Consider the following 56,512-nt stretch of genomic DNA (forward strand, 5'->3'; position numbering starts at 1 on the left):
CCCCCGCGACCTTGGCCGCTGTTAGGATTACACTTCTAGGGAAAAGTGCCGACTCGCTAAGTGTTGTTGTCCTACGGGGTAGTCATGGATATTCAGATAATTACACGCGAAGGAGAGCCCGAGTATGCGGTTCTGCCATGGGCTCAGTATCAGGCTCTACTAAAAGCAGCAGGCATCAATGAACAACCGCCGCAGGTCGCCCCAGAGCGTCACGCGGCAACACCAGACCAGATTCTTCCGGGGCTGGATCAACTACGCAGTTTGCGCGAAGGGAAGGGCATCGCCATCGAGGCGTTGGCCCGCACGGTAGGCATCAGCCCGTCTTATCTGGCCTTGATCGAAAGTGGCGAGCGTCTACCCGACGCTGCGATTCGCCGCAGCCTGGCCTGGGAATTGACGGTGCCAGGGTGGAGGGATGAATCGTGAGCGTACGCATCAGTCGTCAACATTGGGACGGGTTGCTGGGCGAACTGGATCAGGCGCGCCGCCAGCGTCATCTTCTGACATACCGGGCGTTGCTCGAACGTTTGCAACTGCCCACGCCAGCCATGCAAACCCTGACCGCCGCGCTTGAGCATCTGGCCGCGCTGGACGCCAAGGCTGAGCAGCCGTTGCGCAGTTCGCTGGTGATCAGCCAGGGCGCCAGCCGCCTGCCGCGCACCGGGTTCTTTGAGTGTGTCGAACGTCTGGGGCGTTTCTCCGGCCCGTCCGATGGTGTAGCCGCTGCGTCCTGGCATGCCTCGGAAGTGGTGCGGGTGTTCGAGTACGAATACCCCGAATCGGCAGAGGCCTGAGTGTTTCTGCGACTCAAGGCGAAGGCCAGTTACTGGCTGGCGCGCAGGTTGTTTCACTGGTCATGGTTTGTGCGCCAACCGCGTGGCTGGAGCTGGCTCGAAGGCCAGTTCGCACGCATGGCGAATCTGGGTGATGTTGGCGCCCAGAGCTTCTATGGCCACATCCTGACCTTTCGCGGCGTCGGCCTCGGGGCTCGCGAAGAGGGAGTGCGATTGCTGCGCCTGGCGGCGTTGGCGGGGGATGGCAAAGCGGCGTATCAGGTGGGCGTGATCAGTCTCGCCGGAACGCCGAGCAAGGCGCCGGATGCGGTTGAAGCTGCGCGGTTTTGGGAGATTGCTGCGAAGGCTGGGCATCCACTGGCCGAGCTTAAACTGAAAGAGTTGGCGTCTCGCGGTTCTGCGCAATAACTCCCAGGTAATGATCGTTCCCACGCAGAGTGGGAACGATCAAGATCGCATCAGCAATCACCGCTGCCCGACGAGCAATTCTTCTTCGGCTTCAGGCACCGCCAGACTATCGATCACATGCACGCTATACCCCGGCACATTCTTCGCGTGATGCTTTGCCTGCGATGCCATCTCCGCCAGCTGGCTCGCATCGAGTTGTCCACAGGCCTGTGGATGTAAATGCACCACGCCGATCGACAGTGACAACAATGCAAACTCCTGCCGCACACCCTGACGGTTTGGAGCAATGAAGCAGCCGGCTTCCAGATGTTCGCTGCGATAAAAGCGTCGGCATTGGCTCTGGAAGTCGTCCAGCAACTGGTTCAAGCGTTTGCGCCAGTCTTCCGGGCCGAGCACCAGCAGGAAATCATCGCCGCCGATATGGCCGACAAAGTCGCGGGAAGGGTCGACGCGGTCATTCAGGCATTGCGCCAGGCACAGCAGGACTTCATCCCCACGGCCGTAGCCGTAGATGTCGTTGAAGGGTTTGAAACTGTCGATGTCGACGTAGCAGATCACCGATTCCCGTTGCTGTTGCAGCACTCGCGTCAGGCATTGCTGGATCGGCACGTTGCCCGGCAACAGGGTCAGCGGGTTGGCGTAGCGGGCCTGCTGGATTTTCAGTTCGGTAATCAGTTTTAGTACGTCGATCACTCGGCCCAATCCCAGGTAACCACCGTTGAGGGTGATGATGAAGTCTTCTTCGATGCGCTGCCGCGCGCGGCTGGTGATCAGTCGGCTCACTTGCTGTAATGACTGGCTCATCTCAACGGCGAGGAAGTCATCACTCATTAAACGGCTGATCGGCTTGCGGGCGAACAGGTCGGTGGCAAAAGGCTTGAGCAACGCGTCGGAGAGCGAATGCCGGTGGACGATGCCACAGGGCTGGCCTTGCTCGTCGATTACCGCCAGGGAGTTCAGGTTGGCCTGGCGGCGAAAGGCTTCCAGCACCGTGGCGGTCGGTGTATCGCGACCCACAGCCGGTTGGTCGTTGAGCAAAGCGCTAAGGTCGCTGACTTCATCATTCAACGCCACCGCGGTGCTTTCCCGTTTCGGCATCAGGGCTCGGGCATCACGAGGTGGATGTTCCTGGGGGCGGCAGAGCAGATAACCCTGAACCAGATCGACGCCCATCTCGGTCAATACCGCGAGTTCTTCCGGCAGCTCGATACCTTCGGCAATCACCTGTGCCCGTGAGGCCTTGGCAATTTGCAGGATAGAGCCGACGAATTCGCGCTTGAGGGCGTCCTGGTGAATGCCGTCGATGAAGTGTCGATCAATCTTCACGTAGTCCGGGCGCAACTCAGACCACAGCCGCAAACTCGAATAGCCTGCGCCCAGATCATCCAGAGCAATGGAAAACCCCATCGCTCGATAGTGATGCAGCGCGGTTTGCAGCAGCTCGAAATCGTCGGTTGGCGTTTGTTCAGTCAGTTCGATCACCACCTGACTCGGCGGTATACCGAAGTCCTGCAGCAGTTGCAGGGTGCGCCCGTGTTGGTGCGCGGCTTCGAGCAGGGATTCGGGGGAAACGTTGAGGAACAATTTGCCGGGCAGTTGTTGCTCATTGAAACGTCGGCAGGCGCTTTGACGGCAGGCGATTTCCAGCTCGCTCAGGCGGCCGGCCTGACGGGCGACGGCGAACAGTGCGAGGGGAGAGTGCAGCGGGCTGTTGGAGGGGCCGCGACTAAGGGCTTCGTAACCGATAATGCGTCGCTCAGAGAGGGAAATGATCGGCTGGAACAAGCTGTGCAAACCGCTTTGAGCCAGTATGGAACTCAAGGCACTCAGCTGTTCTGTGGTGGTCATGGCTTTCTCTGGCGATAAAAAAAGGACTGGGAGCACCTCTTGGTTAAAGAGGGCTCCCAGTCCTTTATTTCACGACAGAATGATGACTGTTTGATGACGCTCCGGGGAGCGTCAGCATTAAATTGCCATCATCTTGCTAGTAACCACTTAGTGCTTGGCTACCGTGGTATTGAGTTTCAGGTAGTCCAACAGAATCCGCCCGGTCTCGCTCAGGTAGGCATCGTCTTCTGGCTTGGTCTTGTCTGGCTCGGCCGTGATCGCGTCTTCGTCTTCTTTCTTCAGCTCTTTGAGCGGCTCTTCACCTTTGGCCTTGCGACGGATGTTTTCCATGGCAAGCTGCTTGGCTTCGATATCGGCGTGTTGTGCACGACGATCGGCTTCATTGAGGCTGACGGTTTTTTCCGCCATCAGTTTCTGCGCGAGGGCCAGTTTGTCGCGGATGAACACGAACTCCGCGTCTTTGGCCGAACGTACGTCATGCTCGGATTTGAGCTGAGTAATGTATGGCTTGAACGGATCGACCGCAGGCTTGATGGCCGCACGGATGGTGTCCCACGGCATGGCTTCAGGCAGTGCGCTTTCGCCGATTTCCTTGGTGTCGATGATCGACGGGTAATCGATGTCCGGCAGTACGCCCTGATGCTGGGTGCTCTGGCCGGAAACCCGGTAGAACTTGGCCAGGGTCAGTTTCAGTTCGCCATGGTTCAGCGGCTGAATGGTCTGCACGGTGCCTTTACCGAAGGTCTGGCCGCCGATGATCAACGCGCGGTGATAGTCCTGCATGGCGCCGGCAAAAATCTCCGAAGCCGAGGCAGACAAGCGGTTGACCAGCAACGCCATCGGCCCTTTGTAGAAGGCCCCCGGGTTTTCGTCTTCCAGTACATCGACCCGGCCATCGGCGTTACGCACGAGAACGGTCGGACCTTTGTCGATGAACAGACTGGTCAGCTCGGTGGCTTCCTGCAGGGAACCGCCGCCGTTGTTGCGCAGGTCGATGACCACGCCGTCGACTTTGTCTTTCTGCAACTCGGTCAGCAGTTTCTTGACGTCGCGAGTGGTGCTCTTGTAGTCCGGATCGCCAGCACGGAAAGCCTTGAAGTCCAGGTAGAAGGCCGGGATTTCGATGACGCCGAGCTTGTAGTCCTTGCCGTCCTGTTTCAGGTTGAGAACCGACTTCTTCACCGCCTGGTCTTCAAGCTTCACCGCTTCGCGGGTGATCGGGACGATCTTGCTGGTCTGGTCGTTCGGCGCATTGCTGGCCGGGATCACTTCCAGGCGCACCACGGTGCCTTTCGGCCCACGGATCAATTTGACCACTTCGTCCAGGCGCCAGCCGACCACGTCGACCATTTCTTTGTTGCCCTGGGCAACGCCGATGATCTTGTCGGCCGGTGCAACTTGTTTGGTCTTGTCGGCCGGGCCTGCTGGCACCAGACGCACGATTTTCACCTGGTCGTTGTCGCTCTGCAACACGGCGCCAATGCCCTCGAGGGACAGGCTCATGTTGATGTCGAAGTTTTCCGCGTTATCCGGCGACAGATAGTTGGTGTGCGGGTCGTAGGACATGGCGAAGGTATTGATGTACGCCTGGAAGATGTCTTCCGCACGGGTCTGGTCCAGGCGCGTCAATTGGTTCTTGTAGCGCTTGGTCAGGGTTTCCTGGATCTGCTTGGAGTCCTTGCCCGCGATCTTCTGCCGCAAGACTTCGTCCTTGACGCGTTTGCGCCATAGGTCATCGAGTTCTGCGGTGTTCTTGAGCCAAGGGGCGTCCTTGCGATCGACCAGCAAGGTTTCCTTGGCGGTGAAGTCGATCTTGTCGACGCCTTTGTTCAGCTCTGCAAGGGCGAAGTCCAGACGCGCTTTGACGCGGTCCAGGTAGCGCTTGTAGATGGTGAACCCGGCATTCAGGTCGCCGCTTTTGAGGAAGTCGTCAAACTGGGTTTTCCACTTGTCGAATTCGGCAATGTCACTGGCCATGAAGTAGCTGCGCGACGGGTCCAGCAGCTTGAGGTAGCTGTCATAGATGATCACGGAGCGCGCGTCATCGAGCGGCGGCTTGCTGTAGTGATGGCGCTTGAGCAATTCGACGACGTTCAGGCTGGCGATCACTTCGTCACGATCAGGCTGAAGCTTGTCCCAGCTATTGGCTGCAAACGAATTGGTCGACATCGGCAACAGACCGATACCAATGAATAGGGCTAGGGCGGTGCTGGGGAAAAAATGCTTCATGCTGATTCGACGCGGGGACAATTGATCACGCATATTAGGCCGTCTTTGAAGTCGCCGGTACCACTAGACTCTGTACGAAAGCTGCCTGCTAGCTTTCGTATAGGCCCCAGGGCCGGTCGCATAATGCAAGAAAGCCCGGCGCTACAGCTACGGGCTCAGTCCAGACTCACTATGGAGGCACTGTGAAAGCATTGCAAGGCGTTGAAGGTCAAGTGGAGTGGGTTGAAGAGCCCAGTCCTACATGCGATGTAGGACAAGTTCGGATTCGAGTGGCGGCGGCGGGTCTCAATCGCGCCGATTTGTTACAGAAGGCGGGTCTTTATCCGCCACCACCGGGAGCCAGCCAGATACTGGGTCTTGAGTGCTCCGGGGTCATCAGCGAGGTGGGGGCGGGCTCGTCCTGGCAGGTCGGAGATCGGGTTTGCGCCTTGCTGGCCGGGGGCGGGATGGCCGAGGAGGTAGTTGTCGACGGACGGCATGTGTTGCCGGTTCCCGAAGGTTTGTCCCTGGCTGAGGCGGCAGCGCTGCCAGAAGTGTATGCGACCGTTTGGCTGAATTTGTTTCAACTGGCTGCGCTCAAGCCGGGTGAGAAAGTTCTGCTGCACGCCGGAGCAAGTGGAATCGGTTCAGCTGCCATTCAGCTGTGCAAGGCGTTTGGCAACCCGTGCTGGGTCAGCGTCGGTTCCGCCGAGCGTTTGGCTTACTGCGAAGCGCTGGGCGCGCAAGGTGGGGTCGTGCGCAATGGGGATCTGGACAGCTTGAGCGACCTGGGCCCGTTCGATGTGATTCTCGACCCGGTGGGTGGCAACTACGCCGCGCTGAATCTGAAATTGATGGCGCGCGATGGTCGTTGGGTGCTGATTGGCCTGATGGGCGGTCGTGAGGCGCAGCTGGATCTGGCGCAGGTACTGGCCAAGCGCGTGCAGCTGCTGGGTTCGACCTTGCGCAGTCGCGACGAACAGTTCAAGGCGGATCTGTTCAGCGATCTCAGCCAGCATGTCTGGCCGCTGTTTGCTGAAGGGCGTTTGAGTCCGCAATTGGCCAAGACCTTCCCGATCAAGGACGCCGAAGCGGCGTTTGCGGAGTTGGCGACTAATAAGGTGTCGGGGAAATTGGTGCTGGTGATCGACGAAAGCCTGACTTGATAGATAGATCTTTCCCACGCGGAGCGTGGGAAAGATCTGGTCAAGGGTTACTTCCAGAGATGGATTGGCCAGCCGGCCTTTTCTGCGTGCTCAAGCAGCACCGGATCCGGGTTTACCACGTGTGGGAAATCCACCTTCAGCAGCAACGGCAAATCATTGCGTGAGTCGGAGTAGAAACTGGCGCCTTCAAGGTTTTCCTCTTCCGCATCCAGCCATTCCAGCAAGCGCGTGATCTTGCCTTCGCGGTAGGTCAGCGTGCCCACCGTGTTGCCGCTATAAACCCCATGTGTCACTTCCAGCTCGATGCCGAGAATCTCGTCGATACCCAAGCGGTCGGCAATCGGCCTGACCAAGTGCGTGCCCGACGCCGAAATCACTAAAATCCGGTCGCCGGCCTTGCGATGGGCCGCGATGGCTTTGGTGGCGTCACTGAAAATGATCGGCTCGATGAAGTCTTCTACCCAAGGCCCTACCAAATGGTCGACCTCTTCCGGCGTGCGCCCGATCATCGGCTCCAGACTGAAGGTCATGTACTCCTCCATCCGCAGCTTGCCGTGGCTGTAGGCGTCCATCAGTTCATTGTTCTGACGCATGAACGACTCGGGATCAACCCAACCCAGGCGGCCCATTTGCTCGCTCCAGAGGGTGGCGCAGTCGCCGTGGATCAGGGTTTCGTCCAGATCAAAAATTGCCAGGGCCATCAGTGCGGTTCTCTCTTCAACATCAGCAAAGTCATCAGGCTACCTCACACAGGGCCGTCGGATCGATGGAAAGCGCCAGACGCTGACCATCGGGATGCAGATCGGCCGCCGAGCGGTTCAGCACATCCACCACCAATTCCACGCCCCGGGCTTCGACCCGGTAGCGAATCACGTTGCCCAACAGGCTGTGGCTGCGGATTTGCGCGTCAAGCTCGCCGTTCAGGCTCAGTTCGATGGCTTCCGGGCGGATTGCGATGCGGTGGGTAATCGGTCGCTGCAGCAGTTTTGTGGCGCTGTTGGCGTCCAGCAGGTTGTAGTTGCCGATGAAGCCGGCAGCAAAAACATCCACGGGTGCGGTGTAAAGGGTCTGGGCGTCGCCGCTTTGTACGATCTTTCCCTGATTCATCAAGAAAATCCGATCGGACATGGTCAGGGCTTCTTCCTGATCGTGAGTGACGAAGATCGTGGTCAAGCCGAGTTCACGCTGGATCTGACGGATCTGTTCGCGCAAGTGCTTGCGAATCCGCGCATCCAGGGCCGACAGCGGTTCATCCAGTAATAACAGACGTGGCCGGGTCACCAACGAGCGCGCGAGGGCAACTCGCTGGCATTGGCCGCCGGACAGTTGATGCGGATAACGTGCGGCGAAGTCGTTGAGTTCCACCAGTTTCAGTACTTCGGCAACACGCCTATGGCTGTCGTCGGCATTGACCTTTTGCATGCGCAGACCAAAGGCGACGTTCTGCTCAACCGTCATGTTCGGAAACAGCGCGTAGCTCTGGAACACCATGCCGATCCCGCGTTTCTGCGGGCTCAATGGAACGAGGTCTTGGCCATCGAGCAGGATTTTGCCGCCGTCCACCGAGGTCAGTCCGGCGATGCAGCGAAGCAGTGTGGACTTGCCGCAACCGGACGGGCCGAGGAGGGTGACGAACTCACCCTTCTGGATTTCACAGTTGATGTCGCTGAACACCGTGGTGCCCGCGTAGCTTTTTAGTAGGTGTTGGACGCTGACGAAGCTCATTGGCTTTTGTCCTTGTTCAAGATATTGGCAGCCCAGGTCAGAACCAGCACAAAGAAGAAATAGGAAATCACCAGCGCACTGGTGAAGTGGCCGCTGCTGTTGCGCATGTTGTTGAGGTAGACCTGCAGGGTTTCGTAGCGGGTCCCGACGAGGATGTTGGCGAACACGAACTCACCGAACAGGAACGAGAACGACAGCAGCAACGCCACCATCAAACCTTTGCGCAAGTTTGGCAGCACCACCAGGAACGCCGCTTGCCAGGTGCTGGCACCGAGCAGTTGAGCGGAGTCCATCAGGTCTCGCAGGTTGATCGCCTGCAAGTTGTTGGTGATTGCCCGGTACATGAACGGCAGCGCCACGGTGAAGTAACAACCGATCAGAATCCACGGCGTCCCGACCATCGCGAACGGCCCGGAACCGTAGAGCTGCAACAGGCCCACCGACGACACCACCGGCGGCACCGCGAAGGGCAACAGGATCAGGATGTTCATCAGCGCATCGAGTTTCGGGAAGTGGTAATGCACCACAAACAGCAACGGAAGAATCAGCACCACGGACAGAATCAGCGAGCCGACGCAGACCAGCAGCGATTGACCGAACGAATGGAGAAACCGCGGATCGCTCCACAGCTCCACGTACCATTTAACGGTGAAACCGCTGGGCAGAATGGTCGCCGACCAACTGCTGGCGATCGAGTAAATCAACGTCCCGGCCAGTGGCAGCAACAGAATGGCAAACAGCAAATACACCACGACGCGGTGATAGACACCGACGGGCCCCAACTCAGCGCGAGACATGGTAGCTCCTCTTCAACAGCAGCTGATGCACGATGGTCACCAGGGTCATCAACGCCACCAGCACCACGGCCAGGGCACTGGCCAGGTTCGGGTCCAGGGAAATGTCGCCGGAAACCATCGCCGCGATGCGGATCGGCAGCACGTTGAAGTTGCCGGTGGTCAGGGCATACACGGTGGCGTACGCGCCCAGGGCGTTGGCCAAAAGGATCACAAACGTACCGAGCAGCGCCGGGGTCAGCACTGGCAAACCGATGTGCCGCCAGAACTGCCAGCCATTGGCGCCGAGCAGCGCGGCGGATTCACGCCAGTCTTCGCGCAGGGCATCAAAGGCCGGATAGAGCAGCAGCACGCCCAGCGGAATCTGGAAGTAGGTGTAGAGAATGATCAGCCCGGTTTTCGAATACAGGTTGAAGTCCTGAATGATCCCGGCCTGCTTGAGCATGATGGTGAAGCTGCCGTTGAAGCCCAGCAGAATGATGAACGCGAAGGCCAAAGGCACGCCGGCAAAGTTGCTGGTCATGTTGGCGAAGGCGTTGACGAAGTTGCGCAGTTTCGAGTCGACCCGGCGCAGGGAGTAGGCGCCGAGTACCGCGATGATGATCCCGAACACGCTGGACCAGAAACTGATCTCGAGGCTGAACTGGATCGCCTGCAGATAGAACTTCGAATTGAAGATCTTGGTGAAGTTGGCGATGCCCCAGCCGAACTCTTCCGATTGCAGGCTATTGATCATCACCCAGGACAGCGGGGCGATCTGGAACACGATAAAAAACAGTGCGAAAGGCACCAGGCACAAGGCTGCCACCCATTTGCCGCGCGTCATGGTGTTCACTTGAGTAGCTCCCGGCACACTGGTTTGTCGTGGGCCACACCCAGCAGTTCGCAGACGGTGCCGCAGATTTCAGTCTGTTTCGGTGCGGCGTTGGCATTGAAGCTGAAGGCGTCGCCGAGGACGAACAGCGGTACTTCGCGTTCTTCCGGCAGCAGGCCGTTGTGGGAGCGGTCGTTGTTCATGCCGTGGTCGGCGGTCACCAGCACTTGATAACCGCTGACGAGCCAGCCTTGCAGGTAGTCGGCCAGAATAATGTCGGCCGAGCGGGCGCTGTTGCGGTATTGCGGGGTGTCGAGGCCGTGCTTGTGCCCGGCGTCGTCGATGTTCATGGGGTGGACCAATAAAAAGTTCGGCGCATGACGCAGGCGCAGGTTTTCGGCGTCGGCGAACAGGTGCGAATCCGGGTAGTGATCGCTCCAGTAGAAATGACCGTGCTGGATGGGCAGGTTGGGGTCGTCGGTGTGTCGATCCCGCGCGGCAATAAACGGCGAACGGTTATACAGCTCGCTGACCCAGTGATAGGCCGCGGCGGCGGTTACAAGACCGGCATCGCTGGCGTAGTGATAGATGCTGCGCTGGTTGGACAGGCGCGAGACATTGTTGTGGACGATGCCACTGTCGATCGGTGTGACGCCGGTCAGGATGCACTCGTAAAGCGGTCGGGACAGCGCCGGCAGTTCGCACTCCAGTTTGTAGAGCGCCGCGCGTCCTGCGCCGACATAAGCCTGCAGGTGCCCCATGGCGTGACGGGCAACCTCGTAATTGAGGCCGTCGAGCACGACAAGGATGACGTTGTGCTTCATAGGGGCTGGAACTCCGAAAAGCGAAACTGAATCTGATCGTCGTAGGAGCCGGCGGAGCCTGCGATCTTTTTGCCTTCACTTGAGTGTCGAGTGAAAGATCAAAAGATCGCAGCCTGCGCCAGCTCCTACGGATACATCATTGCTTCATATTGACGATGACTTCTTCCTGCCACTTCTGAGGAAGGGCTTTGGAGGTCTTCTCCCAGGCATCTGCGTCTTTGATCGGCGTGACCTTTTTGTACTGCTCATTAGGCAGGAGCTGGGCCTGAACCTCGGGCGGCAGAGTCAGATGCTCGGCGCGGATCGGACGAGCGTTGCCTTTCGCGAGGTTGATCTGGCCGGCGTCGCTGAAGATGTATTCGCGGGCCAGCTTGGCGGCGTTCGGGTGCTTGGCGTATTTGTTGATGATGGTGGTGTAACCGGAAATCACCGAACCATCGGATGGAATCAGCACGGTGTAGTCATCCGGGTTGACCATTTTGGCCTTGTAGCTCAAGCCGTTGAAGTCCCAGACCACACCGACTTCGATTTCACCCTTTTCCATGGTGGCAATTGTCGGGTTGGCCATCGACAGGCGGCCTTGCTTGGCGATCTCGGAAAACAGATCCAGCGCCGGCTGGAGGTTTTTCTCATTACCACCATTGGCGAGCGCGGCAGCCAGAACACCGTTGGCCGCTTGGGCCGCGGTGCTCACATCACCGATGGACACTTTGTATTTGCCGTCCTTGAGGTCAGCCCATTTGGTCGGCGCGTCGGAGCCGTGCAGCAACTTTTTGTTGACGATGAACGCGATAGTGCCGGTGTAGGCGAGCGCCCAGTTGCCGTCCTTATCCTTTGCCCAGCTCGGGATCTGATCCCAGGTGCTTGGCTTGTAAGGTTGTACAACACCTTGCTTCACCGAGATCGGACCGAACGCTGCACCGACATCACCGATATCAGCAGTGGCGTTGTCTTTTTCAGCGGCGAACTTGGCGATTTCCTGGGCCGAGCTCATGTCGGTGTCGATGTGTTTCAGGCCGTAGTTCTTGGCCAGGTCATCCCAGGTACCTTTCCAGTTGGCCCAGTTGTCGGGCATGCCGACGCTGTTGACCTCACCTTCCGCTTTCGCCGCGGCTTCCAGGGTTTTCAAATCGGTATCAGCCGCCATCGCGGCGGTGCACATGGCAATGGTCGAGCCTAACAGTGAGGCCAGGAAAAGCTGTTTCATCCGAAGCTCCTTTGGGCGTTTTCAACGCTGCGATTGCGGTTGTGTTGGTCTAGGTCAGCAATACCTGAGCCAATTTAGGCGCCTCTGATGACATTTTGATGTCGACGACTGGTCGGCCTATATTTTTTGAGCGGCAATGCTCAGGCTTCGGAGTAAGCGTAGACCATGGCTAAAAGGCTGATATAAAAGGACTTGGCCGTGAAATTGCAGGCGTCTGGATCAACCGTTCGGCGGCTTTGTCATCTGTCAGTCATGTGCAGTGCCTAGGCTTGTCGGGAGTTGAGGGAACCGTTTTGAGTCGCGGTTCCGCCCCGAAACAGTGCTGGTCTAGTCCAGATAGGTAACGTTGATGCGCATCGAGACAACCAAAGCGGTGACAGCCATCGGGCAGGTTCTGCAGGAACAGCTCGACCATGGCCTGTTGGCGCCCGGGAGCAAACTACCGGCCGAGCGCAAGCTCAGTGAGTTGTTCGGTACCACGCGGATCACCGTGCGTGAAGCGTTGTTGCAACTGGAAGCCCAGGGACAGATTTATCGGGAGGAGCGCCGTGGCTGGTTCGTGTCGCCACCGCGCCTAGCCTACAACCTGATGCAGCGCAGTCACTTTCACGCGATGGTCAGTGCGCAGGGGCGGGTGCCGTCCACCGAGGTGATTTCAGCGCGGTTGCAACCGGCGTCGGCGGCGGTCTGTGCGTGGTTGCAGCTGCCGGCGTTGTCCAGCGTGATTCAGATTTGCCGGGCGCGGCGGATCGATGAGCGGCTGGTGTTGTACGTGGAGCACTATTTGAATCCGCAGTTTTTTCCGGGGATTCTGGATTTCGATTTGAATCAGTCGATTACCGAGCTGTATGCGCGACATTACGATTTGCACTACGGTCGGGTGCGTTTCGAGATTGTGCCGACGGCGTTGTCGGTGGATGCGGCGGCGGCTTTACGGGTGTCGGTGGGGAGTCCGGGGTTGCGCATCGCTCGGGTCAATTACGATCAGCATGAGCGGTTGATCGATTGTGATCTGGAGTTTTGGCGGCACGACGCGATTCATGTCGGGGTTGACGTGGTCTGAGCCTGGCCGCCACAAACTGTGAGTTTTTACGTTATCCGAAGCGGTAAATGTCCATGCCCAAGGCCCCCATGGTGAATCCCTTGTGGGTCACGCTGAAGTTTCCTCCGGCGCCACGGGCAAAATACAAAGGCAGCAAATGTTCATCGCTCGGATGGTTGCGCACCGCATTCGGTGCTTGCTGACGGTAGTCGTGCAACGCGGTTTCGTCGTTGGCAGCGAGTTTTTCGATCATCCAGTCACGAAATGCCTGAGCCCAGGGTTCGACGCTCTCTGTGCTGGCGTGCCAGTCCAGTTCGCGCAGGTTGTGGGTGATGCTGCCGGAACCGATCAGCAGCACGCCGTGTTCGCGCAGGCTGGCCAGCGCATGGCCGACGCGGGTCTGCAGGGCCGGGCCGCCGCGTGTGGGTAGCGAGACTTGCACCACGGGGATATCGGCTTGTGGGTACATCAATGACAGCGGCACCCAAACCCCGTGGTCGAACGGCCGCTTGGCATCGATGCGTGCGGGCAGGCCGTCAGCGTTCAGCAGTTCGACAACCTCTGCGGCCAATTGTGGATTGCCGGGCGCCGGGTATTGCACGTCGAATAACGCCTGCGGAAACCCGCCGAAGTCATGCCAGGTTTCAGGCTGGGCATTGCCGCTGACAAGTAATTCATTGCTTTCCCAATGCGCAGAAACAATTACGATGGCTTTGGGTTTCGGTAATTCTGTGGCCAGGCGAGCGAGAGCAGGCCCGCTGGCGCCTGGTTCCAGTGCCAACATGGGCGAGCCATGGGATATGTACAGGCTGGGGAACATGAATGAGCTCCTGAGGGGTAAGATGGCATCATCTTCAGTCAGATCATTGATCTAAATCTAATATAAGTTTTAGAGTCTTTTGATCGAATTTTCGGGATTAATTATGCAGCCGGAGTTTTGGCACAAGCGGTGGACGTCGAATCAGATCGGCTTTCACCTGCCGGAAGTGAATCCATATCTGCAACGGTACTGGCCGCAGCTGGGCCTGGAAGAGGGCGCGCGCGTACTGGTGCCGCTATGTGGGAAAACCCTGGATCTGCTGTGGCTGGCAAAATGCGGTCACGAGGTGCTGGGCATCGAGTTGTCGGAAAAAGCGGTGGAAGACTTTTTCCACGAGCATCAATTTGATCCGGACGTCAGCGATCAAGGCCCCTTCACGGTCTATCGGGCGGGCTCGATCGAGATCTGGTGTGGTGATTTCTTCGCGTTGACGGCCGGCGATGTCGCCGATTGCAGTGCGCTGTACGACCGCGCCGCGTTGATCGCCTTGCCGCCGAAGATGCGGGAGCAATACGCCGAGCACCTGAAGCGGATTTTGCCGAAGGATTCGCTGGGGCTGCTGATTACCCTGGATTACGACCAGGCACAAAGGGAGGGGCCGCCCTTTGCAGTGCTGGATGACGAAGTGCAACGGTTGTTCGGTGCTTCGTGGGAGTTGAAGATTCTGGAGGACCAGGACGTTCTGGGCGAGAGCTGGAAGTTCGCGGAAAGCGGTGTTACGCGGCTTGAAGAGCGGGTTTATCGCTTGATGAGTTGATGGAACAGCAAGGCAAAAAAAGGGGCGATCAGATGATCGCCCCTTTTTGTATCAGCGCAGAGCCATCAGCCCCGACGACGCAACGCGTCGATACGCTCTTCCAGCGGTGGGTGGCTCATGAACATGCGGGCAAACCCCTGTTTGATGCCACCGTTGATGCCGAAAGCCGTCAGGGTGTCCGGCATGTGCACCGGCAGCCCCTGTTCCGCTCGCAGGCGTTGCAGGGCGCCGATCATTGCGGCGGTACCGGCCAGGCGTGCACCGGCTTCGTCTGCACGGAATTCGCGTTTACGCGAGAACCACATGACGATGGCGCTGGCCAGAATGCCCAGGACCAGTTCGGCGAAGATGGTTGCCACGTAGTAGGCAATGCCCTGGCCTTCTTCGTTCTTGAAGATCACCTTGTCGACAAAATTGCCGATGATCCGTGCGAAGAACATCACGAAGGTGTTCACCACGCCCTGGACCAATGCCAGGGTGACCATGTCGCCATTGGCTACGTGGCCGATTTCGTGGGCCAGAACGGCCTTCACTTCATCTGGCGAGAAACGCTCGAGCAGCCCTTGGCTGACCGCGACCAACGCGTCGTTCTTGTTCCAGCCGGTGGCAAAGGCGTTCGCCTCGTAGGCCGGGAAAATACCGACTTCGGGCATCTTGATCCCGGCTTCCCGGGACAATTGCTCGACGGTTTGCAGCAGCCATTGCTCGTGACGTGTGCGCGGCTGGCTGATGATTTGGGTGCTGGTGCTCATCTTCGCCATCCACTTGGAGATGAATAGCGAGAACAGCGAACCGGCGAAACCAAAGACCGCACAGAAAATCAGCAGCTGATTGAGGTTGAGATCAACCCCGTTGGCCGCCATGAACCCGTTGAAGCCGAAAAGGCTCAGGGTGATGCTGGCAATCAGCACGACCGCCAGGTTAGTGGCCAAAAACAGCAGGATGCGCATCATGGTTGTAGAAATCTCCTCATGCTAAAGATGTAGCGTACTGCGGGGTATATAAGGTGCTGACCCGGGCTATTCAACCGGGTGACTATTTCAAACTGTGTCCTACGGCAACAGTCTAGCTGTTTGAAGGGCATTTCCGACGTCGATGCGGGAAGCGTTTGTCAGCCAATTAGCGTCGTAAGCCCCGCCGTTGTTAGACGAGAGCGCGCAACGAATCATCAGTCAGCGATTTAAGAAGCGATGTTCGGCAGGGTACAAAGAAATGTTGCTGAATCAATCACCGTGCGACGTGCGCAAGCGTCGCACGGTGACAGGCAGGTTACTGGCGATAGGACTTGAGGAAGTTGCCGATACGTCCGATGGCCATGTCCAGTTCGTCCACGCGCGGCAGGGTCACCACACGGAAATGGTCCGGCCATGGCCAGTTGAAGGCGGTACCTTGCACCACCAACAGCTTCTCCGACAGCAGCAGGTCGAGCACGAATTTCTCGTCGTTATGGATCGGGCAGACTTTCGGGTCGATCCGTGGGAACGCATACAGCGCGCCCATTGGCTTGACGCAGCTCACGCCGGGAATGTCGTTGAGCAGTTCCCAGGTGCGATTGCGCTGTTCCAACAGTCGTCCGTTGGGCAATACCAGATCATTGATGCTCTGATAGCCGCCGAGGGCGGTCTGGATCGCATGCTGGCTCGGCACGTTGGCACACAGACGCATGTTGGCCAGCATGTCGATGCCTTCGATGTAGCTCTGCGCGTGGTGTTTCGGGCCGGAAATGGCGATCCAGCCGGAGCGGAAACCCGCCACGCGATAAGACTTGGACAGACCGTTGAACGTCAGGCACAGCAGATCTGGCGCCAGGGAGGCCGTGCAAATGTGCACGGCATCGTCGTACAGAATCTTGTCGTAGATCTCGTCGGAAAAAACCACCAGGTTGTGCTGACGGGCCAGTTCCAGCATGCCCAGCAGGACTTCTTTGGAGTACACCGCGCCAGTCGGGTTGTTCGGGTTGATGATCACCAGTGCTTTGGTGTTCGGGGTGATCTTGGCCTTGATGTCGGCCAGATCCGGCCACCAGTTGGCCTGCTCGTCGCACAGGTAATGCACCGGGTTACCGCCCGACAGGCTCACCGCGGCGGTCCACAGCGGGTAGTCCGGGGCCGGCACCAGCACTTCGTCGCCGTTGTTGAGCAGGGCCTGCAGCGACATCACGATCAGCTCGGAAACGCCGTTGCCCAGATAGATGTCTTCAATGCCGACGCCTTCTACCTGCTTTTGCTGGTAGTACTGCATCACGGCCTTGCGGGCGCTGAACAGGCCTTTGGAATCGCTGTAGCCTTGAGCGGTCGGCAGGTTGCGGATGACGTCCTGGAGGATTTCATCCGGCGCTTCGAAACCAAAAGGCGCCGGGTTGCCGATGTTCAGCTTGAGGATGCGATGGCCTTCCTCTTCCAGGCGTTTGGCGTGCTTGAGCACTGGGCCGCGAATGTCGTAGCAGACGTTGGCGAGCTTGTTCGATTTGCTGACCTGCATGGCGATGTGTTCCCGAAAATGAACGATCCAGGCGGCGTATGAACGACCGTGCTGGGAATCCTGCGTATTCACACAGGCCTGACGCCTCGAGTGGCGGCACTCATAAATCCGTTTGAATGCGCGTGGTCTGGCTGCCAGACTGGCGTTTGACGAGGCGCAATCATACGTGCCGCCCGATCCGTGGAAAAGGTACAGATCGGGCTTTTTCAGCTGCTGAGGTGTGATGATGGAAAAGTTGGAAAAAACCCTGGAAGAATGGCGAGCGATGCTCGACCCGGAGCAGTACAACGTTTGCCGCCTCAAAGGCACCGAACGGCCGTTCTCCGGCAAATATAACGACAGCAAGGTCGATGGCGTTTACCACTGCATCTGCTGCAACGAGCCGCTGTTCGACTCCAAGACCAAATTCGACTCCGGCTGCGGCTGGCCAAGCTTCTATGCACCGATCGGTGACAGCGCCATGGTCGAGATCCGTGACGTCAGCCACGGCATGATCCGTACCGAAGTGGTCTGCGCCAAATGCGATGCGCACCTGGGGCACGTGTTCCCGGACGGCCCGCCACCGACCGGCCTGCGTTATTGCATCAACTCAGTGTGCCTGGACCTGGTGCCGCGCTCGTAATGCGAGCCCTGTAGGCGCTGCCTTCGGCAGCGCTTACTATTAATCGGCAATCGATTTATTAAATTGCACACAATTCAATTGCTCGCTATGTTTGTCTCATCTCCCCTCATTCAGAGTCCGAACCATGAGCGACAACCTGCTGAGCATCCCTTGCACCACCATCAAGGGTGAGCAAAAGACCCTGGCGGATTTCGCCGGCAAAGCCGTGTTGGTGGTCAATACCGCGAGCAAATGTGGCTTCACCCCGCAGTACAAAGGCCTTGAAGAGTTATGGCAGACCTACAAGGATCAAGGCCTGGTGGTGCTGGGTTTTCCGTGTAACCAGTTCGGCAAGCAAGAGCCGGGCAACGAAGGGGCGATTTCCGAGTTCTGCGAGTTGAACTTCGGCGTCAGTTTTCCGCTGTTCAAAAAGATTGAAGTCAATGGCGCTGGCGCCCACCCGCTGTTCGTTCAACTGAAAAAACGCGCACCGGGTGTGCTGGGTTCCCAGGGCATCAAGTGGAACTTCACCAAGTTTCTGATCGGCAAGGATGGCCAGCTGGTCAAGCGCTTCGCCCCCGCGACCAAGCCGCAGGACCTGACCCGCGAGATCGAAGCCCTGCTCAAATGAACACCTTGTCAGTCGATTCCCTGAAGCTTGACAGTCAACTGTGCTTCAAGCTGTACGCCGCTTCCCGGGCGGTGATCCGCGCCTACAAGCCGATGCTTGATCAGCTCGGCCTGACCTACCCGCAATACCTGGCGATGCTGGTGTTGTGGGAATGGCAGGAGGCTGCCCCCGAGCAGCCGACGGTCAAGGCGTTGGGCGAACGCCTGGCGCTGGATTCCGGCACGCTGACGCCGTTGCTCAAGCGTCTTGAGCAACTGCAACTGGTTCAGCGTCAGCGTTCGGCGCGGGACGAGCGTGAAGTGCACTTGAGCCTGTCGCCAACCGGCAAGGCCTTGCGCGATCAGGTCGGGCCGCTCAAGGCCCGCCTGTTATGCGACAGCGGTGTGGATCTGGATCGCCTGAATGATCTGCGCGAGGGGCTTGATCACCTTTTGGGGCAAATCAAAGCACTGTCGTAGTAGGGACCCACAAGTCCAGCAGGGCCGCCAACTCTTCCCGGCGGAAGGGTTTTGCCAGGTAATCGCTCATGCCGGCCGCACGACAGCGTTCACGCTCTTCGGACATGGCGTTGGCGGTCAGGGCGACGATGGGCAGCTGTGGCCAGCGTCCGCTGCGACGGATTTGCCGACTGGCCTCGTAGCCGTCCATCACCGGCATGTTGCAGTCCATCAGCACCAGATCGAATTCGCTCTGCTCCAACTGATCCAGCGCCTCGCCACCGTGACCGGCGACAATCACCTCGCAACCGAGTTTTCCGAGCATCCCCTTGGCCACCAGTTGGTTGACCGGATTGTCCTCCACCAGCAGCACGCGTCCGCGTCGTTGTGGGCAGAGGGTGTCGAGTCGGGCACCGTTGATCGTGTTGAGTTCCGGCTGCAGGACTCGCCGCAGCGTCTGGTACAGCGCGTTGCGTGCCAGAGGCCGCGCCTGTTGCTGCAAGGGGGCGAGGGCGAGGGCTTGTTCGCTGGGCATGAAACTGCCGTAAGCGGTGACCAGCAGAATGGGCGCTTTACACGAAGGGCGCAGGCCAAACAGGCATTCGGGGCAATCGGTAATCAGTACATCCGGGTTCAGACCCAGCAACGAGTCATCGATGGAGCGCTGCTCATAGTCGAGCCCCCAGCCGGGCAACACGCCGTTCAGCAGTTCTGCCAGACCGCTGCTGGCGCTGGTGATTGCGATAACCTTGCCCTGTAATGAGGCCGGGGGAAGAGCGCGGGTGTGGCTGGGCAGCGGCAGATCCGCACAGAACACGCTGCCGAAGCCTGCTTCCGAGCTGATGGTAAGACGCCCTTGCATGGCTTCGCAGAGGTTGTAAGTCAGTGCCAGGCCCAAGCCGGTCCCGCCGAATTGCCGGGTAATGCCGGCACCCGCTTGCGTGAATGGCTGGAAGATCTTGACCTGGGCGTCCTGGGCGATACCGATGCCGGTGTCGCAGACTTCGATTCTGACGCCGTCCCCGAACGTCGACAGGCGCACATCGACACGACCGAAACGGGTGAACTTGAGGGCGTTGGACAGCAAGTTGCTGACGATCTGTCGGACCCGGGTCGGATCCCCGAGCACCAGGGCCGGAAAGTGCGGGTCGATCAGGCAGCTCAGCTCGACACTCGGCGCGGCGTTTTGCGATAGCAGGTTGGCGGTGTCCTCGATCAGCGAGCCAAGGTCGAACGGAATATGTTCGAGCTCAAGTTGGCCAGCATCGAACTTCGACAGATCGAGAATATCGTTGAGCAGTTCCACCAGCACTTTGCCCGAGTCATGGGCGATGGACAGCTGTTGCTGTTGTTCGGCATTGAGCGGGCCGTCCAGGGAAAGCGCGATCATCCCCAGCAGGCCGTTGAGCGGGGTGCGGATCTCGTGGCTCATGTTGGCCAGGAACACCGAGCGCGCTTCGGCCATGTCCAAAGCGGTGCGGCGGGCGACTTCCAGCTCCTGATTGGATTGGCTGAGCCGCGAGTTGATCGCCTTGAGTTCCGCCGTGCGGGCCGAAACGATGTTCTCCAGTTGCCCGAGGTAGTCGGTCAGGCGGTTTTCGGCGTTGCGTCGCTGCTGGATTTCGGTGGCGATGTTTTCGAATTGTTGATTGGCAACCTTGACCAGTACACCGATTTCATCTTTTTCATGGCCCGTCGGACATTCCAGTGACGTCGGCTCCACGCTTCGCGGGTCGCGGCCGCTGAGTTCACGGATGACCCGCACAAATGGCTTGGTCAGCATCACATAGAACAGCGCCAGCAGGATGCCGGTCAGCAGCAGGCTGCGAGCGAAGCCATTGAGCAGGGTCACCTCGGCCCGACGCAGGAACCGGTTGCCGAATGAATAGGTGTCGACGTCCAGGCTAAGGGTGCCGAGGGATTCGGTCGGCAAGTGATCCAGGTAGAGACGGTCTTCGAACTGCCGGTTGGCGCTGAACAGGAAGTCGCTGATCACCCGATAACCGTTTTGCACGCCCGGGCGTTTGACGCTGGCGAGCACGGTACCGTTGTTGTCGGTCAACTGCGCGCCGATGATCGCCGGCGAGCGCAACAGGCCCAGGGTCAGTTCCTGAGCAAGTTCGGCGTCGATGTTGTAGGCAATGCGGGACGCGGGGTTGTGGCTGATTTCCAGCAAAGACAGGATTTCTCGGTTGATGGAGGCGTCTTCACTGGCATAATCGATGCCTATTTGCAGCAGACTGAGCAGCGTGCCCAGAATGAAACCGACCAGCACAGTAAGCCTGGCTTGCTTGTAGGACAGCCGGTTGGTGAACTTGATATCCATGGGGTGTTGAACCACTTCCGTTTCCCTTCGCTGCTCAAGCATAGTCGATCATGCATGGATACCGATGTTCTCGCGAGCCCTTGTGTAAAGGGATGAACTGGACACCGAACGCTGTGTTTCGTCGCTGTATCGCCATCATTACTGTGAACGAGCCCGAGGAGAAGACGTGGATTCCCGATTAAATGCTTTTCTTGAACGCGCCGATGCCGTTTTGGCCCGTATCGAACCGCTGCTGCCTGCACCTCGGCAAGCTATCGACTGGAATCATTGCCTGGCCGCGCGCTGGCAACGCGAGGGGCGCAGCGGGTTTCTGTTGCCGCTGGAAGTCAGCCTCGACATGCGCTTGTCCGATCTGATCGGTGTCGACCGGCAACTGGAGCAATTGGGGCGAAATACCCAACAGTTCATCGATGGCATGCCGGCCAACCACGCATTGCTCTGGGGCGCGCGCGGCACCGGTAAATCGTCGCTGGTTCGCGCCTTGCTGGCCGAACACGCCAAGGCCGGTCTGCGGCTGATCGAGATCGAACGCGATCACCTGGCGGACTTGCCGCGCGTGGTCGAACAGATCGCCAAGCTGCCCCAGCGTTTCGTGTTGTTCTGCGATGACCTGTCGTTCGAGTCGGGCGAGGGTGATTACCGGGTGCTCAAGAGCGTGCTCGACGGCTCTCTCGAACAGGCCCCGGATAACGTTTTGTTGTACGCCACGTCCAACCGTCGCCATCTGGTCCCGGAAAAGGAAAGCGATAACGAAAACTGGAAACGCGTTGACGGCGAACTCCATCCCAGCGAAGCGGTGGAGGACAAAATTGCACTGTCGGACCGTTTCGGATTGTGGCTGTCGTTCTATCCGTTTACCCAGGAACACTTCCTCAACGTCGTCGAACACTGGATCGGTCAACTGGCCGACAAGGCGGGCCTTGAGTGGCAGCGAGACGAAGCACTGGACATCCTCGCGGTACGCTGGGCCACGGGCCGCGGTAATCGCAATGGACGTTGCGCGTATCAATTTGCCCGCTATTGGGTCGGGCTGAAGCTGTTGGAGCACAAGGCATGATCGATTTACAAAAGAGCGGCCAGGGCCTCGAAGGCTACGGGATGCTGTGGGCGCAATTGGAGTCGTTGCTGGCGGACGAGCGGGATTTCATTGCCAACGCCGCGCAATTCTCGGCGTTCCTGTACAACCAGCTCGAGGACCTGAACTGGGCCGGGTTCTACCTCAATCGCAACGAAGAACTGGTCCTTGGCCCGTTTCAAGGGCAGATCGCCTGTGTGCGGATTCCGTTCGGTCGGGGCGTGTGCGGAGCGGCGGCGGCCACCTTGCAGACCCAGTTGGTCGAGGACGTGCACGCGTTCCCCGGACACATTGCTTGCGACAGCGCGTCGAACAGCGAGCTGGTCGTGCCACTGGTCAAGGACGGTCGCCTGATCGGCGTGCTGGACCTCGATAGCCCGAAACTGGCGCGTTTTACCGTTGAGGATCAGGCCGGTATCGAGCAGTTGGCGGCGATTTTCCTGCGCCTGACCGACTGCTGATCATGCCCTCAAGCCTGCCTTGACCAGCAGGCTTGTCGGATCAACCGCATCGATCTGTTGGGGATCGAGGAATCGATCGGCGTACTGCACGTAGATTTGCGCGTTGATGAACAGCCCGAACAACTCGGGATCGATGTGGGCATCCCGGCACATGGTGGCCATGATGCCCAGCGCTTCGCTCAAGGACTTGGCTTTCTTGTAGGGGCGATCGGCGGCGGTCAGTGCTTCGAAAATATCGGCAATCGCCATCATCCGCGCCGGCAGGCTCATTTCTTCGCGCTTCAATTGCTTGGGATACCCGGTGCCGTCCATTTTCTCGTGGTGGCCGCCGGCGATTTCCGCGACGTTGCCGAGGTGGCCGGGGAAGGGCAGGTGGCTGAGCATCAGAATCGTCTGCACCATGTGGTGATTGATGATGTAACGCTCCTCGCGGGTCAGGGTGCCTCGGGCAACGCTCAGGTTGTAGAGCTCGCCCCGGTTGTACTTGTAGGGCGGCACATCGAGCTTGAACCCCCACGGATTATCCTCCGGAATCAGTTCGGCTTCGGGTCGTTCGAACAGGTGTTCGGGTTTGTCCGCCAGCAATGGTTCGCTGACCGGCAGTGTCGGTGCCGGGGTCCGCGCCTGACGCCGGTTCTCCTCCCAGGAAACACCCAGCCGGTCATCCAGGGTTCGGGTCCAGGTGCGTTGGGCGATGCTGCGCAGGCGTTGCTGGTCGGACTCGGCCATCGCCTCGCCACCCAGGTTGCAGCGGGCAACGAACGCGAAATCATCGTCCAGCCCCGCCAGCGTGGCGTTGCGCAGTTCGGCCAGGTGTTGCTCGTTACCGCCCAGGGCCATGGCTTGCCAATAGCTGACCCAGGCGTCGCGCTTGAGCACTTCGAAGCGGGTGCGGATTTCGTGGATACGGTCGTTAAGCGTTTCCAGCTTCGTGGCTTTATCGACCACATATTCCGGAGTGGTGACCTTGCCGCAGTCGTGCAGCCAGGCGGCGATGTGCAGCGCTTCCCATTCATCGTCGGTGGGTTGATAGCCACTGAAGGCCGGGTCCTGGCTGGCAGCGGCGGCTTGGGCAAGCATCAGGGTCAGCGCCGGCACTCGCTGGCAGTGCCCGCCGGTGTAGGGGCTTTTGGCGTCAATCGCACCCGCCAGCAGTTGAATGAAGGAATCCAGCAGTTGTTTTTGTTTGGCTTGCAGACGCTGACTTTCAATACTCACGGCGGCCGCGCCGGACACGGCCTGGAGAAACGCGATGCGGTCCGGACGAAGTTTCTCCAGGTCACTCTGGTTGCCGGTGTCGGCCAGCAGCAGGATCAGCAGGCCCACGGTTTCGTTATGACGGTTGTGCAGCCGAATACCGATCAGATGAACGCGGGGACACTCCAGCGCAAGCAACACCTTCTGCAAATCCCCGGCCTGTTCAAAACCAAGCGTGGTGACGACGTTGTCGGCAGTCGACAGCTGTTGTAGCCATGCAGGGCTTTGCGGAGCCTGGAGTTCATGTCCTCGAAGATCAAATGACGGCAATGCCCGTGAGGTGCCGTTGACGACCAGGCCATGGGGCTCCATGCGATCGCCATCACTTTCGCGCAGGTAGATCAGACCGGCCTGGGCCTGGCCGATTTTCACGGTTTCAAACAACACCCGTTCGAGCAAGGGGGCGAAGCGGGTCTCGGCGCTCAGGCTGTCGGTGATCTGGAAAAAACTCGCCAGGGTGTCTTTCATGCGCGTCATCGACACCCTCAGTTGGTCGACTTCGAGTACGGGAGAGCGACGTGAGGCCGGAAAGTTGAAGTCGAAACTGCGAACCGCGTCAGCCTCCCGTACCAGCGCGTGCAGGGGTTTGACCAGAATTCGCGAGGTCAACCAGCCCAGCGGCAGGCACAGCAACAGCGTGGCCAGGGTAATCAGCGCGCCTTGCCAGCGCATACGGTAGGCATCGACGAGTAACTCATCTTCCGGCACCAGCAGCGCCAGTTGCAGTCCCTGGGGGCCGCCTTCCTGCATGCGGCTGCGGGCAACGATCCATTGACGACCGGCGACATCCAGGCGATTACCTGCGACGGGATTGTTGAGCAATGCGCCGAGGCCGGGGCTGAGGTCAGCGGCTTTGATCAGGCGGGCAGTCTGATCGTCGATGATCAGTTTGCTGCTGTCGGGATACGCGATGGCATTCCCTTCGGCATCGAACAGCACGATTTCGGTACTGGGCGTCACGACATGTTTGGCCAGGGTGGCGGAGAGTTCCGCCAGGGTCAGATCGGCACCCATGACAGCCTGTTCGCCACTGCGCCGGGCCAGGGTAGTGCCGACATTGTGGGTGGAGAAAAAGAGGTAGGGTTCGGTGGTGATCTGATCGCTGTCACCGCGGGCGTTGGCATACCAGGCGCGGGTGCGCGGATCATAGGTTTCGTCGGGGTTGTCCTGGCGGCTGATGAGGGCCAGATCCTGATCGAAAAACAATGATTGGGAGCGGACCTGACCGCTGTTGCCTGTTCGCTCAATGCTCCACACCTGATAAGCCGCCGTATCCGGTGCCTTGAGGAGCGTTTTCAGGTCGGGGGTTTGCAAGGGCCGAACCATGAAGAAATCACCGTTGCCATAGCCCAGATACAACGAAGCCAGGTCGGGATTGTCCTTGAGCGACTGGCCGAAGGGTTTGAGTAGCGCCAGGCGTTGCTCCAGGTCAGGTGCCTGGGTCGCCGGGTATTCCGCCAGCAGGGACAGCAGATGGCGAATCGGTTCATAAGTGGCGTGCAGGTCGAGACGGACGTCCTGCTCGATGCGGTTGAAGAGCTTTTCACTGCTGGAAAGAATGATCTGCGTGGTTTGCTGGTAGTTGAAAAGGCCCAGCACCACGCCAGTCAGCAACAGCAGGAAAGTGAACATCACGCTGATATGGACGTGCAGGGGAAACCGCCGTTGATCCGGGCGCAGTGGGCTGTGCATTGCAGGTCTCTCCATGATGGTTAACACACTGCTCAGCGTCCAAGCATAGTTAAGGCTCTGTCATTCTGCTTTTGCCGTTTTGGCCGATCTGTTGCTGCAATGCTTGCTCCAATTCGAGCATGGCGCGCTCTATAGCCTTGCTGCAATCGGCCACTTCGTCGTGATGAAACACTTCGTGGCAGGCCTTTTCCAGCGCCTCGCAGCTGTCGATCACCCGGGAGGCCTGGACGATTCGGGCGGCGCCCTTGATTTTGTGGGCGACGTCGAGAAATGGCTGAGGTTCTCTGGAGGGGGACAGCGCCAGCAGTTCTTGTCGGTCCAGACGGTTGCTGTTCAACAGTTCGGTCAACAGTCGCTGGTCCAATACCGGATCTCCGCCGGTCAAAAGACGCAATCCTTGCAGGCTGAACGCGGGTTCGCGGGCGGTTGGCCTGATGCCTTCAAACCACTGACTCAAGGCTGTCAGGGTAAGGGGCTTGAACAGGCAGTCGTCCATCCCGGCTTGTTTGCAGCGTTGTATTTCTTCGGGTTGTGCGTTGGCGGTAAAACCCAGCACGGTACAGGGCGGGCGGTGCGTTTTTTGTTCATGTCGGCGAATGGCGCGGGCCAGTTCGTAGCCATTCATGATCGGCATGTTGCAATCGACAATCACCAGATCGAACGGCTCGGCTTCCCATGCCTGAAATCCCGCCTGGCCATCCGGTGCGACGCTGAACAGGTGGCCCAGAAACGCCAGTTGCTGGCACATGAGCAAGCGATTGGCGGGGTGATCGTCGACCACCAGAACATTCAGCGGGGTCGTCGTGGTGCGGATTTGCGCTTCAGCAGCCTCCGGCATCTCTACGAGCGGCAGTGTCGCCAGGTGCAACGACACCTCGACTTGAGTTCCGGTACCCGACTGGCTGTTCAATAGCAGGCTGCCGCCCATCATTTCGCACAGGCTGCGGCTGATCACCAGCCCAAGCCCCGCACCACCTCTGGCTGACTGCCCGGAGTGATCGGCCTGAGCGAAAGGTTCGAACAACCGCCGCTGATCCTGTTCACTGATCCCTATGCCACTGTCGTGAACTTGCAACAGCATCCGGACCCGCTCAGGTTCGGCGGTTGGGTGCAGGTCGACGATGATCCTGACGTGGCCTTGCTCCGTGAACTTGATGGCATTGCTGACCAGATTGGACAAGACCTGCTTGAAGCGCATCGGGTCCAACAGGACATCAAACTGCGGCTTTGAAGGGCGGAACTCCACCAGCAGCTGGAGATTTTTCTGGTGTGCCAGTCCATCGAAGACCCGCACCACCGAGGCCACGATTTCACTTGGATTGACCCGTTCCGGACTCAGGCTCAGCTGTCCGGATTCAATCCGTGCGATGTCGAGAATGTCCCCGATCAGCTCCAGCAGGTCCTTCGCCGAGTTGTACGCCACATCGATGGCGGGGCGATCCGGGTGCTCATGATCGATGCGTTTCAGCGTGAGTTCGAGCATGCCGATGACCGCATTCATCGGGGTGCGGATCTCATGGCTCATGGTCGCCAGAAACGTGGTTTTGGCACGGTTGGCTTCATCGGCGCGCTCTTTGGCATAGCGCAGATCATCGAACAGTTGCCGCCGTTCGCTGATGTCGATCCAGCCGCCGATGATGCCTTGCACTTCACCGCTCGAATCACGGTAGGGAAGAATCCAGTGGTAAATCGTCAGTCTGCGGCCGCCGATGTGCAGCGCACGATCGAGAATCAGCGGTTTGCCCTCGGCCACGACGCGCTGGTAATCGGCCTGATACTCCCGGGCTTCGAACGCGTTGCTCAGGTTGCCTTGTATGACGCCTTTGCCGATGACGTCTTCACGTCTCGCACAGAAGGCTTGCAGGTAACTGTCGTTGCAGCTTTGCAGCAGCCCCTGACGATCGCGGACATAGATGGGATGAGGCGTGCCGTTGACCAGTGATCGCATGAATTCGAGTTGATCGTTCAATGCACGCTCGGCGGCCTGACGCTGCTTTATCTGGCGACGCATGTAAGCGTTCCAGGCAACGGAAATCAGCAGCAGCACCCCGGCACCGATAACGATTTGGTAGAACAGTCGGTGATAGTTGCGCCAGGTACTTTGCGAGGACGCCGAATAGCCGCGCCAACGGCTGTTGATGATGCCCAGTTCTTCCGGAGCAATACTCAGCAGTGCCTTGTTGAGGATGGCGTTCAGTTCTTTGGCATCTCGGCCGGTGGCCAGGGAGAACGCGGCTTGCCGGGTGCCAATGGTGGTACTGATTTGAAGGGTGTGCTCGAAGAGCTGCGATGAGATGAAGTAGTTGGCAATCACCAGTGAATTCACCGCACCTTCTGCCTTGCCCTCGGCCAGCAACTCCACGGCGCTGAACGTGTCCGGGGTTTCAATCAGCCTGATCCGCGGGAACTCGCTGCGCAGGTAGTCCACCAGGGGATTGCCTTGGGCGATTGCCAGGCGTTTGTCCTGTAACTGCGCAAGGCTTGTCGGACTGTCGGCGGCTTTGCGAGTCAACAGGACAAAAGAGTTTTGCAGGTAGGGGCGGGTGAAGTTCAGCGTCGATTCACGTTGGGTGCTGGGGAGCAGGGCGGCGATCAAGTCGGCCTTATTGTCCCTGATCTGCTCGATCATCTCGTCATCACTGCGGCTGCGACGGACGTCGAAGCGCAAACCGGTGCGCAATCTGATCAGCTCGAGCAAGTCGGCGCTAACCCCACGAAAGTTGCCATCACTGTCGAAAAACGTCAGCGGCGCAAAAGCCTCATTGACCACCACACGCACGACCGGGTGTTGCGCCAGCCAGCGTTCTTCATTGTGGGTGAGTTGCAGTTTTTGATCGGTGAGCAGCATGTCACTGCCGGCACTCCAGCGTTTGGCGATGTTGTCCCGTTCACTGCTGGGGATGGCCATCAGTATTGCGTTGATGATGCCGAGCAGTTGCGGGTTGTCCTTGTGCACGGCAAAGCTGAAACCGTGCGCTTCGTGTTTGCCGAAGTTGGCCATGCGGATGTTGTTCAGATACCCCTTGTTGATCATGTAATGGGTGGAAATGGTGTCACCCAGAAAAACGTCAGCCTGGTCGAAGGCAACGGCATTGATCGCATTCTGGTAAGACGGAAAGGACGTGATGATCGCCCTCGGATACATTGCCTTGACCTCCTCCTGCGGCAAATAGTGATACACCATGCTCAGGCGCAGACCGGCCAGGCCATCGGTCAAGGATCTGGTTTCACCTTCGCGGGTCACCAGAACCGGCTGGTCCACGGCGTAGGGGGTGGAAAGTACGATGTCAGCGTTGTGAGCTTCGAATCCATTGGCGGTCCCCAGCAAATCGATCTCGCCGTTTTCGAGGGCCTCTATAGCGGCCTCCCGGGACGAAAATCTCAGAACCTTGATGGGCAAACCGGTTGTTTTGCCAAGGATGCCCGCGTAATCGGCGGTAAAACCTTCGTAGTCGTGACCACTGATGGTCAGGTCGAAGGGCGGGTAGTCCGGGGCTGACGTGCCGAGGATCAGTTCCCGTTTATTCTCAATCCATTGTCGTTGTGCGTTATCCAGTTGGACTTCCTGGTGTCCGGCCATTGAGCGACTCATCAGGGTGTAGTTCTCGCTGACGGTCTGCGCAGCGGCCACCGAGGCGGTCAGGCATAAACCTGCGGCCATGAGTGTCAGATAATCCTTTATGCGACTGGGCATCCTGTTTCTCACACTAACGCGTTACGTTTTGCCATATCGATGAGTTCAACCAGGGATTTGGCTTTGAGTTTCTGCATGAGGCGTTTTTTATAAGTGCTGACCGTCTTGTTGCTCAGAAACATGCCTTTGGCAATTTCCTTGTTGGTGCGGCCTTGGGCAAAGAGTTGCAATACCATCAGTTCCCGGTCATTGACTGACTTGAACAGTTCCAGGTCGGCGAATCGCGCGTCATCACAGCGAACAGGATTCAAGGCCTGACTTGGGAAATAGTTGTAACCTGACAATACGGCCTTTATAGCGCTGACCAGTTCACTCAGCTCTTCCTGTTTACACACATATCCCGATGCGCCGGATTGCATGCAGCGAATACCGAAAAGTGTCGGGCACTGTGCTGTTAACACCAATGTTTTCAGACGGGTACTCATTGCGTTGAAACGGGCGAGAACTTCCAGCCCATCCAGTTTGGGAATGCTGATGTCGAGAATGACCAGATCAGGCATGCATTCGCGAACCATCTGCATGGCATCGACCCCATTATCAGTTTCGCCGACGACTTTGTAACCTTCATGTTCAAGCAACATTCTGACGGCAAGGCGGATAACCGGGTGATCGTCGACAATAAAAACGGAGTTCATAATCAAATCCCATGCGAGCACTAATAAAGCGCGCACCTTAGCTCAGATAATTGAGGCGACGCATGAGCTCACGGACCTGCAGCGGCAATATAGGAACAATCCTACAGCTGAAGAAGAATGGGACTACGTATCAACTAGGTTTTTTATGAAGAAGGGTGAAGGTTGTTGATGGTTAGTCGAAAGATCGGAAGTGTTTAATTGTAAGTTTTGAGTGGTGTTTGGGTTGGGTTTTTAATGTGTTTGATATGCATTTTTTTACAATGAGGCCAAGGTTAGCAGGTTTCTGAATTCGGATTGTTTCAGCGGTTTTATCAAGTACCCCAACAATGGCAGTCCGTGTTCGTTGGCCTTTTTTTCAAGTTCGTCCAGTTCGGCGGATGTCAGGCTACTTAACAGTATGGCCTGTCTGATCATCCCCCGGTGGCTGGCGAATTCGACCAGATCAAGCCCGCAGAGGTCGGGCAGACATTGATCGCACAAAAGAATATCAAAGGGTTGCGCAGCCTTGAGCATTTGTTGCAAGGCGCCATTGGCACTGTCGGTAGTGGTCAGTTGGGTGAAACCGTAACTCTCAAGCAGATATTGAGTTGCCCGCAGTTGGAAGGGATGATCTTCCACCAGCAAGATGCGTAGATCGTCTTTGAACATAGGAGTATTCACGCTTCTTCTGTCGAGCTGAAGGAAGCGAGATTATTTCGCGAGGTTACCGAATAATCGATCAGTTAGCTCAGCGCATGTTGTAGGGGAATTCGGCGAACGTTGAGTGCACCTGGCGTTTGAGAGGCAAATCAACCATTACAGGCGGCGTAATGGCTGATCACCCAGGTCTCATCAGTGGCTCGAACGACCGGTCATCTCCAGCGCCATTTCGCTGGCGTAGCTGTCGGTCATGCCGGCGATGAAATCAATCATCCGTAGAAACGAGGCGTGCAATGGGCCATTAGGATTGGGCGCATTGTTGCCCAACAGGTCGAGGACTCGGCGACTCTTGAAGGACGGCGTTCGACCGTTATGTTGTTCCAGTGCCGCGCCGCAGAAGGCGTTGAGCAGGATTTCCAGCGTGGTGTAGGCGCCGATTTCATGCAGGGTCTTGCGCTTGTCCTGGAAGATTTTCTTGCGCGCCATGTCCTTGGCATTCAGTACGCATCGCTTGGCAGGGCCGTGCATGTGCTCCACCAGATCACCGGGCAGCGTGCCGGCCAGCAACGCGTCCTGTTGCTCGACAAAGGCCCGTGCTGCGGCGTTGGTCAGGTGTTCAATGGCTTTGCCTCGCAGGATCGCCAGTTTGCGCCGGCGCGAATCCAGTGGACCCAGCTGGCGATAGGTTTCCGGCAGATCGTCACCCACAAGGTCCAGCAACAGGGACTCGACTTCGGCGTATTCCAGCAACTCCATTTCCAGACCGTCTTCCAGATCGATCAGCGCGTAACAGATGTCATCGGCAGCCTCCATCAGATACACCAGCGGATGGCGCGCCCAACGCTGTTCCTCGAGTTGCGGCAGGCCGAGTTTATGGGCGATTTGTTCCAGAAGCGGCAATTCGCTCTGATAGCAGCCGAACTTGTGTTTCTTGTAGCCCAGTGAGTCTGCGTGTTTTGCCGTCCATGGATACTTCAGATAAGTACCCAGCGTGGCGTAGGTCAGCCGGGTGCCGCCGTCGAACTGGTGATATTCCAGCTGGGTGAGTACCCGGAAGCCTTGGGCATTGCCTTCGAAATTGAGGAAGTCATGGCGTTCGACTTCGCTCATTGCATCCAGCCAGCCACGGCCGGCGGCTTGCTGGAACCAGTGGCGAATCGCGTCTTCGCCGGAATGGCCGAAGGGCGGATTGCCGATGTCATGGGCCAGGCAAGCCGATTGCACCACCATGCCCAGGTCGCTGGGCTCGCACCAATCAGGCAGGGCGCTGCGGATGGTTTCGCCAACGCGCATGCCCAGCGAACGGCCGACGCAGCTGACTTCCAGCGAGTGGGTCAGGCGCGTGTGGATATGATCGTTGCTGGTGACCGGATGGACTTGGGTCTTACGCCCGAGGCGGCGAAACGCGCCCGAGAAAATGATCCGGTCGTGGTCTTTGTGGAAAGGGCTACGGCCGAGTTCTTCCGGGCTGTGCAGAGGCTTTCCGAGGCGCTCGCGGGTAAGCAGGGTTTGCCAATCCAAGGCTGGTTCACTCCGTCAGGTGACTGATGAATGCCTAGCTTCCGGGTTCGCGTCCGGACCTGCAAGCGGAACTACAGCCCGGCGGCGTCGATATCGATGAGCAGCAGTCGGCGGTGAAGCAGGCGCGCAGGATGGAACCCCTCGATAAAGAGGTTCAATCCCGATGTCGCAAGCATGCAGCCAGATAATGGCCTTAGGGGTTACGCGAAGAGCCTTGCATCATCAGCTTGATCAATGGCCCCAGCGTGGCGCCCAGACGAACCAGTCGAGTGAGGCTGCTGACGCCACCGCCCTTGGCGCCCTTACCTGTCAGAAAGCCCAGCAAGGTGACGGCTGCCACGCCCCAGAGTGGAGCGTGCTTGATGCCGAAGCCATCTTGCAGGTTTCGCGTCATCCCGCGCACGCGCTGCAAGGGTTGCAGCAGTTGCGCGGATTCGTGGCGGATTTCCTGACGATGCATTTCCATGCGCAGGCGAATCAGCGCTTTGCGCATTTCGGTGCGCGAGCTGTTGTGAGGCAGTTCAGGCAGGCTCATGGCAGCAGACGCTCCCGATCGTTGGCCAATTCTTCCAGTGTGCCGTGGAAGGGCGAGGATTCATCGAAAATCGCCGCTCTCAAGCGCATCGCACAGAAAATGGCCGCCAGTGTGTAGAAAACACAGAGCCCGATGATGGCCGCCAGGCGATAGGTGTCCCAAAACAGGATCAACACCAGCGTCGACAACCCCACCAGCAACAGCAAGGCAAAAACCAGCGCCAGGCCTGCGAATAGCAACAGGCTTACGGTGCGGGCTTTTTGTTCCTGCAATTCGATGCCGAACAGTTCGACATGGCTGTGCAGCAGTCCAAGAAAAGCGGCACCCAGGCGCCGCGGTGAGGAGCTTGGGCCCGTCGCGGACGAGCCGGATTCGCCGATCGCCATATCAGCGCCGAGTGGCCAGCAAGCCAAGCAGGAAACCCACGCCAGCCGCGATCCCGACCGATTGCCACGGGTTGGCCTGGACATAGTCTTCGGTGGCGGTAACGGCAGCCTTGCTGCGTTCGCGCAGGGTGTCTTCGGTCAACTTCAAGGTTTCGCGCGCACGCAGCAGGCTGTCGTGGATTTGCTCGCGCAACTCATCAGCCTGATCGCCGGCCAGCGTTGCGGTGTGTTCCAGCAACCGTTCGGTGTCGTTGACCAGAGTCTGAAAATCATTCATCAGGATTTCTTGAGCAGTCTTTGCCTTGATGCTGGCCATGGGTGGATCTCCGTAAGTGGCTTCTGAAACGTTCGAGTATGAGCCTTGCGCGAAGGTTCAGTACAAATGACTGGTACAACTTTTGCTACGTCGTGGTGCGTCTGCCTGCGCCGTTGCGCTGTTGCCGGGCAGGATTCGAGCAAAACCTTATCTCAAATAATGAAAACTCGCGCAAAGGTTCCAACCTTGTGCGCCAAAGTGGCTCATCGGGATCAATCTGCTGATCCCGGCAAGTCGCAACTTGGTGCATGAATTGTCTGCGCGAACTGCTTTGGTGCTTTTTTAGCCTTCAGGTCTGCCAACCCCATGGAAAATCTGCAAAGCGCTGTGGACAGTCTGGTCCATAGCTCCAATACGTTGTTCATTCTGATCGGCGCGGTCATGGTGCTGGCGATGCACGCCGGTTTCGCCTTTCTTGAAGTCGGCACGGTTCGACAAAAGAACCAGGTCAATGCCTTGTCGAAGATCCTCAGCGACTTCGCCATTTCGACCCTGGCCTACTTCTTTATAGGCTATTGGATTTCCTATGGGGTGACCTTCATGCAACCGGCGGCGGTGATCAATGCTGATCATGGCTATGGGCTGGTGAAGTTTTTCTTTCTGCTGACGTTTGCTGCGGCGATACCCGCGATCATTTCCGGCGGCATCGCCGAGCGTGCCCGGTTTGTCCCGCAGTTGTGCGCGACGGCACTGATCGTGGCCTTCATCTATCCGTTCTTCGAGGGCATGATCTGGAACGGCAACTTTGGCCTGCAAGCCTGGTTGCTGGAGCACTTTGGCGCCAGCTTCCATGATTTCGCCGGTTCGGTGGTGGTCCATGCCATGGGTGGTTGGCTGGCTCTGGCGGCGGTGTTGTTGCTCGGGCCGCGCAATGGTCGTTATCGCGAAGGGAGGCTGGTGGCGTTCGCGCCCTCGAGCATTCCCTTTTTGGCGCTGGGGTCGTGGATCCTGATCGTTGGCTGGTTCGGTTTCAACGTGATGAGCGCGCAAACCCTGCAAGGTGTCAGCGGACTGGTGGCGGTGAACTCGCTGATGGCTATGGTCGGCGGTACTGTGGCGGCGCTGATCGTCGGGCGCAATGACCCGGGCTTTCTGCATAACGGCCCGCTGGCCGGGCTGGTGGCGATCTGTGCCGGTTCCGATCTGATGCACCCCGTGGGCGCGCTGATCACTGGCGTCATCGCCGGCGCATTGTTTGTCTGGTGCTTCACTGCGGCTCAAGTCAAATGGCGCATCGACGATGTGCTGGGGGTTTGGCCGTTACATGGCTTGTGCGGCGTCTGGGGCGGGATCGCCTGCGGCATTTTCGGCCAGAGCGCGTTGGGTGGACTGGGCGGCGTGAGCCTGATCAGTCAGTTGATCGGCACCGCGCTGGGAGTGGTCGTGGCGCTGGCCGGTGGCTTTGCCGTGTATGGCGCGATCAAGGTGTTCCATGGTCTGCGCCTGAGTCAGGAAGAAGAGTATTACGGCGCTGACTTGTCGGTGCACAAGATTGGTGCTGTGAGCCAGGACTAGGTCTCTTCGTCGTCAGCGCCTGGATAGAAACCGTGCAACAGACGATAGCGGTCGTGCCGAATCTGGTCGGCCCGCTCCTGTACCTGATGCGCGGGTAATCCCAGCATGATCAGCGCGTGGGAGGCGAGCATCAGGCTCGACTCCAGCAGTTCAGGCACGACTTCGCTGGCGCCGGCTGCCTTCAACTCGGCCAATTGGCTGTCGTCGCGTGTGCGCACCAGAATCGGTACGGTCGCATTGAGTTGCCGCGCTTCCTTGAGGATCAGCAAAGCGACGTCGGTCTGATCCACGGCGATCACCAACAGCCTGGCGCGCTGCAGGCCTACCGCGACCAGCAGTTCACCACGACGTGAGTCGCCATAATGCACACAGGTTTCACCAAGGGCGGCTTCGTGGACACGCACCGGATCAGAATCCAGTGCGATGTAGGGTTGCTGCGCGTTGCGTAGTGCGCGTCCGATGGACTGACCGACGCGGCCGTAGCCACAAATCACGACATGGTTGTGTAACCCGGCATTGAGCGCGCTGATTTCTTCAAGTTTTGCTTCTTCGTTGGGTTTGCGATGCAGGCGTGTGGCGATGTGGGGCGCGGCGCGCAGCAGCAACGGCGTGACGAGCATCGAACAGAAGGTCGCCGCCAGCAACAGGCCGCCCAAATCCGCGGGCATCAGTTTGTTCTGCTGCATCAGGGCCATCAGCGCAAAGCAGAACTCGCCGCCCTGAGCCAATGCCAGGCCGCTGCGCCAGGCGGTTTCGCCATCGCTGCCACGCCATTTGACCAGCAGCGCAACGACGCTGCCCTTGAGCAGCAACAACCCCAGGGTCAGGCCGAGAATCAGCAGGCCGTGGCTGGCGAACAACTGCAAATCGATCAGCATGCCAATACTGACGAAGAACAGCCCGAGCAGGATGTCGCGGAACGGCCGGATGTCGGCCTCGATCTGATGCCGGTAGTGGCTTTCCCCCAACAGCATGCCAGCGAGAAACGCACCCAGGGCAGGGGAGAGTCCGAGCAGGTGAGTCAACCACGCCGTCAGCAGAACAATCACCAGCGCCAGTAGCACGAACAGTTCCGGGGAGCGGGCAGCCGCCACTTCATGGAACAGCCGCGGCAGCAACCAGCGACTGGCCAGCAGCAGGCCGACGAACAATACGATGGTTTTACCCAGCGTCAGTGGCAGCGCCCAATACCAGGCCTGGTCGCTGCTGCCAGCAAACACCGGCACCAGGGTCAGCAGCAATACCGCCACGACGTCCTGGAACAGCAACACGGCGATGGCATTCTGGCCGTGGCTGCTGAAAATCTCGCCGAGACTGCTCAGCTCTTTACTGACAATGGCCGTGGAAGACAGCGACAAGCCGGCGCCGAGTAACAGCGCAGGCGTGATCGGCATGCCGAGCAGCATCAGCAAACCGCCTAGCAGTATCCCGGAGCACAGCACCTGCAGACAGCCCAACCCAAACACCACTCGGCGTAACGCGAGCATTTTCGACAGGGAAAACTCCAGCCCAAGGGAGAACAGCAGAAACACCACGCCCAGCTCGGCGAGGCCCGGCAGTTCTTCGCTTTCATTCACCCAGTTGAATGCCGTTGGCCCGACGATCAGCCCCACGCACAAGTAGCCCAGCACCGGTGGCAATCGCAGGTGCTGGAACAGCGCAATCACCACCAGGGAGGAGGCGAAGATGATCAACAGATTGGCAAACACAAAAACTCCGGTGATGGACGCTGGCCATTCAAGCGTAGAGGCAAATAGTCCGTGAGCATCGCGCAATGGGTATTGAAGACGACTGATGTGCGTCAGCGTATTGCCGAGATCCGTTGCCGTTATGGCGCAAAGGTAGAGCATTCAATGGCTCGACGGCTTTTCGGGGCAGGCCTAGAATGATGACTTAATTTTTTCGGTTGAGCGCTCATGCTTCCTGAATGTCAGCTGTTCGGCACCCTTGGGTGTCATCTCTGTGAAGTGGCAGAAGCCATGCTGATGGAATTTGTCGAGCGCGGTCTGCTGGTGGAACTGGTGGACATCGCTGAAGACGAAACATGGTTCGAAGCTTACAGTCTGCGTATTCCGGTGTTACGGCGGGTCGATACTGGCGCTGAGCTGGGCTGGCCGTTCAGTGCCGATCAGGTAGTGGCGTTCCTGCGTTAAGCGGTTGTTGCGGTGGCGATGTTCCGCCTGTCGAACTTTGCGATGGATCCCCTTGGCTTTACCGGTACTGATCGGATACTGTATGCGCATACAGTTATTCGTGGTGCCTGCCTTGTCGTCCCTGGTTTTCGGGTTTGGCCAGGCAGTCCGGGCGTGAGAGGGATGAATCGTGGTCAATGTCGAACAATTGAAGAACAGCGTGAACCGGATGTCGGCGGACGTGGTGCGCGAGGCTGTCCTCGAATTACGTCTGGATGGTCTGGTGACAGAAGGAAAAACTCCCTTCAATAAACTGCATTTCAATACCTGTTTCGCCGAAATCGAAGCCTTGTTCCAGCGCGCGGGTTATCACCGGCAGCTGGATGTCGTGGGCTATCAAGGCTTGTTGTATGCGCTATATGACCCTGGTCGCTGGGAGGCAGTCGATGTGCTGCGCTGGCTCAAGGAGTTCACCGAAGCGGCAGCGCGCACGCAGATACCGGCTTGAGGATTCTCTACTAGGTTCGTTCCGGCCGCTGTTGGATAATACCGCCCTGTATTGAGGGTTAGAACTTTCGTATGTCCACTTCATCTTTTTCTGCTGCACACAACCAGGCCAGCACGCTCTACTTGCCGCCTGGTCCGTGGCAGACCGTACTCGATTGTCTGTGCGAACACTTCAGTGCCATCGGTCGTGAACAATGGCTGGACAGAATCGCTCGCGGTCGTGTCCTCGACGGTCACGGCATGCCGATCGCCCTTGATCTGCCTTACAAGGAAGGCTTGCGGATTCATTACTTCCGTGAGGTGCCGGACGAAAAGCCGATCCCGGTGGTTGAGTCGATTCTGTACGCGGATGAGCATCTGGTCGTGGCGGACAAGCCGCATTTTCTGCCAGTGACTCCCGCGGGTGAATACGTGGAGCAGACCCTGTTGCGACGGCTGATTCGTCGACTCGATAACCCGCATCTGGTGCCTTTGCATCGCATTGATCGGCACACAGCGGGACTGGTGCTGTTTTCCGCCAACCCTCAGAGCCGATCTGCCTATCAGTCGTTGTTTCCTACACGGCAGATAGAAAAGCGCTACGAGGCCATTGCCCGAGCGTTGCCTGAACGCTCTTTTCCATTGGTCCATAAGAGCCGGCTCATCGATGGCGAGCCTTTCTTCCGCATGCAGGAAGGTCCGGGCGTCAGCAATACCGAGACGGCTATCGAAGTCAGGGAGAAGAACGGTGATCTCTGGCGTTATGCGCTTTACCCGGTGACGGGCAAGAAGCATCAGCTACGGGTGCACATGACAGCCTTGGGCGCCAGCATCTGCAACGACCCGTTTTATCCACAGGTACTCAAGGATGTTGAGGATGACTACGCCAATCCTTTGAAACTGCTCGCTCAGGGATTACGGTTTGTGGACCCGGTCACCGGCCAGGAAAGAGCATTCGAAAGCACGATCACCCTGCAGTGGTGATCACGAAGTTCAGCGAGTCTGCTGATCTTCAGCCACGAAAAAGCCCGCAAAAGCGGGCTTTTTCATATCCGGTTGTCACCGTAAAAATTACAGCTCTTTGACGGTACGAACCTGATCCTTGTTGATGCGGGTCTGCTTGCCATCCAGTTGTTCGAATTCGTAGAAACCCGAATCCTTATCGAACTTTGGCGCGTCGACAGCCTGGATTTCTCGACCGTCATTCAAGGTGATCACTGTAGGCGAGGCGCAACCGGCGAGGGTAGCGAGGCCCAGTGCGAGCATGAAAGTGGCGAGGGTCCGTTGAGTCATGGTGTGTCTCCGAATATGAATTCTTTTGGTTGCTGAGCTTGAGACGTGTTCAGCGCGTGCAAGTTCCTTCTCCTGTCAGTCTGACACAGAGTTGTGGGCACTTAACAGTTCTGGTGTGTTGAGGTTGGCCAGGCGCGGGTCATTGTCGGGGCATTGCAGGGCGGTAGCGCCCAGTTTGCGCATGAGGCGACCCGGGCTGCGTTCGCCGTCGTTCCAGGCACTGTCGAAATCGGCCAAGAGTGCCACGGGGATAATGCACAACAAGGGTTCCCAGTGTTCATCATGGCGCAGCATCAGCGGTTGGTCCGGGTGCTGGCTGGCGGCTTCACGCATGCTATTGAGCAGCGGGGCATCGATACGCGGCACGTCGCAAGGCAGCACCAGCAGATGCGCATGGCGGGCGGCCTTCAGGCCTGCGCGAATACCGGCCAGGGGGCCAGGAAAGTCGCCTTCATCGTCGTGAACCAGCTGGTCGGCGTAGGGCGCGTACTTTTCCAGGTTTCTGTTGCAGGAGATGATCAGGTCATCGCTCAGCGAACGGGTCTTGCGGTGCAAGTGGGCAATCAATGGCTCGCCATGCCATTCCAGCAGCCCTTTGTCCTGACCGCCCATGCGTTGGCCACGACCACCGGCCAGGAGCAGAATGGAGCAGGGCGGCAGATGTGTATTCGAGGTCATGGCAGGTCTCCATGGGGGCGGCGAAAAAATGAGGCGCTGTGATATAACACCGGGCTGTTTCTCCTACAACTGGATGAGCCTATGAAAGCCAAGGCTGATGTACCTTTCGCACCGCTCAACATCGCGGTGCTGACGGTCAGCGATACCCGTACCCTGGAAAACGATACCTCAGGCCAGGTCTTCGTCGACGGTTTGAGCGCTGCCGGCCATAACCTGGCGGCCCGGGTTCTGCTTAAAGATGATCTCTACAAAATTCGCGCGCAAGTTGCCAACTGGATTGCCGACGATGTCGTGCAGGTGGTGCTGATCACTGGCGGCACCGGTTTTACCGGACGCGACAGCACTCCGGAAGCGGTGAGTTGCCTGCTGGACAAACAAGTCGACGGTTTTGGTGAGCTGTTCAGGCAGATATCGGTGGCGGATATTGGCACCTCTACTGTTCAGTCCCGTGCCTTGGCCGGCCTGGCAAATGGCACGCTGGTCTGCTGCTTGCCCGGTTCGACCAATGCCGTGCGCACCGGTTGGGATGGCATTCTTGTCGAGCAGCTGGATTCGCGGCACCGCCCGTGCAATTTCGTGGCCCATCTCAAACAGGCGGCACCCTGTGAATCCCGCGGGTAAGCCAGGCAAGACTGGCAGTCTGATGGCTGTCGAAGTGGCACTGGCACGCCTGCTGGCAATGGCCGAAGCGTCACCGATTCGTGAGCGTGAACGCTTGCCATTGGCGCAGGTTGAGGGCCGGGTGCTGGCCGATGATCTGGTCTCGACGCTTGATCTGCCACCGTGGCCCAACAGTGCCATGGACGGCTATGCCTTGCGCGTGGCTGACTGGACTGGAGAGCCGCTGGAGGTCAGCCAGAAGATTTTTGCCGGTCAGGCACCGGAGCCCTTGAAGCCTGGCACCTGTGCACGAATCTTCACCGGTGCGCCAGTGCCCGCAGGTGCAGATTGCGTCGAGATGCAGGAAAACACCGAGGTTCAGGCGGATGAGCGAGTACGTTTCACCGAAACCATGGCCCCGGGACAAAACATTCGTCCTCAAGGCCAGGAAGCTACTGTTGGTGAATTGATTCTGCCAGCCGGTACGCGCCTCGGGTCGATCGAACAGGGGTTGGCTGCATCGCTGGGATGCGCAGAGCTGGACGTGGTTCGCAAGGTTCGCGTTGCTGTTCTGTCCACCGGGGATGAACTGATTGAACCGGGTCAGGCTCTGGGGCCGGGACAGATCTACAACAGCAATCGAGTGTTGCTGTGCAGTTGGTTGCAGCGCCTGGGCTGTGAGGTGATCGATGCCGGAATTCTTCCGGATGATTTGGCGACCACCCGCACTCAACTGGGTGAGTTGAAGGATGTCGATCTGATCCTTTCCACCGGTGGTGTCTCGGTCGGAGAAGCTGACTTTCTGGGCATTGCCTTGCGTGAAGAGGGCGAGTTGACGTTGTGGAAACTCGCCATCAAACCCGGAAAACCGCTGACGTTCGGGCATTTTCGCGGCGTGCCTGTGATTGGTTTGCCCGGCAATCCGGCTTCAACGCTGGTGACCTTTGCTTTGTTGGCGCGGCCCTATCTCTTGCGCCGACAGGGTGTAAAAGAGGTTGAGCCCCTGAAGTTTCAGGTGCCTGCAGGATTTGCATGGCCAAAAGCAGGCAATCGGCGCGAGTACTTGCGCGGACGTCTGGAGAATGGCCGGGCAATTATCTACAGGAATCAGAGTTCGGGTGTGCTGCGTAGCGCTGCCTGGGCGGATGGCCTGGTTGAGGTGCTGGAGGATCGCACGCTGATCGAAGGTGACTGCGTGAGCTTTATCCCGCTGAGCGAAGTCCTGAGCTGACTCCAGCCGCTGGCTTACTGCGCAAACCCGGTTGATCGAACCGGGTTTTGCGTTCATGGCTTACCCTTGGTGAGCCAGGAGTGTCACGACCTGGTCGAAACGGCTATTGGCGATCCAGGCCAGAACCCCGATGACCACGGCTGTTCCGATAGCCGAATAGGCAAGCCTGTGTTTTATGGATTTGACGTTACTACGGACGTCATCCATGTCTCGTCGGATGTATTTGAGGTGTGTCTCCAATTCAACGACGCGAGATTCCAAAGCAGCTTCTCCAGTGGGCTTTGCGCTGTTTTTGAATTCAGCTTGATGTTTGGCGCGTTTTTCTGCGAACGGTACGACCGGAATGACCGGTGTCCTGATCTCTTGGCTTTGCATGGCACGTCCCTGTGTAGTTCCTGCTGATGTTAGATAACTGCAGGCGCCAAGGTGTACCAATCGCATGGGCCGGTCAATTGAGCCGATTCCTTACATCTTGTAAGAAAAGTCCCGCCTTGTAGGACGCCATACCGCTCGACTTCAAATAATTCAAATTCTTGCGACTTTTATGGGGTGAGGTGAGGTCAACATCTCCCATACGGAATTCAATCATGGGAGTGACAACTAATGAGCGAACGCAAGGCGCTGTTGATTCTGCACGGCAAGCAAGCGCTCAACGAAGCGGTTCGTTCTGCTGTTGCGGACAAGCGCAAACAGGGTTGGGAGCTGGCCGTTCGAGTGACCTGGGAGGCGGGCGACGCACAGCGGCTGGTGGATGAAGCGCTGGCGGCAGGCTACCTGCAGATCATCGCCGGTGGCGGTGACGGGACCTTGCGCGATATTGCCGAAGCCATGGCGGCGCATTCGACGCCGGCCAGTCTGGTGATGATGCCGTTGGGGACCGCCAATGATTTTGCGCGTGCCGCCGGCGTGCCTCTGGAGCCCGCGCAGGCGCTGGAACTTCTCGATGTTGCGCCGAGCGCCATTGATCTGGGGGAGGTCGGCGGGCAGGTGTTCCTGAATATGGCCACGGGCGGTTTTGGCAGTCAGGTCACGGCAAACACCTCGGAGGACTTGAAAAAAGTCCTCGGGGGTGCGGCTTACCTGTTCACCGGTTTATCGCGCTTCAGTGAGTTGCATGCAGCCTATGGCGAGTTGCAGGGGCCTGATTTCCAGTGGAGTGGCGACCTGTTGGCATTGGGCATCGGCAATGGCCGGCAGGCCGGCGGTGGACATGTGTTGTGTCCAGAAGCGCTGGCTGACGACGGTCTGCTGGACATCAGTATTCTGCCTGCGCCGCAGGAAGTCGTCGGCACCTTGAAAACCCTGCTCGCCGATGGCTTCGGCATCGACAACATGTTTGTGCGAGTCCGGTTGCCATGGGTCGAAATCAAGGTCTCGGAAGGCCTCTACATCAACCTCGATGGCGAACCTCTGGAAGGTGACAACTTGCGTTTCTCGACACGCCCAGCGGCACTGCGCGTGCATTTACCTGAAAACTCGCCGCTGCTGGGGTCATCGCAATTGATCAATCGTCCAGACTGATGATCTGCTCGCGAACGGCGAACAGCACCAGGCCCGCCACATCGTAGATCTGCAAGCGCTTCATGATCTGCGAGCGGTGGGTTTCAACGGTCTTGATGCTGAGGCCCAGGCCATTGGCAATTTCCCGGGTGGATTTTCCGCGAACGATCAGCCGAAGGATTTCCAGCTGACGCGCTGTCAGGTTGTGCGAGTCTGCAGGTTCCGGCTGGTTTTTCTGTGTTCGGGTCAGCGCCTGGTTGATGACCGTGTGGGCGATGGCCGGGCTCAGGTAGCGCTCGTTGTTGCGTAAGGCATCCAGGGCATGTTCGAGCTCGGTAGCCGTGGTGTCCTTGAGCAGGTAGCCATGTGCGCCGGATTCCAGTGCCTGCATGATCAGTGCTGGATCCGTGTGCATCGACAGGATCAGCACTTTGCTCTGCGGGCGTACTCGCTTGAGTCGCTGCAAGGCGTCAAGGCCACTGGTTTCCTTCATGGAAATATCCAGCAGGACGATGTCCGGGGACAGCTGCTCGACCATCTCGAGCAACTGCGAGCCGTCATTGGCCTCACCGATTACCGCGTAGCCGGGAATATCCAGCACCAGAGCGCGCACGCCTGCCCTGATAAGCGAGTGGTCATCCACCAGAAGTAAGTTACAAGTCAACGCATAACCTTATTCGTACTGGCCCGTTCGAGCGCACGCGGCGCCCAGGGGAAGAGTGCTTCGATTTGAGTGCCTTTGCCCGGCTCGCTGGTCACGCTCAGTGTGCCGCCCAGCTGATTGATCCGTTCCGACATCCCTGCCATTCCACGTTGCCCCTCACGACCCGGATCGGTCGCTGGCGCGAATCCCAGGCCATCGTCACTGATCAACAGTGTCAGGCCCTGAGGCTGTCGTTGCAGGCGGACCAACAGGTTTTTCGCTTCGGCATGACGCAATATATTGGTCACCGCTTCCTGGGTGATTCGAAAGGCGGCCAGCGTCATTTCTTCCGGTATACCGGCCAAACGCTGATGGCATTCCAGGCTCCAGTGCACCGGCGTGTTGGCCAGCGTCTTGAGTAAATGCGCCCGCAGGCTGGCTTCCAACCCGAGACTGGTCAGCTGCCTCGGATTGAGAATGGCCGATACATCTCGCACTTTGGCCAGGGTTTCTTCCAGCGTATCGCAGAGCACCGAACACTGGCCCTGAAGTTCTTCTGGCATTCGGCGTTTGAGCCAGTCGCTTTGAAGTTTTGCCGCGGTCAGCAATTGGCCGATATCGTCATGCAGTTCCCGACTGAGCCGGCGTCGTTCGTTTTCCTGAACCTCCAACAACCGGTCAGCCAACTCCTGGGGTTCAAACTTTATCGACTTGCGCGAAAGACAGTACTGCACCCAGACGCAGGTCAATGCCGCAATATTGAGTGCCAGCAGACTCAGCGGCAGCGGCGTTGACAGGTTATAAATCAGCAGACAGCCAAGCGCCGAGCAGGTACACAACACAAGCGTGACCAGGCGCGCGTTTTTTCGGGAGGGTGGCTTGAGGGTGATCGACTTGAGGCTGGCGTACATAGCGGATGGAGCCAATGGATGTTCGCTGCGGGAAGACCGGGCATCGTGGATGACGGGTCTCTGTCTGGAGTCACTCTGCCATTAATTGACGTCAACTAATGGGCGGCATAATACCACTTAAGATACCGTTGGTCGCGTTTGGTATATAGGTCTGCCGAGTCAGGAAATAAGCGTTTATGGACAGCAGTTCCATAATGGAAAAAGTTGGCTGGCAAGAAGGGTTTATTTGTTTCGAGTTGTCGTAAGCAGGTATGGGATATTCAATTGCGACATGCGCCCGCTAAAGTTAGAGAGGCAATCATGGCAATAAATATTCGCAGCACAGCATAGGCGCCCGATAGTTCAGGCTTGCCGACCTGCAAAGGAAACGAGTGTGAACGGCTTGGAATTAGCGGGGGGCTGAAACTGACTGTGTCCGACCTGAAAGGCGAAGGCTTCGATCAGGGATGTCTGTTCGCTGTCATCAAGGCTGAGTTGGCCGGTCTTCTGATCGATAAGCTCGAGTTGCCAGGCGATCAACGTCAGGCAGTCTTTGAGCGCACTCAGGGCCTGGTCGTGTAAATCCATGTGATTCTGGGCATGGCTCAGCAAACCATGGATGTGCAACGAGAACTCCGAAACGGCTGCCAGAGCGAGGGCATCAGCCTTGTTGGCCAGTTTGAGCAGGGTGCTCAGCATGCAGTCGATGGCATCTTTGTCATTGCTGATCAGTTGCAAATGACTCAGGCATTCCTCGGTTTTAACCAGGAGTGTCTCAGCTTCGACGAGAAACTGCGGGAGCCGGTGAGCCCATTCTTTACGATCGTTCGGCATGTTTATCTCCACAACGTCATGTCAAATGCGGGAATGTCGTGTGTGTCGACGGGGACGATCAGAGTCCCCGCATTGCCATGCCGTCGTGAGATCGCGCGCCGGCCTGTCTGGCTGCAGGCTGGGGAGCTCGATAGGGTGGATGGCCACTTACCTGCGATCGCACACAAAAGCCTGACTCCGTTCATGCAATGAGAATGGCGTCACATTAATGGCTATTGGATATTGCGAATATCAGGTTGGACCTGATTGCTACTAGGGGAATCCCTTACACGGGGGAACCAACCGAACGAAACGAGGTCTCGCGGCAGGTAATGGGGCAGATGAAATTGCCTGGCCAGTAAAGCATGATGTTAATGTGACATCAATGTTTGGTCGTGGCATTTTACAGGAGGGTCAAGGTCCGGCGAAAACAGCCGATAACCCCCTTTAGTGAATTCATCAGAACAAGCCCAGGAGTCATTGATGGCCGGCATTCTCGACACGGTAGACCAACGCACGCAACTGGTGGGTGAGAATCGCCTGGAAATTCTCATGTTCCGGCTGGCCGGACGGCAATTGTTCGCGATCAACGTGTTCAAAGTGCAGGAAGTGCTGCAACTGCCGAAGCTGACCCTGATGCCCCAGCGTCATCCATTTGTCTGCGGTGTGGTTAATCTGCGTGGCCAGACCCTGCCGGTGATCGACCTGTCCCAGGCCATCGGCATGCGTCCGCTGGTGCCAAGCCCGACCAGTACGATCATCGTTACCGAGTACAACCGTTCAGTACAGGCGTTCCTGGTCGGTGGTGTGGACCGTATCGTCAACATGAACTGGGAAGCCATTCTGCCGCCGCCGGCCAGCGCCGGTCGTCAGCATTACTTGACCGCTATCAGCAAGGTCGACGACCAGTTGGTGGAAATCATCGACGTCGAAAAAGTCCTGGCGGAAATCGTCCCGTACAACGCCAAGGTATCGCGCGACAAACTCGAAGATCCGGTTCTGGAACGTGCCCGTGGCCGTGAAGTGCTGCTGGTGGACGACTCGAACGTGGCGCTGTCGCAATTGCGTGACACCCTGGGTCAGTTGGGCGTGAAGATGCACATCGCCAGCGATGGCTTGAAGGCACTGAACATGCTCAAGGCCTGGGCCGATACCGGTGTGAACATGACCGACAAACTGCTGATGGTCTTCACCGACGCAGAAATGCCGGAAATGGACGGCTATCGCCTGACCACGGAAATCCGCAACGACCCGCGTCTGCGAGGCCTCTACGTGGTTCTGCATACCTCGTTGTCCGGCAGCTTCAACGACTCGATGGTCAAGAAGGTCGGCTGCGACAACTTCCTCTCCAAATTCCAGCCGGACAAACTCATCGATGTGGTGCGCCAGCGCTTGATGCTCGATGAAGTGCCTGCCTGATAACTGTGCAAGAGGCTGGCCTGAAGTCAGCCTTTGATTCGGCGATCAAGCTCGTATAGGGTGGCGTTTTTGCCCACCAGGGAGCTGGCCATGTTGCGTCTGAGCGCGCTGTATCGTTATCCGTTGAAATCCGGCAAGGGCGAGACCCTGCAGCAGGTCAGCCTCGACAAGCTGGGCCTGGACGGTGATCGACGCTGGATGCTGGTGGACGAGGCCAGCGGGCGGTTTCTGACCCAACGTGCGGTGGCGCAGATGAGTCAGCTGTCGGCGTTGTGGAATGCCGACGGTGGCTTGACCCTCAGTGCGCCGGGCCGCTCACCGATCGATATCGCCTTGCCTGCCAGCGACGCGGAACTGCGTGGCGTGACCATCTGGCGCGATACGTTGCGTGTGCCGGATGCCGGAGATGAGTCGGGTGCCTGGGTCAGCGAATTCATTGGCAAACCGACTCGCCTGGTGCAAGTCCCTCTTGAGCGAGCACGGACCACCCAGGCCGGCTATGGCAAGGATGACGATCAGGTGGCCTTCGCTGATGGCTTTCCGTTGTTGCTGATCGGCCAGGCCTCACTGGAAGACTTGTCGCAAAAAGTCGGCCGCCCGCTGGAAATGCTGCGCTTTCGGCCGAATCTGGTGATCGAGGGCAGCGAGGCGTATGCCGAAGATGGCTGGAAGCGTATCCGCATTGGCGATGTCGAGTTCCGCGTGGTCAAGTCGTGTTCACGTTGCATTCTGACCACCATCGACCCGCAAACCGGTGAGCGCAGTGAAGATCGCGAACCTCTGGCGACCCTGCAGAAATACCGCGCTCAGGAAGACGGCGCGATGTTCGGACAGAACCTGGTCAACGACAGCAATGGCCAACTTGAAGTCGGTATGCCGGTGACGGTTCTGGAATAAGACAATTTGAATAACTGCCCTTGAACAAAAAATGCCCGAGTCCAAGGACGCGGGCATTTTTTTTGTCGCTGTGAAACCCAGGGGTTTAGCCGCGGTATTCGCACAGGTAAGCGGTGTCGACGGCCACTTTCAGCTGGAACTTGCTGTTGGCGGGTACGTTGAACTGGCTGCCGGCGGCGAAGGTTTCCCAGTCGCTGCTGTCCGGCAGTTTGACGGTCAGGGCGCCGGACACCACGTGCATGATTTCACGCTGGCTGGTGCCGAATTCGTATTCGCCCGGTGCCATGACGCCGATGGTCGCAGGACCTTCAGCGGTGCCAAAGGCGATCGACTTGACGGTGCCGTCGAAGTACTCGTTGACTTTAAACATGGGCGATTCCTCGAAAAGGGCTAAAAAGGGCCGGCCAGTATGCACAAGGCCCATGCCGGCGTCACCTCTCTAAGACGGAAGAACCAGTGGCAATAATCGTGCGGTATTGCGCGCATCTTCCAGCGCCCGATGTTGTTGGCCGCTGAACTGCATGCCCGCCAGTTGCAGCGCGGCGTTGAGCCCCAGCGGGCGTTCCAGCCGGCGAGCCTTGGCAAAGCGCTGTTTGAGGTTCATGTGCGGCACCCGGCTCAGGGCACTGTCGAGTTGCAGGCGCTCCCACTCCTGAACCAACTGTTTGCGATCGTAATCGCCCCAGCTGGCCCAGCCTTCGAGGTGCGAGTGATGCTGGCCGAGCCACTGCTCGAACGACGCCCAGACCTCACTCAGAGGCTGCGCGGAGTCAATGTTGGCCTGGGTGATGCGGGTCAATTGCCGGCAAAACGGCGTCAACAAGGGCCGACGCAGCGGCTGGACGAAACACTGGAAAGCATCCAGTTCACGCCCCTTGCGGTCCACCAGGGTGGCGCCGATTTCGATGATTTCCATTTCCGTTACTGGCCAACCACCCTCATCGGTGGTGGCTTCTAGATCAATGACCAGCCAATGAGGCATCGCAGGGTTCCTGGTATCCGCGTCCTGATAGGGCTTGAGCGTAGCCAAACCCGGCGGTTCCGCCTAGCGGCTTATTCGACCTCCAACAAAATCTGACGATTTTTTACCTGATCACCGACCCTGACCTGCAAGCGTTTGAGCACGCCATCGATACCTGATTTTAGCGGATGCTCCATTTTCATGGCCTCCAGCACGACCAGCAACTGGCCTTTACTGACCGGGCTGCCCTCAGTCACCAGCACGTCGACGATCGCCCCGTCCATCGGAGCCTTGAGGGTGCCGGTGCTGACGCTGGCCTGGCTGCCGACCAACGCCTGCGTCCGGTCCGCCAGCCGCACACTGCCGGGACGGGTGAACAGCCAGAGTTGCCCGGCCTCGAGACGGTAGGCATGACGTCGCCGGATGCCGTTGATTTCCAGGCTGGCCCAGCGTCCGTCGCACTGAATGACCTTCAATTCAAAGGGCGTTGTGCCGACTTGAATCCGATACGGCTCACCCGGCACAGCGTTCAATTCCACCGGCCAATCCTGATCCTCAAGGCCGATTCGATAGTGCAATGGCACGCTCGCGTTGTTGCGCCAACCGGCCAGTGGCGCGTGATGAACCTGCGCTGAGGCCTGATAGAACAGCGCAGCAGCGATGGCCAGTTCTGCGGCGCTCGGCACATGCGCATGCAGGCAGGGATGCTCGGCAAAGTGTGCCGGGATGAACCCGGTGCTGAACTCGCCACTGATGAACTGTGGGTGTTCGAGCAGGCTGGCGAGCAAGCGCTGATTGCTTTGCACGCCGAGCAGTACGCTGTCCTGCACCGCCCGCAGCAACTGGCGCCGGGCTTCTTCGCGGGTGGCGCCGTGGGCGATGATCTTGCCCAGCATCGGGTCATAAAACGGGCTGACGGTCTGGCCTTCGATCAGGCCATGATCGATCCGCACACCGCCCTGCAACGCAGGCTCCCAGGCAGTGATGCGGCCGGTTTGTGGAAGAAAACCGTGTGCCGGATCTTCGGCGTACAAACGGACTTCCATGGCATGACCGTTGAGCTGCACTTGCTCCTGGCGCAACGGCAGAGGCAGTCCTTCGGCGACGTGCAACTGCCAGGCCACCAGATCGAGGCCGGTGATCAATTCGGTCACCGGGTGTTCCACCTGGAGTCGGGTGTTCATCTCCAGAAAGTAAAACTGCCCGCGTGCATCCAGCAGGAACTCGACGGTGCCAGCGCCGACGTAATTCACTGCGCGGCCAGCCTTGAGCGCCGCTTCGCCCATGGCCTGACGCAACTCGGCGGTCATCACCGGGCAGGGCGCTTCTTCGATGACTTTTTGATGGCGACGCTGGATCGAGCAGTCGCGCTCGCCAAGGTAGATCAGATTGCCGTGCTGGTCGCCGAACAGTTGAACTTCGACGTGACGCGGGCCGATCAGCGCTTGCTCGAGAATCAGTTCGCCGCTGCCAAACCCGTGCAGCGCTTCGGAGCGGGCGGTGCGCAGTTGTTCGAGCAAATCATTGGCCTCGTGCACCAGGCGCATGCCCCGCCCGCCACCGCCGGCACTGGCCTTGATCATCAGCGGATAGCCGATGCGTGCGGCTTCGCGGCTCAGGGTTGCGTCGTCCTGTTTTTCGCCCTGATAACCCTTGATGCACGGCACACCGGCATCGAGCATGGCGAGTTTCGACAGGCGTTTGCTGCCCATCAGTTCGATGGCTTCGGGGCTGGGGCCAATGAAGGTGATGCCGGCATCCTGGCAGGCGCGGGCGAAACCGGCGTTTTCCGAGAGGAAACCGTAGCCCGGATGGATCGCGTCAGCGCTCGTGCGCCGGGCGGCGTCGAGGATTGCCGGGATATTCAGATAGGACTGTTGCACCGGGGCCGGGCCGACGTTCACGGCTTCGTCGGCCATCTGCACATGCAGCGCATCGGCGTCGGCATCGCTGAAGATTGCGACCGTGCGATAGCCCAGGGCCTGGGCGGTGCGCTGGATGCGGCAGGCGATTTCACCGCGGTTGGCGATCAGGATTTTGCTGAGTCCGGGCATGGGATATTCCCTTGGTTTTTGCGGTGTATGTAAGGACCTATTCGCGGGCAAGCCTCGCTCCTACAGGTATCAGCGACTGTAGGAGCGAGGCTTGCCCGCGAAGCTTCTAAGGCGCCCAGCCCGGTTTACGTTTTTGCACAAAAGCCATGGTCCCCTCGACCCCTTCAGCCCCGGTCACCGCCTCGCTGAACCAATCGGCCGCTTCATCCAGCAACGCATTCGATGGCTGTCCGGCACTCGCCAGCAACAGCTTTTTGGTCGTCGCATTGGCCTCCGGTGCGCAGCACAACACGTGGGCCAGAATTTCATCGAGACGCTCGGCCAACGCTTGCGCGTCATGCTCGACAAAATGCACCAATCCCATGCGCCGTGCGTGCGTGCCATCGAAACGTGCCGCGGTCAGCGCCAGTCGGCGAGTCTGAGTCAGGCCGATGCGCTGGACCACGAACGGCGCGATTTGCGCGGGTAGCAGGCCGAGGCTGGTTTCCGGCAGACCGAATTGCGCCTGGTGATCGGCCAAGGCGACGTCGCTGACGCAAGCCAGACCCAAACCACCGCCGAGCACCGCGCCTTGCAGCACCGTGATCACCACTTGCGGCGCGTGTTGCACCTCTTGCAGCAGCGCACCGAACGCGCGATTCAAGTCGCGATAGGCGCTCGGGCCTTGAGCGCGTGCGTTGGCCATGTCCTTGATGTCGCCACCGGCGCAAAAATGTCCGCCCGCACCGCCGATCACCAGCGCGCGAATGGCTCGGTCGTCATGCACCGCCGCCAGCACCGCACGCAGTTCGGCGACCATCTGCAAGCTCATGGCGTTGCGGCTTTCGGGGCGGTTGAGGGTGATGTGCAGGACACCGTTATGCGGTTCGAGCAGCAAGGTCTGGCAAACCGGCAAGGTGCTCATTTCTTTTTCCCCGGCAGGATGCCCATGAGTTTGCAGATGATCCCCAGCATGATTTCGTCGGCACCGCCGCCGATCGACACCAGCCGCACGTCACGGTAAGCGCGGGCCACCGGGTTGTCCCACATGAAACCCATGCCGCCCCAGTATTGCAGGCAGCTGTCGCTGACTTCGCGGCCTAGACGCCCGGCCTTGAGTTTGGCCATCGACGCCAGACGGGTGACGTCCTGGCCTTTGATGTACTGCTCGGTGGCTTGATAGACCAACGCCCGCAGGCATTCGATTTCGGTTTGCAGTTCGGCCAGGCGGAAGTGGATGACCTGATTGTCGATCAGCGCACTGCCGAAGGTTTTGCGCTCCTTGCAGTACTCGATGGTGCTGTCGACGCAGTACTCCAGGCCTTTGATCATGTTCGCCGCGCCGAACAGCCGTTCCTCCTGGAACTGCAGCATTTGCATCATGAAGCCCGCGCCCTCATGGCCGATGCGGTTGCGTTGCGGCACGCGCACGTTGTCGAAAAACACCTGGGCGGTTTCCGAACTGCGCATGCCGAGCTTGTCCAGGTGCGAGCTGAGGCTGATGCCCGGCGTGTTCATCGGCACCATGATCAGCGACTTGTTGATGTGCGGTTTGTCGTCCGAGGTGTTGGCCAACAGACAGATGAAATCGGCGCTCGGCGAGTTGGTGATCCACATCTTGCTGCCGTTGATAACGTAGTCGTCGCCGTCCTTGCGGGCGGTGGTTTTCAAACCGGCCACGTCGGAGCCGGCGCCGACTTCGGAAACACCGATGCAGCCGACCTGCTCGCCAGTGATCGCCGGCCGCAGGAATTCTTCGCGCAGCTCATCAGAGCCGAAACGCGCCAGCGCCGGGGTGCACATGTCGGTCTGCACGCCGATGGACATCGGAATGCCGCCGCAGTGGATGGTGCCGAACTCTTCAGCCGCGACGATCGAATAGCTGTAATCGAGCCCCATGCCGCCAAACTTTTCCGGTTTGGATATCCCCAGCAGGCCGAGGTCGCCGGCCTTGCGGAAGATCTCGTGGATCGGAAAGCGTCCGGCCTTTTCCCATTCCTCGACGTGAGGATTGATCTCGTGATCGACGAATTGGCGGACGGTGCGGCGCAGTGCTTCGTGTTCCTGGGTGAAGATCATTTTTATTGTTCTCCTTATCGTCCTTAGAAGCGGGCTACACCAAAACTGTTGGATTGCAGCGGCCGCACTTCAGCCTCATGACAGATATCCAGCAAGTACCCGAGCAAGGTCCGGGTATCGCGAGGATCGATCAACCCGTCGTCCCACAAGCTGGCACTGCCATAGAGCGCGGTGGACTGGCTGTCGAGTTTCTGCGCGGTGACCTGTTCCAGCATGTCGAGCATTTTCGGGTCGGGCACCAGACCGTCCTTGGCCTGTTTGGCCTCGGTGACGATCCGCAGCACTTTGCCGGCCTGGGCGCCGCCCATCACCGCCGTGCGGCTGTTGGGCCAGGCGAAAATGAAGCGTGGGTCGAGGCCGCGGCCGCACATCGCGTAGTTGCCGGCGCCGTAGGAGCCACCGACGACGATGGTCAGTTTAGGCACGCGGGCATTGGCCACCGCTTGAATCATTTTCGCGCCGTGTTTGATCACGCCTTGCTGCTCCGACTCGGTGCCGACCATGAACCCGGTGGTGTTGTGGAAGAACAGCAGCGGGGTCTTGCTCTGGTCGCAGAGCTGAATGAACTGCGCCGCCTTGCTCGCACCCTTGGGCGTGATGGGGCCGTTGTTACCGATGAACCCGCAGGCGCGGCCTTGAATCTGCAAATGGCCGCAGACGGTTTGCTGATCGAACTCGCCCTTGAATTCGAGGAAGTTCGAGCCGTCGGCAATCCGCGCGATGATTTCGCGTACGTCATAGGGCTTTTTCACGTCGTCAGGAATCAGCCCGAGCAACTCGTCGATGGGGTAGAGCGGTTCTTCCCACCGACGTTCGGGTAACCACGGCAACTGATCATTCCACGGCAACAGGCTGACAATCTCGCGGACCTGGCGCACGCCATCGGCATCGTTCTCGGCCAGGTATTCAGCGGTGCCGGCGATTTGCGCATGCATCTCGGCGCCGCCCAGTGCTTCATCGGTGGCGACTTCGCCGGTGGCAGCCTTGAGCAGCGGCGGACCGGCCAGAAACAGCTTGGCCTTGCCACGCACCACCACCACGTAATCCGACAGCCCCGGCTGATAGGCGCCGCCCGCCGTGGCCGAGCCATGGACCACGGTGATTTGCGGCAGGCCCATGGCCGACATCCGCGCCTGATTGGCAAAACTGCGGGCGCCTTCGACGAAAATCTCCGCCGCGTAATTGAGGTTGGCGCCACCGCTTTCGGCCAGGGTAATGACCGGCAGTTTGTTCTCCATGGCGATCTGTTGCAGGCGCAGGGATTTTTTCAAACCGCTGGGGGAAATGGTCCCGCCCTTGATCGCACTGTTGTTCGCCACCACCAGCACGCGCACGCCGGACACGTAACCGATCCCGGCGATCAATCCGCCGCCAGCCGAACTGCCGTCTTTGTCGTCGTGCAGTTTGTAGCCGGCCAGGCTCGCCAGTTCGAGGAACGGGGCGCCTGGGTCCAGCAGCAGATTGAGGCGTTCCCGGGGCAACAATTGCCCGCGCTTGTCGAACCGGGGTTTGGCTTCGGCCGCCTTGTTCAGCAGGGTCTGTTCGAGCTGGCGGACCTGTTCGATGCCGGCCAGCATCGCCGCGCGATTGCGGGCGAACTGTTCGCTGAAGGGGTCTACTTGCGACTGAATCACCGGCATGGCTTATTCCTTATCCTTGAGGACGTCCGGCAAATAGGCGCGATGGAAACCGTTAAACGACTCGCTGATCTGCGCCTTGTGTATCGGCCAGGCGCGCCCGCCCAGGCTGGCAGCGCCGTCGATGCGCAAGGTGCTGCCACTGACAAACGCCGCGGCCGGGCTGAGCAGGAAAACGATTGCCGCGCTGACTTCCGATTCGGTACCGATGCGTTTCAGTGGAACGTGCTCACGCAGCGTCGGGATCACCGCTTTGAACGCGCCTTCGTAGGTGTCCATGCCACTGGACGCGATCCAGCCCGGCGCCACGGCGTTGACCCGCACCCCGGCATAACCCCATTCGAACGCGGCAGTCTTGGTCAGGTTATCCATGCCCGAACGCGCCGCACCCGAGTGGCCCATGCCGGGCATGCCGCCCCACATGTCGGCGAGCATGTTGACGATGGCGCCGCCGTGTTTGCTCATGGACTGGTTGAACACTTCCCGGGCCATCAGGAAGCCACCCATCAGGTTGGTGCGCAACACCGTATCGAAACCTTTTTGATTGATCGACGCCAGCGGCGACGGGTACTGCCCGCCGGCATTATTGACCAGACCGTGAATCGGTCCGTACTTGCGGATCAACTCGCTGACCACATGCTTGACCGCTTCTTCCTCACGAATATCGCAGACCATCCAGTCAGCCTTGCCGCCATCCTCGGCAATCTCGGTCGCGACGTTTTTCAGCTTGTCGGCCTTGCGCCCGAGCAGCAGCACATGGGCACCGAGGGCCGCCAGTTCGTGAGCGGTGCAACGGCCGATGCCGCTGCCGCCACCGGTGACGATGATGTTTTTGCCTGCAAACAAATCGGCTTTGAAAATCGAATCGTAAGCCATGGCGACAGTCCTCTAGTTGACCTGGTCGGCGATGCGCTGAGGCACCGGTATCTGGATTTCCAGCAGTTGCTGGGCGAAGGCCTTGCCTTGCGGATCGATCCGCAGGCTGGCCACGCCACCGCCTCCCAGGGCGTTCTCCAGCAGAAAATTAAGGCTGTGGGTGCCCGGCAGGTACCAGCGTTCGACACGTCCATGGATCGGGTCGAGGACGTGACTCATCCAGTCGACGATCACTTCCGGGGTCAAGGCTTCGGCAATCCACGGCAGGTACTCCGGCTTGCGGGCCATGACGCCGATGTTGCTGTGATTGCCCTTGTCACCGGAGCGCGCCACGGCGAGTTTGACCAGGGCCACGCTGGCATCGGCCCGGTCTGCGGATTTCGGTGGGGCGCACGCTACGGGCAAGTCGGCGGTGTCGAGCACATCCACGGCGGGCAGGGCGCAGGGGTGGCGCTGGCCCTTTAGATCAATTTCCAGCGTGCAGGCGGTTTTGTCGATAAGGAACGAGAACAGCCGGATCAGCGGATACACCGTCGGCCGTCCACCGACGATCCCGGTCAGTCCCGGCGCCATGCCGGTGGCGGCTTGGGCGATCTCACGGGAGAACACAATCAACGCCTGTTTACCCGGATGGCGCACCGCGAGTTTGATCACCACTTCGCGGCTGTCCTGGCGCTGACCGTGGGGGCCGTAAGTGGCCTCGCTGCCGAGCAGTTCGATGTTCACTTCGCTGTAGGGGGGCCAACCGCGCTGGCTGAAGATTTCCGACGTCTTGTTGATGATCGCTTCGCTGACTCGACGCGCCTTGTCGACTGCATCGATGCCTGCGATCAGGCAACTGGCGGTGCAGCGGAAACCGTCCGGGTACGTCGCGCTGACCTTGTACTGATCGGTCGGCGGCAAGCCTTTTGCGCCGTGCACCCGAACCGCATTTTTGCCTTGTTGCACGAGTTTGACTTCAGTGAAATCGCAGACCACGTCCGGCAGCAGATACGCCTGCGGGTTACCGATTTCATACAGCATCTGCTCGCCGACCGTCAGGGGGGTGACCAGTCCGCCGGAGCCTTCGGGTTTGCTGACGATGAACTGGCTGTCGGCGCTGACTTCGACGATGGGGAAGCCGATGTGTTCGTAGTCGGGTACCTCGCGCCAATCGGTGAAGTTGCCGCCGGTGCACTGGGCGCCGCATTCGATGATGTGCCCGGCCAATGCGGCCTGGGCGAGTTTGTCGTAGTCGTGCCAGGACCAGCCGAATTCATGCACCAGCGCGGCGCTGACCACGGCGCTGTCGACCACGCGTCCGGTGATGACGATGTCGGCGCCCAGACGCAGGGCTTCGACGATGCCCGGGGCGCCGAGGTAGGCGTTGGTCGAGACGCACATCGGCGGTAAGGGCGCGCCGCTGAACATTTCATGGATACCGCGGCTGCTCAGCTGTTTGAGCTGCGGCTGCAGGTCATCGCCCAGCAGCACGGCGATTTTCAGCGTTACTCCGGCCTTGTCGCAGGCCGCTTGCAGGGCGGCGGCACAGGCTTGCGGGTTGACCCCGCCGGCGTTGCTGATGACGCGGATGTTCTGTTCGGCGAGTTGCCCCAACAGCGGGCTGAGGACTTCGATGAAGTCGCTGGCGTAACCGGCCTGGGGATCTTTCATCCGCGCGCCGGCCATGATCGACATCGTGATTTCGGCCAGATAATCGAAGACCAGATAGTCCAGACGCCCACCTTCCACCAGT

Annotated in this window: 55 protein-coding genes (1 of these 55 cut by a window edge); 20 read left to right on the plus strand and 35 right to left on the minus strand. The window is 58.9% G+C overall.

All coding sequences use genetic code 11. The annotated features are described in order from the left end of the window. Positions 1–84: 84 nt before the first annotated feature. The 3 genes from QF010_RS22660 to QF010_RS22670 are packed head-to-tail and all read left to right on the plus strand — an operon-like array spanning position 85 to position 1,202. On the plus strand, positions 85–426 hold the full coding sequence (locus QF010_RS22660; protein WP_033059241.1) for a helix-turn-helix domain-containing protein: 342 nt from the start codon (positions 85–87) through the stop codon (positions 424–426). After that, positions 423–794 carry a hypothetical protein gene (locus QF010_RS22665; RefSeq protein ID WP_003223109.1) on the plus strand — a complete coding sequence of 124 codons (372 nt, stop codon included), beginning with the start codon at positions 423–425 and terminating at the stop codon, positions 792–794. Before QF010_RS22660 ends, QF010_RS22665 begins: the two co-directional genes overlap by 4 nt. Continuing rightward, the gene (locus tag QF010_RS22670) at positions 795–1,202 is read left to right on the plus strand and encodes an SEL1-like repeat protein (protein ID WP_033059105.1); all 408 of its coding nucleotides are present in this window, start codon (positions 795–797) and stop codon (positions 1,200–1,202) included. Between the two features lie 57 nt (positions 1,203–1,259). Here QF010_RS22670 and QF010_RS22675 read toward each other — a convergent pair whose 3' ends face one another. Continuing rightward, entirely contained in the window at positions 1,260–3,050 is a 1,791-nt protein-coding gene (locus QF010_RS22675; RefSeq protein WP_033059107.1) for a bifunctional diguanylate cyclase/phosphodiesterase, read from the minus strand. 147 nt (positions 3,051–3,197) lie between these two features. After that, on the minus strand, positions 3,198–5,279 hold the full coding sequence (locus tag QF010_RS22680; RefSeq protein WP_197281757.1) for a carboxy terminal-processing peptidase: 2,082 nt from the start codon (positions 5,277–5,279) through the stop codon (positions 3,198–3,200). Between the two features lie 182 nt (positions 5,280–5,461). Between QF010_RS22680 and QF010_RS22685 the strand changes: the two genes are divergently transcribed. Then, positions 5,462–6,424 carry a zinc-binding dehydrogenase gene (locus QF010_RS22685; RefSeq protein ID WP_033059110.1) on the plus strand — a complete coding sequence of 321 codons (963 nt, stop codon included), beginning with the start codon at positions 5,462–5,464 and terminating at the stop codon, positions 6,422–6,424. A gap of 47 nt (positions 6,425–6,471) precedes the next feature. Here the strand turns inward: QF010_RS22685 and QF010_RS22690 are convergent, their stop codons facing one another. The 6 genes from QF010_RS22690 to QF010_RS22715 form a co-directional block, all read right to left on the minus strand. Further along, a complete protein-coding gene (locus QF010_RS22690; RefSeq protein WP_046056551.1) occupies positions 6,472–7,125 on the minus strand; it encodes an HAD family hydrolase in 654 nt (217 codons plus the stop codon). A gap of 34 nt (positions 7,126–7,159) precedes the next feature. After that, entirely contained in the window at positions 7,160–8,149 is a 990-nt protein-coding gene (locus QF010_RS22695; protein ID WP_033059113.1) for an ABC transporter ATP-binding protein, read from the minus strand. Then, positions 8,146–8,946: an ABC transporter permease gene (locus tag QF010_RS22700; protein WP_033059115.1), complete on the minus strand. Its 801-nt coding sequence runs from the start codon at positions 8,944–8,946 to the stop codon at positions 8,146–8,148. The genes QF010_RS22695 and QF010_RS22700 overlap by 4 nt, the downstream gene beginning before the upstream one ends. Then, a complete protein-coding gene (locus QF010_RS22705; RefSeq protein ID WP_429534023.1) occupies positions 8,933–9,769 on the minus strand; it encodes an ABC transporter permease in 837 nt (278 codons plus the stop codon). The genes QF010_RS22700 and QF010_RS22705 overlap by 14 nt, the downstream gene beginning before the upstream one ends. A gap of 5 nt (positions 9,770–9,774) precedes the next feature. Next, on the minus strand, positions 9,775–10,581 hold the full coding sequence (locus QF010_RS22710; protein ID WP_033059117.1) for an alkaline phosphatase family protein: 807 nt from the start codon (positions 10,579–10,581) through the stop codon (positions 9,775–9,777). A gap of 136 nt (positions 10,582–10,717) precedes the next feature. Beyond that, positions 10,718–11,788, minus strand: a complete 1,071-nt coding sequence (locus QF010_RS22715; protein WP_033059118.1) for an ABC transporter substrate-binding protein — start codon at positions 11,786–11,788, stop codon at positions 10,718–10,720. A gap of 349 nt (positions 11,789–12,137) precedes the next feature. Between QF010_RS22715 and QF010_RS22720 the strand changes: the two genes are divergently transcribed. After that, positions 12,138–12,851, plus strand: a complete 714-nt coding sequence (locus tag QF010_RS22720; RefSeq protein ID WP_008145862.1) for a UTRA domain-containing protein — start codon at positions 12,138–12,140, stop codon at positions 12,849–12,851. 31 nt (positions 12,852–12,882) lie between these two features. Here QF010_RS22720 and QF010_RS22725 read toward each other — a convergent pair whose 3' ends face one another. Further along, positions 12,883–13,650: a DODA-type extradiol aromatic ring-opening family dioxygenase gene (locus QF010_RS22725; RefSeq protein WP_429510781.1), complete on the minus strand. Its 768-nt coding sequence runs from the start codon at positions 13,648–13,650 to the stop codon at positions 12,883–12,885. A 103-nt stretch (positions 13,651–13,753) separates the two neighbouring features. Between QF010_RS22725 and QF010_RS22730 the strand changes: the two genes are divergently transcribed. Further along, positions 13,754–14,407 carry a thiopurine S-methyltransferase gene (locus QF010_RS22730; RefSeq protein ID WP_033059121.1) on the plus strand — a complete coding sequence of 218 codons (654 nt, stop codon included), beginning with the start codon at positions 13,754–13,756 and terminating at the stop codon, positions 14,405–14,407. Between the two features lie 65 nt (positions 14,408–14,472). Here QF010_RS22730 and htpX read toward each other — a convergent pair whose 3' ends face one another. Further along, complete coding sequence (htpX, locus tag QF010_RS22735; RefSeq protein WP_008145865.1) at positions 14,473–15,360, minus strand: protease HtpX; 888 nt, start codon at positions 15,358–15,360, stop codon at positions 14,473–14,475. Between the two features lie 316 nt (positions 15,361–15,676). After that, positions 15,677–16,888 carry a pyridoxal phosphate-dependent aminotransferase gene (locus tag QF010_RS22740; RefSeq protein WP_008145866.1) on the minus strand — a complete coding sequence of 404 codons (1,212 nt, stop codon included), beginning with the start codon at positions 16,886–16,888 and terminating at the stop codon, positions 15,677–15,679. A 226-nt stretch (positions 16,889–17,114) separates the two neighbouring features. Here QF010_RS22740 and msrB point away from each other — a divergent pair, with 226 nt between their 5' ends. The 3 genes from msrB to QF010_RS22755 all read left to right on the plus strand — a co-directional run bounded on the left by msrB (position 17,115) and on the right by QF010_RS22755 (position 18,578). Then, on the plus strand, positions 17,115–17,510 hold the full coding sequence (gene msrB / locus QF010_RS22745) for a peptide-methionine (R)-S-oxide reductase MsrB (protein WP_033059242.1): 396 nt from the start codon (positions 17,115–17,117) through the stop codon (positions 17,508–17,510). 124 nt (positions 17,511–17,634) lie between these two features. Next, positions 17,635–18,120 (plus strand): glutathione peroxidase, encoded by a 486-nt coding sequence (locus QF010_RS22750; protein ID WP_008002671.1) that lies wholly within the window; start codon positions 17,635–17,637, stop codon positions 18,118–18,120. Then, a complete protein-coding gene (locus tag QF010_RS22755; protein ID WP_008030355.1) occupies positions 18,117–18,578 on the plus strand; it encodes a MarR family winged helix-turn-helix transcriptional regulator in 462 nt (153 codons plus the stop codon). The genes QF010_RS22750 and QF010_RS22755 overlap by 4 nt, the downstream gene beginning before the upstream one ends. Here QF010_RS22755 and QF010_RS22760 read toward each other — a convergent pair. Beyond that, positions 18,562–20,883, minus strand: a complete 2,322-nt coding sequence (locus QF010_RS22760; protein ID WP_033059123.1) for a hybrid sensor histidine kinase/response regulator — start codon at positions 20,881–20,883, stop codon at positions 18,562–18,564. The two genes, QF010_RS22755 and QF010_RS22760, sit on opposite strands and share 17 nt — an antisense overlap. Positions 20,884–21,049: 166 nt before the next feature. Here QF010_RS22760 and QF010_RS22765 point away from each other — a divergent pair, with 166 nt between their 5' ends. Together QF010_RS22765 and QF010_RS22770 are read left to right on the plus strand one after the other, a co-directional pair. After that, positions 21,050–21,940 carry an ATP-binding protein gene (locus tag QF010_RS22765; protein WP_033059124.1) on the plus strand — a complete coding sequence of 297 codons (891 nt, stop codon included), beginning with the start codon at positions 21,050–21,052 and terminating at the stop codon, positions 21,938–21,940. After that, positions 21,937–22,419, plus strand: a complete 483-nt coding sequence (locus QF010_RS22770) for a GAF domain-containing protein (RefSeq protein WP_429533985.1) — start codon at positions 21,937–21,939, stop codon at positions 22,417–22,419. Before QF010_RS22765 ends, QF010_RS22770 begins: the two co-directional genes overlap by 4 nt. On the opposite strand, the gene QF010_RS22775 is transcribed toward QF010_RS22770, so the two are convergent. From QF010_RS22775 to QF010_RS22810, 8 genes are all read right to left on the minus strand, one after another. After that, on the minus strand, positions 22,420–25,368 hold the full coding sequence (locus QF010_RS22775; protein WP_429533986.1) for an HD domain-containing phosphohydrolase: 2,949 nt from the start codon (positions 25,366–25,368) through the stop codon (positions 22,420–22,422). Between the two features lie 49 nt (positions 25,369–25,417). Continuing rightward, the gene (locus QF010_RS22780; protein ID WP_429533987.1) at positions 25,418–29,062 is read right to left on the minus strand and encodes a transporter substrate-binding domain-containing protein; all 3,645 of its coding nucleotides are present in this window, start codon (positions 29,060–29,062) and stop codon (positions 25,418–25,420) included. 8 nt (positions 29,063–29,070) lie between these two features. Beyond that, positions 29,071–29,697 (minus strand): response regulator transcription factor, encoded by a 627-nt coding sequence (locus QF010_RS22785; protein WP_033059130.1) that lies wholly within the window; start codon positions 29,695–29,697, stop codon positions 29,071–29,073. A 255-nt stretch (positions 29,698–29,952) separates the two neighbouring features. Continuing rightward, positions 29,953–30,345 (minus strand): response regulator, encoded by a 393-nt coding sequence (locus QF010_RS22790; RefSeq protein ID WP_033059132.1) that lies wholly within the window; start codon positions 30,343–30,345, stop codon positions 29,953–29,955. A 183-nt stretch (positions 30,346–30,528) separates the two neighbouring features. Next, on the minus strand, positions 30,529–31,857 hold the full coding sequence (locus tag QF010_RS22795; RefSeq protein ID WP_429533988.1) for a deoxyguanosinetriphosphate triphosphohydrolase: 1,329 nt from the start codon (positions 31,855–31,857) through the stop codon (positions 30,529–30,531). A 193-nt stretch (positions 31,858–32,050) separates the two neighbouring features. Then, positions 32,051–32,392 (minus strand): hypothetical protein, encoded by a 342-nt coding sequence (locus QF010_RS22800; RefSeq protein ID WP_033059135.1) that lies wholly within the window; start codon positions 32,390–32,392, stop codon positions 32,051–32,053. Then, positions 32,389–32,778, minus strand: coding sequence for a phage holin family protein (locus QF010_RS22805; RefSeq protein WP_008145878.1), 390 nt, complete (start codon positions 32,776–32,778; stop codon positions 32,389–32,391). The genes QF010_RS22800 and QF010_RS22805 overlap by 4 nt, the downstream gene beginning before the upstream one ends. A gap of 1 nt (position 32,779) precedes the next feature. Next, on the minus strand, positions 32,780–33,094 hold the full coding sequence (locus QF010_RS22810; RefSeq protein ID WP_033059137.1) for an ElaB/YgaM/YqjD family protein: 315 nt from the start codon (positions 33,092–33,094) through the stop codon (positions 32,780–32,782). Positions 33,095–33,400: 306 nt separating this feature from the next. Between QF010_RS22810 and QF010_RS22815 the strand changes: the two genes are divergently transcribed. Then, positions 33,401–34,609 (plus strand): ammonium transporter, encoded by a 1,209-nt coding sequence (locus QF010_RS22815; protein WP_033059138.1) that lies wholly within the window; start codon positions 33,401–33,403, stop codon positions 34,607–34,609. Here QF010_RS22815 and QF010_RS22820 read toward each other — a convergent pair. Beyond that, positions 34,606–36,318 carry a cation:proton antiporter gene (locus QF010_RS22820; RefSeq protein ID WP_429534024.1) on the minus strand — a complete coding sequence of 571 codons (1,713 nt, stop codon included), beginning with the start codon at positions 36,316–36,318 and terminating at the stop codon, positions 34,606–34,608. The two genes, QF010_RS22815 and QF010_RS22820, sit on opposite strands and share 4 nt — an antisense overlap. 207 nt (positions 36,319–36,525) lie before the next feature. Here QF010_RS22820 and QF010_RS22825 point away from each other — a divergent pair, with 207 nt between their 5' ends. The 3 genes from QF010_RS22825 (at position 36,526) to QF010_RS22835 (ending at position 38,211) form a co-directional block, all read left to right on the plus strand. Beyond that, the gene (locus QF010_RS22825; protein ID WP_033059141.1) at positions 36,526–36,762 is read left to right on the plus strand and encodes a glutaredoxin family protein; all 237 of its coding nucleotides are present in this window, start codon (positions 36,526–36,528) and stop codon (positions 36,760–36,762) included. Positions 36,763–36,931: 169 nt separating this feature from the next. Next, the gene (locus tag QF010_RS22830; protein ID WP_008145883.1) at positions 36,932–37,249 is read left to right on the plus strand and encodes a hypothetical protein; all 318 of its coding nucleotides are present in this window, start codon (positions 36,932–36,934) and stop codon (positions 37,247–37,249) included. Between the two features lie 71 nt (positions 37,250–37,320). Beyond that, on the plus strand, positions 37,321–38,211 hold the full coding sequence (locus QF010_RS22835) for a pseudouridine synthase (protein WP_033059144.1): 891 nt from the start codon (positions 37,321–37,323) through the stop codon (positions 38,209–38,211). Positions 38,212–38,298: 87 nt separating this feature from the next. On the opposite strand, the gene QF010_RS22840 is transcribed toward QF010_RS22835, so the two are convergent. Together QF010_RS22840 and mobA are read right to left on the minus strand one after the other, a co-directional pair. After that, on the minus strand, positions 38,299–38,520 hold the full coding sequence (locus QF010_RS22840; RefSeq protein ID WP_033059146.1) for a YgdI/YgdR family lipoprotein: 222 nt from the start codon (positions 38,518–38,520) through the stop codon (positions 38,299–38,301). A gap of 75 nt (positions 38,521–38,595) precedes the next feature. Then, positions 38,596–39,198 (minus strand): molybdenum cofactor guanylyltransferase MobA, encoded by a 603-nt coding sequence (gene mobA, locus QF010_RS22845; RefSeq protein WP_033059148.1) that lies wholly within the window; start codon positions 39,196–39,198, stop codon positions 38,596–38,598. Positions 39,199–39,279: 81 nt separating this feature from the next. Here mobA and moaB point away from each other — a divergent pair, with 81 nt between their 5' ends. Continuing rightward, on the plus strand, positions 39,280–39,819 hold the full coding sequence (gene moaB / locus QF010_RS22850) for a molybdenum cofactor biosynthesis protein B (RefSeq protein WP_429510772.1): 540 nt from the start codon (positions 39,280–39,282) through the stop codon (positions 39,817–39,819). Further along, entirely contained in the window at positions 39,803–41,029 is a 1,227-nt protein-coding gene (locus QF010_RS22855) for a molybdopterin molybdotransferase MoeA (RefSeq protein WP_429533989.1), read from the plus strand. The genes moaB and QF010_RS22855 overlap by 17 nt, the downstream gene beginning before the upstream one ends. Before the next feature lie 60 nt (positions 41,030–41,089). Here QF010_RS22855 and QF010_RS22860 read toward each other — a convergent pair whose 3' ends face one another. After that, positions 41,090–41,404 carry a hypothetical protein gene (locus QF010_RS22860; RefSeq protein ID WP_033059154.1) on the minus strand — a complete coding sequence of 105 codons (315 nt, stop codon included), beginning with the start codon at positions 41,402–41,404 and terminating at the stop codon, positions 41,090–41,092. A gap of 228 nt (positions 41,405–41,632) precedes the next feature. Here QF010_RS22860 and yegS point away from each other — a divergent pair, with 228 nt between their 5' ends. After that, a complete protein-coding gene (gene yegS, locus QF010_RS22865) occupies positions 41,633–42,550 on the plus strand; it encodes a lipid kinase YegS (RefSeq protein ID WP_429533990.1) in 918 nt (305 codons plus the stop codon). Here the strand turns inward: yegS and QF010_RS22870 are convergent. The 3 genes from QF010_RS22870 to QF010_RS22880 form a co-directional block, all read right to left on the minus strand. Then, positions 42,534–43,193 (minus strand): response regulator, encoded by a 660-nt coding sequence (locus QF010_RS22870; protein ID WP_033059158.1) that lies wholly within the window; start codon positions 43,191–43,193, stop codon positions 42,534–42,536. The two genes, yegS and QF010_RS22870, sit on opposite strands and share 17 nt — an antisense overlap. Further along, complete coding sequence (locus QF010_RS22875; protein WP_429513093.1) at positions 43,190–44,083, minus strand: sensor histidine kinase; 894 nt, start codon at positions 44,081–44,083, stop codon at positions 43,190–43,192. Before QF010_RS22875 ends, QF010_RS22870 begins: the two co-directional genes overlap by 4 nt. A 342-nt stretch (positions 44,084–44,425) precedes the next feature. Beyond that, positions 44,426–44,896 carry a hypothetical protein gene (locus tag QF010_RS22880; protein ID WP_429510768.1) on the minus strand — a complete coding sequence of 157 codons (471 nt, stop codon included), beginning with the start codon at positions 44,894–44,896 and terminating at the stop codon, positions 44,426–44,428. A gap of 462 nt (positions 44,897–45,358) precedes the next feature. Here QF010_RS22880 and QF010_RS22885 point away from each other — a divergent pair, with 462 nt between their 5' ends. Both QF010_RS22885 and QF010_RS22890 read left to right on the plus strand, forming a co-directional pair. After that, positions 45,359–46,294 carry a chemotaxis protein CheV gene (locus QF010_RS22885; RefSeq protein WP_033059163.1) on the plus strand — a complete coding sequence of 312 codons (936 nt, stop codon included), beginning with the start codon at positions 45,359–45,361 and terminating at the stop codon, positions 46,292–46,294. A gap of 90 nt (positions 46,295–46,384) precedes the next feature. Next, positions 46,385–47,191: an MOSC domain-containing protein gene (locus QF010_RS22890; RefSeq protein ID WP_429533991.1), complete on the plus strand. Its 807-nt coding sequence runs from the start codon at positions 46,385–46,387 to the stop codon at positions 47,189–47,191. Positions 47,192–47,276: 85 nt separating this feature from the next. On the opposite strand, the gene ppnP is transcribed toward QF010_RS22890, so the two are convergent. From ppnP to QF010_RS22930, 8 genes are all read right to left on the minus strand, one after another. Further along, the gene (gene ppnP / locus QF010_RS22895) at positions 47,277–47,561 is read right to left on the minus strand and encodes a pyrimidine/purine nucleoside phosphorylase (protein ID WP_007940055.1); all 285 of its coding nucleotides are present in this window, start codon (positions 47,559–47,561) and stop codon (positions 47,277–47,279) included. Positions 47,562–47,630: 69 nt separating this feature from the next. Further along, the gene (locus QF010_RS22900; RefSeq protein WP_429533992.1) at positions 47,631–48,173 is read right to left on the minus strand and encodes a 3'-5' exonuclease; all 543 of its coding nucleotides are present in this window, start codon (positions 48,171–48,173) and stop codon (positions 47,631–47,633) included. A 71-nt stretch (positions 48,174–48,244) separates the two neighbouring features. After that, on the minus strand, positions 48,245–50,206 hold the full coding sequence (locus QF010_RS22905) for an acetyl/propionyl/methylcrotonyl-CoA carboxylase subunit alpha (protein WP_429533993.1): 1,962 nt from the start codon (positions 50,204–50,206) through the stop codon (positions 48,245–48,247). A gap of 106 nt (positions 50,207–50,312) precedes the next feature. Continuing rightward, entirely contained in the window at positions 50,313–51,110 is a 798-nt protein-coding gene (locus tag QF010_RS22910; protein WP_429533994.1) for an enoyl-CoA hydratase/isomerase family protein, read from the minus strand. Beyond that, a complete protein-coding gene (atuD, locus tag QF010_RS22915) occupies positions 51,107–52,264 on the minus strand; it encodes a citronellyl-CoA dehydrogenase (protein WP_415773801.1) in 1,158 nt (385 codons plus the stop codon). Before atuD ends, QF010_RS22910 begins: the two co-directional genes overlap by 4 nt. A gap of 23 nt (positions 52,265–52,287) precedes the next feature. Continuing rightward, positions 52,288–53,904 carry a geranyl-CoA carboxylase subunit beta gene (gene atuC / locus QF010_RS22920; protein ID WP_429533995.1) on the minus strand — a complete coding sequence of 539 codons (1,617 nt, stop codon included), beginning with the start codon at positions 53,902–53,904 and terminating at the stop codon, positions 52,288–52,290. 3 nt (positions 53,905–53,907) lie between these two features. Next, positions 53,908–54,777, minus strand: coding sequence for an SDR family oxidoreductase (locus QF010_RS22925; RefSeq protein WP_429533996.1), 870 nt, complete (start codon positions 54,775–54,777; stop codon positions 53,908–53,910). A gap of 12 nt (positions 54,778–54,789) precedes the next feature. Then, on the minus strand, positions 54,790–56,512 hold the 3' portion of the coding sequence (locus tag QF010_RS22930) for an acyclic terpene utilization AtuA family protein (protein ID WP_429533997.1). Its footprint extends 68 nt past the window's final position; the window shows 1,723 of its 1,791 coding nt (coding positions 69–1,791); the start codon falls outside the window, past its right edge; it ends in the stop codon at positions 54,790–54,792.

Origin of the sequence: Pseudomonas silensiensis (assembly GCF_050434865.1) — a bacterium.
GTDB classification, from domain to species: Bacteria; Pseudomonadota; Gammaproteobacteria; order Pseudomonadales; family Pseudomonadaceae; genus Aquipseudomonas; species Aquipseudomonas fluorescens_W.

Excerpts from the sequence above, each read along its gene's own strand:
- QF010_RS22660 (WP_033059241.1), top strand. The coding sequence starts at position 85 with ATGGATATTCAGATAATTACACGCGAAGGAGAGCCCGAGTATGCGGTT.
- QF010_RS22675 (WP_033059107.1), bottom strand. The coding sequence starts at position 3,050 with ATGACCACCACAGAACAGCTGAGTGCCTTGAGTTCCATACTGGCTCAA.
- QF010_RS22680 (WP_197281757.1), bottom strand. The coding sequence starts at position 5,279 with ATGAAGCATTTTTTCCCCAGCACCGCCCTAGCCCTATTCATTGGTATC.
- QF010_RS22690 (WP_046056551.1), bottom strand. The coding sequence starts at position 7,125 with ATGGCCCTGGCAATTTTTGATCTGGACGAAACCCTGATCCACGGCGAC.
- QF010_RS22695 (WP_033059113.1), bottom strand. The coding sequence starts at position 8,149 with ATGAGCTTCGTCAGCGTCCAACACCTACTAAAAAGCTACGCGGGCACC.
- QF010_RS22700 (WP_033059115.1), bottom strand. The coding sequence starts at position 8,946 with ATGTCTCGCGCTGAGTTGGGGCCCGTCGGTGTCTATCACCGCGTCGTG.
- QF010_RS22705 (WP_429534023.1), bottom strand. The coding sequence starts at position 9,769 with ATGACGCGCGGCAAATGGGTGGCAGCCTTGTGCCTGGTGCCTTTCGCA.
- QF010_RS22710 (WP_033059117.1), bottom strand. The coding sequence starts at position 10,581 with ATGAAGCACAACGTCATCCTTGTCGTGCTCGACGGCCTCAATTACGAG.
- QF010_RS22715 (WP_033059118.1), bottom strand. The coding sequence starts at position 11,788 with ATGAAACAGCTTTTCCTGGCCTCACTGTTAGGCTCGACCATTGCCATG.
- QF010_RS22720 (WP_008145862.1), top strand. The coding sequence starts at position 12,138 with ATGCGCATCGAGACAACCAAAGCGGTGACAGCCATCGGGCAGGTTCTG.
- QF010_RS22725 (WP_429510781.1), bottom strand. The coding sequence starts at position 13,650 with ATGTTCCCCAGCCTGTACATATCCCATGGCTCGCCCATGTTGGCACTG.
- QF010_RS22730 (WP_033059121.1), top strand. The coding sequence starts at position 13,754 with ATGCAGCCGGAGTTTTGGCACAAGCGGTGGACGTCGAATCAGATCGGC.
- htpX (WP_008145865.1), bottom strand. The coding sequence starts at position 15,360 with ATGATGCGCATCCTGCTGTTTTTGGCCACTAACCTGGCGGTCGTGCTG.
- QF010_RS22740 (WP_008145866.1), bottom strand. The coding sequence starts at position 16,888 with ATGCAGGTCAGCAAATCGAACAAGCTCGCCAACGTCTGCTACGACATT.
- msrB (WP_033059242.1), top strand. The coding sequence starts at position 17,115 with ATGGAAAAGTTGGAAAAAACCCTGGAAGAATGGCGAGCGATGCTCGAC.
- QF010_RS22750 (WP_008002671.1), top strand. The coding sequence starts at position 17,635 with ATGAGCGACAACCTGCTGAGCATCCCTTGCACCACCATCAAGGGTGAG.
- QF010_RS22755 (WP_008030355.1), top strand. The coding sequence starts at position 18,117 with ATGAACACCTTGTCAGTCGATTCCCTGAAGCTTGACAGTCAACTGTGC.
- QF010_RS22760 (WP_033059123.1), bottom strand. The coding sequence starts at position 20,883 with ATGGATATCAAGTTCACCAACCGGCTGTCCTACAAGCAAGCCAGGCTT.
- QF010_RS22770 (WP_429533985.1), top strand. The coding sequence starts at position 21,937 with ATGATCGATTTACAAAAGAGCGGCCAGGGCCTCGAAGGCTACGGGATG.
- QF010_RS22775 (WP_429533986.1), bottom strand. The coding sequence starts at position 25,368 with ATGCACAGCCCACTGCGCCCGGATCAACGGCGGTTTCCCCTGCACGTC.
- QF010_RS22780 (WP_429533987.1), bottom strand. The coding sequence starts at position 29,062 with ATGCCCAGTCGCATAAAGGATTATCTGACACTCATGGCCGCAGGTTTA.
- QF010_RS22785 (WP_033059130.1), bottom strand. The coding sequence starts at position 29,697 with ATGAACTCCGTTTTTATTGTCGACGATCACCCGGTTATCCGCCTTGCC.
- QF010_RS22790 (WP_033059132.1), bottom strand. The coding sequence starts at position 30,345 with ATGTTCAAAGACGATCTACGCATCTTGCTGGTGGAAGATCATCCCTTC.
- QF010_RS22800 (WP_033059135.1), bottom strand. The coding sequence starts at position 32,392 with ATGAGCCTGCCTGAACTGCCTCACAACAGCTCGCGCACCGAAATGCGC.
- QF010_RS22805 (WP_008145878.1), bottom strand. The coding sequence starts at position 32,778 with ATGGCGATCGGCGAATCCGGCTCGTCCGCGACGGGCCCAAGCTCCTCA.
- QF010_RS22810 (WP_033059137.1), bottom strand. The coding sequence starts at position 33,094 with ATGGCCAGCATCAAGGCAAAGACTGCTCAAGAAATCCTGATGAATGAT.
- QF010_RS22815 (WP_033059138.1), top strand. The coding sequence starts at position 33,401 with ATGGAAAATCTGCAAAGCGCTGTGGACAGTCTGGTCCATAGCTCCAAT.
- QF010_RS22825 (WP_033059141.1), top strand. The coding sequence starts at position 36,526 with ATGCTTCCTGAATGTCAGCTGTTCGGCACCCTTGGGTGTCATCTCTGT.
- QF010_RS22835 (WP_033059144.1), top strand. The coding sequence starts at position 37,321 with ATGTCCACTTCATCTTTTTCTGCTGCACACAACCAGGCCAGCACGCTC.
- QF010_RS22840 (WP_033059146.1), bottom strand. The coding sequence starts at position 38,520 with ATGACTCAACGGACCCTCGCCACTTTCATGCTCGCACTGGGCCTCGCT.
- mobA (WP_033059148.1), bottom strand. The coding sequence starts at position 39,198 with ATGACCTCGAATACACATCTGCCGCCCTGCTCCATTCTGCTCCTGGCC.
- moaB (WP_429510772.1), top strand. The coding sequence starts at position 39,280 with ATGAAAGCCAAGGCTGATGTACCTTTCGCACCGCTCAACATCGCGGTG.
- QF010_RS22860 (WP_033059154.1), bottom strand. The coding sequence starts at position 41,404 with ATGCAAAGCCAAGAGATCAGGACACCGGTCATTCCGGTCGTACCGTTC.
- yegS (WP_429533990.1), top strand. The coding sequence starts at position 41,633 with ATGAGCGAACGCAAGGCGCTGTTGATTCTGCACGGCAAGCAAGCGCTC.
- QF010_RS22875 (WP_429513093.1), bottom strand. The coding sequence starts at position 44,083 with ATGTACGCCAGCCTCAAGTCGATCACCCTCAAGCCACCCTCCCGAAAA.
- QF010_RS22880 (WP_429510768.1), bottom strand. The coding sequence starts at position 44,896 with ATGCCGAACGATCGTAAAGAATGGGCTCACCGGCTCCCGCAGTTTCTC.
- QF010_RS22885 (WP_033059163.1), top strand. The coding sequence starts at position 45,359 with ATGGCCGGCATTCTCGACACGGTAGACCAACGCACGCAACTGGTGGGT.
- QF010_RS22890 (WP_429533991.1), top strand. The coding sequence starts at position 46,385 with ATGTTGCGTCTGAGCGCGCTGTATCGTTATCCGTTGAAATCCGGCAAG.
- ppnP (WP_007940055.1), bottom strand. The coding sequence starts at position 47,561 with ATGTTTAAAGTCAACGAGTACTTCGACGGCACCGTCAAGTCGATCGCC.
- QF010_RS22900 (WP_429533992.1), bottom strand. The coding sequence starts at position 48,173 with ATGCCTCATTGGCTGGTCATTGATCTAGAAGCCACCACCGATGAGGGT.
- QF010_RS22905 (WP_429533993.1), bottom strand. The coding sequence starts at position 50,206 with ATGCCCGGACTCAGCAAAATCCTGATCGCCAACCGCGGTGAAATCGCC.
- QF010_RS22910 (WP_429533994.1), bottom strand. The coding sequence starts at position 51,110 with ATGAGCACCTTGCCGGTTTGCCAGACCTTGCTGCTCGAACCGCATAAC.
- atuD (WP_415773801.1), bottom strand. The coding sequence starts at position 52,264 with ATGATCTTCACCCAGGAACACGAAGCACTGCGCCGCACCGTCCGCCAA.
- atuC (WP_429533995.1), bottom strand. The coding sequence starts at position 53,904 with ATGCCGGTGATTCAGTCGCAAGTAGACCCCTTCAGCGAACAGTTCGCC.
- QF010_RS22925 (WP_429533996.1), bottom strand. The coding sequence starts at position 54,777 with ATGGCTTACGATTCGATTTTCAAAGCCGATTTGTTTGCAGGCAAAAAC.